The organism is Pseudomonas sp. NPDC089918 (genome assembly GCF_050280605.1).
Lineage (GTDB): Bacteria > Pseudomonadota > Gammaproteobacteria > Pseudomonadales > Pseudomonadaceae > Aquipseudomonas.
The window spans coordinates 1-45528 of the sequence record NZ_JBNNVP010000047.1; the positions used below are offsets into that span (position 1 = coordinate 1).

Annotated in this window: 25 protein-coding genes; 11 read left to right on the plus strand and 14 right to left on the minus strand. The window is 61.4% G+C overall.

The genetic code is table 11. The features are described 5' to 3' along the window. Positions 1–363: 363 nt before the first annotated feature. On the plus strand, positions 364–945 hold the full coding sequence (locus ACQKPC_RS25470; RefSeq protein WP_427627174.1) for a nucleotidyltransferase family protein: 582 nt from the start codon (positions 364–366) through the stop codon (positions 943–945). A gap of 589 nt (positions 946–1534) precedes the next feature. After that, positions 1535–1894, plus strand: coding sequence for a DUF6124 family protein (locus ACQKPC_RS25475; RefSeq protein ID WP_427627176.1), 360 nt, complete (start codon positions 1535–1537; stop codon positions 1892–1894). 147 nt (positions 1895–2041) lie between these two features. On the opposite strand, the gene ACQKPC_RS25480 is transcribed toward ACQKPC_RS25475, so the two are convergent. From ACQKPC_RS25480 to ACQKPC_RS25510, 7 genes are all read right to left on the minus strand, one after another. After that, positions 2042–2998 (minus strand): alpha/beta hydrolase, encoded by a 957-nt coding sequence (locus ACQKPC_RS25480; protein ID WP_427627177.1) that lies wholly within the window; start codon positions 2996–2998, stop codon positions 2042–2044. 75 nt (positions 2999–3073) lie between these two features. Further along, the gene (locus ACQKPC_RS25485; RefSeq protein ID WP_427627179.1) at positions 3074–16747 is read right to left on the minus strand and encodes a non-ribosomal peptide synthase/polyketide synthase; all 13674 of its coding nucleotides are present in this window, start codon (positions 16745–16747) and stop codon (positions 3074–3076) included. Between the two features lie 12 nt (positions 16748–16759). Beyond that, positions 16760–24589 (minus strand): amino acid adenylation domain-containing protein, encoded by a 7830-nt coding sequence (locus ACQKPC_RS25490; RefSeq protein WP_427627181.1) that lies wholly within the window; start codon positions 24587–24589, stop codon positions 16760–16762. Beyond that, positions 24586–27993 (minus strand): amino acid adenylation domain-containing protein, encoded by a 3408-nt coding sequence (locus ACQKPC_RS25495; protein WP_427627183.1) that lies wholly within the window; start codon positions 27991–27993, stop codon positions 24586–24588. Before ACQKPC_RS25495 ends, ACQKPC_RS25490 begins: the two co-directional genes overlap by 4 nt. A gap of 524 nt (positions 27994–28517) precedes the next feature. Then, complete coding sequence (locus ACQKPC_RS25500) at positions 28518–29501, minus strand: TauD/TfdA family dioxygenase (RefSeq protein WP_427627185.1); 984 nt, start codon at positions 29499–29501, stop codon at positions 28518–28520. A gap of 42 nt (positions 29502–29543) precedes the next feature. Next, positions 29544–30284 (minus strand): thioesterase II family protein, encoded by a 741-nt coding sequence (locus tag ACQKPC_RS25505; protein WP_427627187.1) that lies wholly within the window; start codon positions 30282–30284, stop codon positions 29544–29546. A gap of 191 nt (positions 30285–30475) precedes the next feature. Continuing rightward, complete coding sequence (locus tag ACQKPC_RS25510) at positions 30476–31648, minus strand: MFS transporter (protein WP_427627189.1); 1173 nt, start codon at positions 31646–31648, stop codon at positions 30476–30478. A 163-nt stretch (positions 31649–31811) separates the two neighbouring features. On the opposite strand from ACQKPC_RS25510, the gene ACQKPC_RS25515 reads away from it, so the two are divergent. The 4 genes from ACQKPC_RS25515 to ACQKPC_RS25530 all read left to right on the plus strand — a co-directional run bounded on the left by ACQKPC_RS25515 (position 31812) and on the right by ACQKPC_RS25530 (position 36470). After that, complete coding sequence (locus ACQKPC_RS25515; RefSeq protein ID WP_427627191.1) at positions 31812–33635, plus strand: glycoside hydrolase family 15 protein; 1824 nt, start codon at positions 31812–31814, stop codon at positions 33633–33635. An 870-nt stretch (positions 33636–34505) separates the two neighbouring features. Further along, complete coding sequence (locus ACQKPC_RS25520; protein ID WP_123497975.1) at positions 34506–34895, plus strand: hypothetical protein; 390 nt, start codon at positions 34506–34508, stop codon at positions 34893–34895. Between the two features lie 12 nt (positions 34896–34907). Beyond that, positions 34908–35540, plus strand: a complete 633-nt coding sequence (locus ACQKPC_RS25525) for a BRCT domain-containing protein (RefSeq protein ID WP_427627194.1) — start codon at positions 34908–34910, stop codon at positions 35538–35540. Positions 35541–35567: 27 nt separating this feature from the next. Further along, positions 35568–36470, plus strand: a complete 903-nt coding sequence (locus tag ACQKPC_RS25530; protein ID WP_427627195.1) for an alpha/beta fold hydrolase — start codon at positions 35568–35570, stop codon at positions 36468–36470. Here the strand turns inward: ACQKPC_RS25530 and ACQKPC_RS25535 are convergent. Continuing rightward, positions 36439–37431 (minus strand): GlxA family transcriptional regulator, encoded by a 993-nt coding sequence (locus ACQKPC_RS25535; RefSeq protein WP_427627197.1) that lies wholly within the window; start codon positions 37429–37431, stop codon positions 36439–36441. The genes ACQKPC_RS25530 and ACQKPC_RS25535 overlap by 32 nt on opposite strands. A gap of 91 nt (positions 37432–37522) precedes the next feature. On the opposite strand from ACQKPC_RS25535, the gene inhA reads away from it, so the two are divergent. After that, on the plus strand, positions 37523–38209 hold the full coding sequence (gene inhA / locus ACQKPC_RS25540) for an isonitrile hydratase (RefSeq protein ID WP_427627199.1): 687 nt from the start codon (positions 37523–37525) through the stop codon (positions 38207–38209). Positions 38210–38246: 37 nt separating this feature from the next. Here inhA and ACQKPC_RS25545 read toward each other — a convergent pair whose 3' ends face one another. Together ACQKPC_RS25545 and ACQKPC_RS25550 are read right to left on the minus strand one after the other, a co-directional pair. Further along, positions 38247–38576 carry an antibiotic biosynthesis monooxygenase family protein gene (locus ACQKPC_RS25545; protein WP_008013488.1) on the minus strand — a complete coding sequence of 110 codons (330 nt, stop codon included), beginning with the start codon at positions 38574–38576 and terminating at the stop codon, positions 38247–38249. Between the two features lie 26 nt (positions 38577–38602). Further along, positions 38603–39232: a LysE family translocator gene (locus ACQKPC_RS25550; RefSeq protein WP_427627202.1), complete on the minus strand. Its 630-nt coding sequence runs from the start codon at positions 39230–39232 to the stop codon at positions 38603–38605. An 89-nt stretch (positions 39233–39321) separates the two neighbouring features. Here ACQKPC_RS25550 and ACQKPC_RS25555 point away from each other — a divergent pair, with 89 nt between their 5' ends. After that, positions 39322–40647: a PLP-dependent aminotransferase family protein gene (locus tag ACQKPC_RS25555; RefSeq protein WP_427627204.1), complete on the plus strand. Its 1326-nt coding sequence runs from the start codon at positions 39322–39324 to the stop codon at positions 40645–40647. 45 nt (positions 40648–40692) lie between these two features. Here the strand turns inward: ACQKPC_RS25555 and ACQKPC_RS25560 are convergent, their stop codons facing one another. Both ACQKPC_RS25560 and ACQKPC_RS25565 read right to left on the minus strand, forming a co-directional pair. Continuing rightward, positions 40693–40962, minus strand: a complete 270-nt coding sequence (locus tag ACQKPC_RS25560) for a hypothetical protein (RefSeq protein WP_427627206.1) — start codon at positions 40960–40962, stop codon at positions 40693–40695. A 183-nt stretch (positions 40963–41145) separates the two neighbouring features. Beyond that, positions 41146–41631: an SRPBCC family protein gene (locus ACQKPC_RS25565; protein ID WP_427627208.1), complete on the minus strand. Its 486-nt coding sequence runs from the start codon at positions 41629–41631 to the stop codon at positions 41146–41148. A gap of 244 nt (positions 41632–41875) precedes the next feature. On the opposite strand from ACQKPC_RS25565, the gene ACQKPC_RS25570 reads away from it, so the two are divergent. Both ACQKPC_RS25570 and ACQKPC_RS25575 read left to right on the plus strand, forming a co-directional pair. Beyond that, positions 41876–42274, plus strand: a complete 399-nt coding sequence (locus tag ACQKPC_RS25570) for a GFA family protein (protein WP_427627210.1) — start codon at positions 41876–41878, stop codon at positions 42272–42274. A gap of 102 nt (positions 42275–42376) precedes the next feature. Then, positions 42377–42778: a lysozyme inhibitor LprI family protein gene (locus tag ACQKPC_RS25575; RefSeq protein WP_427627212.1), complete on the plus strand. Its 402-nt coding sequence runs from the start codon at positions 42377–42379 to the stop codon at positions 42776–42778. A gap of 212 nt (positions 42779–42990) precedes the next feature. Here the strand turns inward: ACQKPC_RS25575 and ACQKPC_RS25580 are convergent, their stop codons facing one another. Together ACQKPC_RS25580 and mrdA are read right to left on the minus strand one after the other, a co-directional pair. Further along, complete coding sequence (locus ACQKPC_RS25580) at positions 42991–43245, minus strand: DUF1652 domain-containing protein (protein WP_123497993.1); 255 nt, start codon at positions 43243–43245, stop codon at positions 42991–42993. Between the two features lie 132 nt (positions 43246–43377). Further along, positions 43378–45270, minus strand: coding sequence for a penicillin-binding protein 2 (mrdA, locus tag ACQKPC_RS25585; RefSeq protein WP_427627214.1), 1893 nt, complete (start codon positions 45268–45270; stop codon positions 43378–43380). 46 nt (positions 45271–45316) lie between these two features. Between mrdA and ACQKPC_RS25590 the strand changes: the two genes are divergently transcribed. After that, the coding region (locus tag ACQKPC_RS25590) for a hypothetical protein (protein WP_427627216.1) at positions 45317–45528 on the plus strand (212 nt) is incomplete at its 3' end.

The window sequence follows — 45528 nt, forward strand, 5'->3', positions numbered from 1 at the left end:
GCGTGGGAATGCAGCCCGGGACGCTCCGCGTCCCTTCCAGAGCCGAACGCGGAGCGTCCGTTGAGGCATTCCCACGCAGAGCGTGGGAACGATCAATGGCGGTGGTTTTTAACTGAAAGTTCAAGGGTGTCCTTTCGGGCCTCATCGCGAGCAGGCTCGCTCCCACAGTGATTGGTGTCGTTCACAAATCCTTTGGTCTAAGCAGATACCTGTGGGAGCGGGCTTGCCCGCGATGACGCCCGTCCATTCACTACAAAATCCAAAGTGAGACTGCTAAACAAATGATGTTTCATCGACATTTCCCGCACACCATAAGATGTAGTGATGGGAATCCTTCTACCCAACGATGGCTTGGAGATGTCAATGAATAACGCTTCAAGAGTCCAGACAATCATTTCAGCAGACCCCGCTCGATGGCGCCTACTCCAGCTTGTTCATTCCCTGGGGTTGCCGGATTGTTGGATAGGTGCAGGTTTTGTCCGGAACGCGGTTTGGGATCACTTGCACGGACGCTTCCCGTCCCCTATCTCGACCGACGTCGACGTAATCTGGTTTGATCCATGTCATTGCACTCCCTCAGATGACAGGGCTTTAGAAGCAGCTCTGCGAGATTTGGACCCGACCGTCCTCTGGTCAGTAAAAAATCAGGCGAGAATGCATGTTCAGAACGGCGATAAACCTTACATCTGCACTAGTGATGCAATGCGTTACTGGCCAGAGACAGCAACGGCAATAGCCGTCAGATTGCGCGAAGGAAACACCTGTGAGGTATCTGCCCCGTTGGGACTGGATGATCTTTTCAACCTGATCATCAGGCCCACTTGGAGATTCACTGAAGAAAAAAAAGCGATGTACCAAGAGCGCTTGAAGTCCAAGGGGTGGACGACAGCGTGGCCTCTACTCAGGCAGGAGTCAGGTCAACTTACAGAATCATCCAAATTTTGAACGATGACTTAATCAGACGCTTACTGGTTTTTAGCGAGAAAGCGGACGCATTTGTTTATCCGGTGATTTGACCCTGGGTTTGAGGGTGTTTTTTCGGGCCTCATCGCGGGCAAGCCCGCTCCCACAGTGATTGGTGTCGTTCACAAATCCTTTGGTCTAAGCAGATACCTGTGGGAGCGGGCTTGCCCGCGATGAGGCCGGTACAGCCACCACAAGGCTCAGTGTCAGATCGCCAAACAAGCACTGTTTAAACGACACTTCCAGATACTCACTCAGGCTACACATCCTTGCGCCGCTGCCTACGACTACGCCAGAATCCGCCGGCTTGTGCGTCTAAGGGCCGGGCTCTATCGTTTCCGGGTCGCTGAAAAACAGCGATCGGGTTTGGTAGCCCGCTGTCCCACATGACGCATAGCGTCACCTTATGCAGGTGCTTTTTCGGCATTTGTTTTGATGGTGGCCATGCGCAGGGCGCCCTCGGGCGCGCCGGTTTTTCCATGTGGGCCGGTCTACCAACCTTCGTATGGCCACCACCCTTCGTTTGGTAGCGAGGGTGATGGCTCCTTTAATCACATATGGAGTTCCATCTATGTTCAAACCTACACCGAACCCACCGGAAACCGATCCAACTTCCCCCTACGAATCCCTCGATTCCAAAAAACTCAACGAAGCCGCCGACCGCGCCCTCGATTACTACCTCAAGCCGCCCATTCCCAAAGACACCAAGCGCAAACCCAGCACCATTTACCATGTCGGCACCGAGATCGATAACGAAACCCTGCTGGTCAACGCCTGCGAAACCCTGGCATCGGCCAGCATGATGCTCAGTGAGTTCGCCGGATTGATGGACATGCCACATCGCAACATGATGTTGGGGATTCAATCCGTGGTCATGCTCGGGGAGCTGGCCGTGAACCGGGTGCTGGATAACTTCGATCCGCGAGGCTAGCGAGGATGATCGTTCCCACGCTCTGCGTGGGAATGCAGCTTGGGACGCTCCGCGTCCCTTCCAGAGCCGAACGCAGAGCGTCCGTTGAGGCATTCCCACGCGGAGCGTGGGAACGATCAACATCACACTACCCCGCAGTTTCCATGCTCAACCCAAATGCCGACTCAGCGCCCGACTCAAGCTTTCATGCACACCCAACACATCCGGCATGACCGAGGCCAATCTGAGCAAGTCATGAGTCAGCCCCGGGCAATGTTCGAGTTCGACACTCACCCCCTGCGCGCGCAGTTTATCGACGTAGGCCTGACCTTCATCGAGCAACGGATCGAACCCGGCCAGCAACACAATCGCCGGCGCAACCCCGCGCAAGTCCTCAGCCAGCAACGGCGAGAAGCGCCAGTCCAGCAAATCTTCGGGGCTGCGGGCGTAGTGCTGGTAAAACCAGTCCAGCGTGTCGTTCTCCAGCAGATACCCCTCACTGAACAACAAACGCGAATCGTGGGTTCGCGACGCATCAGTGACCGGATAACACAGCAACTGCACCTTGGGGACGATGGCCACGGTGTGTGGCTGAACCACCGCTTGCAAGGCCAGCACCGTTGCCAATGTGGCACCGGCACTGTCACCGCCGAACGCGACGCGACCGGCATCCAGCCCCAGGGCCGGCGCCTGTTCCGCCAGCCAGGACAAGGCGTCTTCACCGTCCTCCAGCGCTATCGGGAAACGATGCTCCGGCGCCAGCCGATAGCCAACCGACAACACTGCGCATGGCGTACGCCGGCAGAATTCGCGGCAGACTCCGTCATGGGAATCCAGGCTGCCCACTACAAAACCACCACCATGGAAATACACCAGCACCGGCATCGGTGCCGTCGCCCCGTTCGGGCGATACAAACGCAACGCCAGCGGCGCACCGTCCCGGGCCGTGGTGCTGACCTCCAGCACATCAATATCCTGAGGGGCATTCCAACGCAATTGCGCGGTGGTTTGCTCGAAGATCGCCCGCGCCTCGGCCGGGGTCAGTTGATGCAGCGCTGGCTGGCCTGCGTCCTGGCCGTCTTGCGCCAGGTCGAGGAAGGCTTCCAGATCAGGGTGTAGCGACATCGAAAGAATCCTTATGTCCGTAAAAAAGGAGCGCGCCTGAGCAACGCCCCCCAGCAATGATTAGAACCCCGGTGCTCAGCCCACCCGCGCCATGCAATGCTCGATCAACGCCTCAAGCTCGCGCTGATAATCCTGCATCAACAACTCCATGGTGCTGGCCCGATAACGCTGGCTGCTGTAGATGCAACGCAGCGCCAACTGGCCGTCGTACACCTGGCCGACAATCTCCAGCCAGTTGCCCAGATTGGCCTGCAGGCTGTAGTTGTCGCCGGTTTCTTCCAGCGCCGGCACCAGCAAGGCCTGCTCGTCGAAGCTCTGGTCGAACTGCCCCAGATAGTTGAACGTCACCCGTGCCTGCGGCAGATCAGCCAACTGGCGGGCCAGTTGCGGGCCGGCCAGGTGACGCAACACGCCATAGCCGATGCCCTTCTGCGGGATCGCCGCCAATTGCGCCTGCACGTTGACGATCGACGCGCCGATGTCCGCGCTGTCGGGGGTGAGCCGGACCGGGAACATGCTGGTGAACCAGCCCAGGCTGCGACTCAGGTCGATGTTCTCGAACAGGTCCTCGCGGCCGTGCCCTTCCAGCAAAATCAGCGCCGACGACTGTTCGCTCCAGCGGCACAACGCCCGGCTCAGGGCCGACAGCAGCAAATCGTTGATCTGCGTGCGATAGACCGCTGGCGCCTGCTTGAGCAACTGTTCGGTGCGCTCGCGGGACAACTTGAGCCGCGCCTGAGCCTGGTGACGCACCTGATTCTTGCCGCGACGGTTGTCGCACGGCAGGTCGATACCCGGCTGATCCAGTTGCTCCAGCCAGTAGGCCAATTCCTGCTCGGCAATCACCGGCGCCTGCGCCTGCAACGCTTCGGCAAACGCACGATAGCTGCTGGTGCGGATCGGCAATTGCGGTTCGATGCCCATCACGCAAGCCTCATAGGCCACCTTCAAGTCGTCGAGCAAAATCCGCCACGACACGGTGTCGACCACCAGATGGTGGATGACCATCAACAGTCGCGCCTGGCCGTCCGGCAAGGCGATGTGCACCACACGCCAGGCCGGCCCATCGTCGAGTTTGAGGCTGCGCTGAGTCAGGTTGGCCAAGGCTTCGACCTGCTCACTGCTCTCGACTTCACGACGCCACAGCACCGGCTCGCGGCGCTCGGTCGGTGCGGCGTAGCGCTGCAACCAGCGCCCGCCTTCCTGACAGAAGCGCAGGCGCAAGGTGTCGTGGTGGTTTTCGATCCAGCCCAGCGCCTGTTCCAGGGCATCCAGATCCAGCGTCTGACGCGCACTCAGCAAAAACGACTGGTTGTAGTGATGAGACTCGGCCATGCCCTCGGCAAAGAACCACTCCTGAATCGGCAGCAGATTGAACAGCCCCTCGCTGGCCACATGGGTGAGGTCCACCGCCGGTTGTGCGGTGCCAGCCTTGACCACGTCCTGTTCGACGATGCCGGCGATGGTCTGGTAGCGCATCAGATCGCGCAGCTTGAGGTCCATCTGCAGGGTCGGGTGGTTCCTGACCCGGGAAATCACTTGCAGGCTCAGGATCGAGTCGCCGCCCAGTTCGAAGAAGTTGTCGCTGATACCGACCTGCTCCACCTGCAACACCTGCGCCCAGATGTCCGCCAGCAGTTGTTCCTGTTGATTGCGCGGGGCAACGTATTCCTCGCTTTTGAACTCCGGCTCGGGCAATGCCTTGCGGTCGAGCTTGCCGTTGGGGGTGATCGGGAAGGCACTGAGGCAGACGATCTGCGCCGGCACCATGTATTCAGGCAAGGTGCTGCGCAGACCGGCCTTGAGTTCATCGCCCAGCGCCTTATCATCCACGTGCTGCCCGGCCTCGGTGACGACGTAACCGATCAGTTGCTTGCCGGAGGCATTGTCCCGGGCGATCACCAGGGCGTCGCGGACCGGCGCCAGTTGCCGCAGGCTGGCCTCGACTTCACCCAGCTCGATGCGGAACCCGCGCACTTTGACCTGATGGTCGATGCGGCCGACGTAATCGACCACGCCGTCCTGGCGCAAGCGCACCAGGTCGCCGGTGCGGTACAGCCGCTCACCGCCGGCAAACGGGTTGGGCACGAAGCGTTCGCAGGTCAGGTCTGGCCGACCATGGTAACCACGGGCAACCCCGTAGCCACCGATGTACAACTCGCCGGCAAAACCGGGCGGCAGCGGATTCAGTTCTTCATCCAGCACATACAGGGAACGCGCGCCCACTGCCCGGCCGATCGGCGCATAAGCCGCTTCACACTGCTGGCTCACCGGCACTTTCCACAGCATCGGCGTGACCACGGTTTCCGTCGGGCCGTAGCCGTTGGTGAAGTACTCGGGACGCAGTGCCGCCTTGACCTGTTCGAAGGTCTGGTCCGGCACCGCATCGCCGCCGAAGCAATAGATGCGCACCGGCGGCGGTGCAATTGCGCTGGCCGCGGCGTACTCGGCCAGTTGCTTGAGGTAGGCCGGCGGGAAGCAGGCGATGGTCACGCCGTACTCGTGCAGCGCCTGATAAGTCTGCTCCGGCGTCCACAGGCAACCGTCCCGCACCACCAGCCGGCCGCCGCTGTACAGCGTACTCAACCAGCGCTCATGAGCACCGTCGAAGGCGAACGACATGAAGTGCAGCTCGCAACTGCGGGTGTCCATTTCATACAGTGTGGCGATGGCCTGACAGTGCATGCTCAGCGGCCCTTGGGTGACCGCCACGCCTTTTGGCCGGCCGGTGGAACCCGAGGTGTAAACCAGATAGGCCAGCCCTTGCTCCAACACGCGACACACCGGCGCCTCATCGGCATAACGGGACTCGTCGAGCTGATCCAGCTCAAGGCGCAACAGGCCCTCAGGCGCCGGTAACGTTGCCCGCAGGCTGCTCTGGGTCAACAGCAGCGCCATGCCGGAATCTTCGATCATGTACGCCAGACGCTCCGGCGGATAATCAATGTCCAACGGCACATACGCCGCGCCGCTTTTGAGCACGGCGAGGAAGCTGACGACCATTTCCAGCGAACGTGGGAGTGCCACGCCGATCACCACCTCCGGCCCCGCGCCGTGTTCGATCAGGCAATGGGCCAGACGATTGGCCCGTCGCTCCAGTTCGCCGTAGCTCAGGCTCAGCCCGGCGCATTGCACCGCAATGGCCTCGGGCTGACTCAGTGCGTGTCGACCGATCAGCTCCGGCAACAGCTGCGGCTGATGATCCGCTGGCGGCTCGGCGCTCCAGGTTTGCATCGCCTGCCATTGTTCAAGCGACAGACGCTGAAGGTTACCCAGGCGCTCGTCAGGCGCGCGCATCATCGCCTCAAGGGTGTTTTCCAGCGTCAGGCGAATCCCCTCCACCGCCTCGGCACTGAAGTGGCTGCGCAGGTACAGGTACTCAATCGACAATTCGTCGCCGAGCGTCACCGCCAGGTCCATCGGCACGTTCGTCACGTCATGGCCGATGGATTTGCCGAAGCTCAGGCCGCTATCGTTGTCCTCTTGCAGGCGGTCGTCGATCGGGTAGTTCTCGAACACGATGATGCTGTCGAACAGCGCCTGCCCGCCCAGGCCGGACCAGCGTTGCACGTCCGCCAACGGAGCCTGGGAATGGTCGCGGATATCCAGGTTGTAAGCCTGGATCCGGTTCAGCCAGTCTGCCAGAGGCTGATCCGGTTCCAGCGTCTGAATGATCGGCAAGGTGTTGATGAACAGCCCCAGCATGTTGCCGACATTGGGCAAACTCTCGGGACGCCCGGATACCGTGGCGCCAAAGGTCACGGTGTTTTTCCCGGTATAACGCTGCAACAGCAGCAACCATGCGCCCTGGATCAACGTGTTCGGGGTAATCCGCAGATCGCGGCAGAACTGCAGCAGACGACCGGTCTGTTGCGCGTCCCAATGGGAGTAAATGGCGTTGTGGCCGGGTTCATCGGACACATGCCGTGGATGGATGGCCTGGCTCAACGCCGTCGCCTCGTTGACCGGGGCCAGCCGGGCTTTCCAGAACAGCTCCCGGGCGTCCTGGTCCTGGGCTTGCAACCAGGCGATGAAGTCGCGGTAGCGGCCGTTTTCAGCGCTGATTTCACCCTTGGCGTAATGCTGGATCACCTCACCAAACAGCCGCGAGCTGCTCCAGCCGTCCATCAGGATGTGGTGACTGGTCCAGACCATCTGGTACTGATCTTCAGTGCTGCGAATCAACAACACTCGTTGCAGTGGCGCATGGGTCAGCTCGAAGCCTCGCGCGCGGTCCTCGGCGGCCCGCGCGGCGATGTCCGCCTCGCTGGCGTCGCGATCGCGCCAGTCGAGCACCTGCAAATCGAGCGTCGCCTGACGCTGGACAATTTGCAGCGGTTTGGCCAAGCCATCATGCCAATGGAAGCTGGTGCGCAGGATGGCCTGACGCTCGATGACCGCCTCCCAGGCCTTGCGGAAACGCTCAACATCCAGACCGCCCACCGGCAAACTGATCTGATTGACGTACAGGCTGGAACCATTGTCCGACAAGGTGTGGAACAGCATGCCCTCCTGCATCGGCGACAGCGGATAAATGTCTTCGATCCGGGACGGGGCTATCGGCAAGGCGTCCAGTCGGGCCTGATCCAGATGCGCCAACGGGAAGTCCGACGGCGTGACGCCGTGGCTGTCCGGCTGGCAGCAATGCTCGATCAGCAGCTCCAGTTCCCGGGCGTACTCCTCGGCCAGGTGTTCAATGGTCGAGGCGTTGAACATCTGCGTGCTGAACGACCAGCCGACACTCAACTCGCCGCCGTACACCTGGCCATTGAGCGTCAACCAGTTACCCAGCAGCGCATCGTGACTGTGCTCTGCGCCCTTGAACTCATCGGCCGGCACAAACAAGGCACCGCTCTGGCTATCGAAGCTACCGTCGAACTGGCCCAGGTAATTGAAGGTGATACGCGGTGTCGGAAGGGTTCGCAGCGACGCCTGGCAAGCCTCGTCCCCCAGATAACGCAGCACACCGTAACCAATGCCACGATCCGGAATTGCGCGCAGTTGCTCCTTGATTTGCTTGATCGAGCCGGCCAGCTCCTGGGTCGGGGTCAATTTGACCGGGAACAGGCTGGTGAACCAGCCGACCGTGCGGGTCAGATCGAGGCCATCGAACAGATCTTCACGACCATGGCCTTCGAGCTGAATCAGTACCGACGACTGTTCGCTCCAACGGGCGATCACCCGTGCCAGCGCCGTCAGCAACAGGTCGTTGACCTGTGTGCGGTAAGCCGCCGGGGTCTGTTGCAGCAGTCGTCGGGTCAAGGTCGGGTTCAGGCGACTGTAAAGCGTCAAGGCATGGCGGCTCTGCAGGCTGCCCTGGGGGTTATCCTGCGGCAGCGGCGCGCCGTCCGAGCGCTGCGCCTGCCAGTAAGGCAGTTGTCCAAGCAGCGATTCACTGCGGGCGTGACGTTGCAATTGCTCCGCCCAATGCTTGAAGGACGTGGTCTTGGCCGCCAATGCCAACGGTTCGCCGGCCAGTAACTGGCGGTAGCTGCCCTGCAAATCCTCCAGCAGGATCCGCCACGACACACCATCGACCACCAGGTGATGAACGATCAACAATAAGCGCTGTTCGCCCTCAGGCAAATCGAACAACACCGCACGCAACAACGGGCCTTGTTGCAGATCCAGGCTGCGCTGGGCTTGTTCGGCGACGCGTTCCAGGTGGGCGGCATCACTGACCGATTCCAGCCACAACGGTGACAGGCGCTGTTGTTCCACGGTCCGATAGCTCGCCGACCAGCTGCCTGGGGTTTGGGTAAAGCCCAGGCGCAGGCCGTCGTGATGATCGATCAGCGCGTGCAAGGCCTGCTCAAGTGTCGCGGCCAGCAGAGGGTTCAACGGTTTGAGCAGCACCGACTGATTCCAGTGATGACGCTGCGGCAAGGCTTGTTCGAAGAACCATTGTTGAATCGGCAGTAACGGTGTCTCACCTGTCACCGGGCCTTGATCGGTTGGCGCCAGGGCTTTGCCGAGCTGCGCGACAGTGGCCAGCCCCTGGACGGTCTGCTGCTGGAACAGATCCTTGGGCGTGAAGCTGATGCCCTGCTGACGCGCCCGGCTCACCACCTGAATGGAGATGATCGAGTCGCCGCCCAGGGTGAAGAAGTTGTCGGTCACACCGACCCGCTCGAGTTTCAGAATGTCTTGCCAGATCCCGGCAATCTGCTGCTCCAGCGCAGTGCGCGGTGCCACGTAATCGCGTTGCAATGGGTTAGCGTCCGGGGTCGGCAACGCCTTGCGGTCGAGTTTTCCGTTGGGGGTCAGCGGCAATTGTTCGATGAACAGCCATTGCGCCGGCACCATGTAATCCGGCAGATGCGCCTTGAGTCCGGCCTTGAGCGCCTCGCTCAGATCGTCCTGCTGTTGCGGGCTCAGGTCAGACTGCGCCGGCACCACATAGGCCACCAGTTGCTGGCCGCTATGGCCTTCCACCGCCAGCACCACGCCTTCGCGCACGCTGTCGTGGGCCAGCAATCGCGCTTCGATTTCACCCAGTTCGATACGGAACCCGCGCACCTTGACCTGATGATCGATGCGGCCGACGTATTCGATTGCACCATCTTCACGAAAACGGGTCAGGTCGCCGGTGCGGTACATCCGCTCGCCATTGCTGGCCAGCGGGTTGGGCACAAAGCGTTCGGCGGTGAGGCTCGGGCGGAACAGATAGCCACGGGTAATGCCGTCACCGGCCAGGTACAACTCGGCGGCAACGCCAATCGGGGCGGCCTGCAATTGGGCATCAAGCAAGTGCGCGGTGGTGTTCACCAGCGGCCGGCCGATGTTGGCCTGGCCGCCGGCTTCGCGGCGGGTGCAAGTCGAATAGGTGGTGTCTTCCGACGGCCCGTACAAATCGTAAACGTGCTCGACCGAAGTCTCGCGGTACAACGTGTCCACCAGCGCTTGCTTGAGCGGTTCACCCGCAAGATTGATGATGCGCACACCTGAAGGGATCTGCCCGGCGCGCTGCAAGGCCGCGATGGCCGACGGTACGGTGTTGATCAGGCGCACCTGATCGCGCTCCGGCAGGTCCGGCAATTCCAGGGCGTTACGCGCCACGATGATCGAACCGCCGCGGGCCAGGGTGACGAAAATCTCCCACACCGACAGGTCGAAGCACACCGAAGTCGAGGCCAGCACGCCTTGCAGGTCCTCTTCGCTGTACACCTCGTGCGACCAGTGGATCAACGCCTGCACGTTGCGATGAGCGATCGCCACGCCTTTGGGTTTACCGGTGGAACCGGAGGTATAAATCACATAAGCCAGGTTGGCGGAGTCGACCCGGCGTTCAAGGTTGTGCGATGCCAGGTCAGCGAAGGCCTGACCGCCCGCCTCGACCCACACCACTTGGGCTTGGGTCTCGGGCAACTGCGACAGCAAGTGCTGCTGGGTCAGCAGCACCCGCGCCTGACTATCGTCGAGCATGTAGGCCACGCGATCCGCCGGGTAGTCCGGGTCCAGCGGCACGTAGGTGCCACCAGCCTTGAGCACCGCCATCAGGGCAATCACCAGTTCGGCGGAACGAGGCATCGCCACGCCCACGCGGATTTCCGCACCGACACCCAGTGTTTGCAGATGACGGGCCAGTTGATTGGCGCGGCGATTGAGTTCGGCATAGGTCAAACCAGCACCGGCATGCTGCAAGGCAATCGCCTGTGGCCGCGCTTCGACCTGGGCTTCGAAACCCTGATGGATCAACGCCTGGGCCGGGTATACCGCATGATGGTCATTCCATTCGGCCAGGGTGCGCAGCTCGCTCGCCGGCAACAGGCCGATCTCGCCCAGCAAGCGTTGCGGCGCGTCGAGGAACTGGCGCAGCACTTCTTCCAGATGACGGGCCAGGCCGACAATGCTGCGCTCGGCGAAGTGCTCGGTGAGGTAGTTGAAGTCCAGGCTCAGTACTTCACCGGCACCGGCGATCAGCGTCAGGCCGTAATTGGTTTGCTCGCGATGTTCGAGACCGCTGAAACGCAAGCCGCCCGGATTGGCCTCCAGGGTGTCGGACACCGGGTAGTTTTCGAACACCAGCAAGGTGTCGAACAACGCTTCGCCGTTGAGCGCGGCCAGGCGTTGGATGTCTTGCAACGGCGTCTGCTCGTAATCACGCAGCAACAGGTTCTTGTCCTGCACGCTGCGCACCCAGTCGCTGACACTGCAGGTCGCTTGCGGGCTGGCGATCACCGGCAGGGTATTGATGAACAGGCCCAACTGTTGCTCGATACCCGGCAGGTCCACCGGACGACCGGACACCGTCGCGCCGAAGGCGACGCTGCTCTGCCCGGTATAGCGCTGCAATACCAACAGCCACGCGGCTTGCACCAGGCTGTTAAGCGTCACTTGCTGCTGACGCGAGAAACCGTTGAGACGCTGGGTAAAGGCTGCGTCAAAGGTCAGCTTATGCACGCCTTTGCCGGGGCCGGGCACGGTTTGCCCGTGGCAGGCCGAGGCCAACCGCGTCGGCTCGTCCAGTTCGGTCAACTGCCCGCGCCAGAAAGCTTGCGCCGCGTCCTTGTCCTGACGTTGCAGCCAGGCCAGGAAGTCGCGATAACGGCCCTGGGCACTCGGCACCGGATGCCCGGCGTAATCTTGCAGCACTTCGCCAAACATCCGCGAGTTGCTCCAGCCGTCCATGAGAATGTGGTGGCAGGTGAAGATCAGGCGATGACGATCATCGGCGGTGCGCAGCAGGCACAGGCGCAGCAGCGGCGGATTCTGCAAGTCGAAACCGCGTTCGCGATCAGCCAAGGCACGGGCCTCAAGCACGGCCTGCACGTCTGGTTCGGCGCGCACATCCACTTCCGGCATTTCCAGGGTCAGCTGGCGATTGATCACTTGCAGCGGTGTATCGAGGCCGTCGAGGCCCCAGATGAAACCGGCGCGCAGCACTTCATGACGATCCACCACTCGCTGCCAGGCTTGCTGGAAGCGCGGTACATCCAGCCCGTCGATATCCAGCAGCATCTGATAGACGTAAGCGCTGGCGTCGGCGTCGTACAGGCTGTGGAACAGAATGCCCTGCTGCATCGGCGCCAGCGGGTAAATGTCCTCGATCCGCTGCGCCGCAATCGGCAGGCTGTCCAGATGCGCCTGGGACAACCCGGCCGATGGCACATCGGAAGGGGTCAGGCCGCCGCTCGGATGATTCAGGCAATGGTCGATCAACTCACCCAGCGCAACTTCATAAGCGCGGGCCAGGGCGTTGATGGTCGCCTCTTCGAACACGTCGCCGCTGTAGGTCCAGGTCAGGCTCAATTGCCCCTGGTACACGCGGCCGTCGATGGTCAGCCAGTTGCTCATCGGCGCCTGTTCATCCTGACCGGCGCCCTTGCCTTCGGTGGCCGGCACCCACAGGGCGCCCTCGTCGAAGTTGTTATCGAACTGCCCCAGGTAGTTGAACGTCACCTTGGGTTGGGACACGCCGCTCAGGGCCGCTTGCGCCTCATCACTTCCCAGATAACGCAGCAAGCCATAGCCGATGCCTTTGTTGGGAATCGAGCGCAGTTGTTCCTTGATGCCCTTGATGGACGCTTCGAGGCTGGCCTGCGGAGTCAGGCGCACCGGGAACATGCTGGTGAACCAGCCCACGGTACGGCTCAGGTCGAGGTCGTCGAACAGGTCTTCGCGGCCATGCCCTTCGAGCTGCACCAGGGCGCTGTCGGAGGCGGTCCACTCACACAAAACCCGGGCCAGTGCGGTCAACAGCAAATCGTTGACTTGGGTGCGATAGATCGCCGGGGCCTGTTGCAGCAGTTGCCGGGTGCGCTCGGTATCCAGACGCGTATCGACGCTGCGCTCGAAACGGTTCTGCAGTTTTCCATCAGGGTTGTCCAGCGGCAAGTCTGCCGGCGCTTCGGCCAGTTGCCCGCGCCAGTAATCCAGTTCGGTTTCCAGCCCGGCGCTGCGCGCATAGCCTTGCAGGCGTTCGCCCCAATCCTTGAACGCCGTGGTCTTGGCCGGCAGGCGCAACGGCGAGCCCGCGCTCAGTTGTTGATAAGCGGTTTGCAGGTCTTCGAGCAGGATCCGCCACGACACACCATCAACCACCAGGTGATGGATCACCAACAGCAGTCGCTGGCTGGCGTCGGGCAAGTCCACCAATGCAGCACGGATCAACGGGCCGTCGCTCAGGTTCAGGCTACGCTGCAACTCCAGGCACAGCGCTGGCAAAGCCTCGCTGTCAGGCAACGCCACAGTGCGCAGCAGTGCGTTCGGCTGATCGACGGCGGCATGTTCTTGCGCCCAGCCACCTGCGGTTTGGCGATAGCGCAGACGCAAGGCATCGTGATGCCGTTGCAGATGTTCCAGGGCCTGCTCCAGCGCAACCGCTTGCAGAGGCGCGGCCGGGGTCAGCAGGATCGACTGGTTCCAGTGCTGACGCTGGGGAATGTCGGTGGCGAAGAAGTACTGTTGAATCGGGGTCAGCACGGCAGCGCCGAGCACATCACCTTGCATCGCCTGCACCGCATCGCTCTGCTGCGCGACGGTGGCCAGGCGTTGCACGGTCTGGTGCTGGAAGATGTCCTTGGGCGAGAAGCAAATGCCCGCCTGACGCGCCCGGCTGACCACCTGAATCGAGATGATCGAATCGCCGCCCAGTTCAAAGAAGTTGTCGTTGAGCCCGACCCGCCCGACTTTCAACACGTCCTGCCAGATCTCGGCCAAACGCTGTTCGAGTTCGCTGCGCGGTGCCGCGTAAGCCTCTTGCACCAGGCTCACATCGGGGTTGGGCAGTTGATTGCGATCGAGCTTGCCGTTGGCCGTCAGCGGCAGGCGATCGAGGAACACCCAGCTGACCGGCACCATGTAGTCCGGCAGGCTTTCACGCAATTGCGCCTTGATCGAATCGCGCAAGCCGGCATGGGCCTCCGCGTCCAGTGACTCGCTCGGCACAATCCAGGTCGCCAATTGCTGCCCACTAAGCCCTTCGACCGCCAGCACCACGGCTTCACGCACCGCGTCATGCTTGAGCAATTGGGTTTCGATTTCTCCCAGCTCGATACGGAAACCGCGAATTTTCACTTGATGGTCGATACGGCCGATGTACTCGATCACCCCGTCACCGCGCAGCCGCGCCAGGTCGCCGGTGCGGTACAGGCGTTCGCCGGCCACAGGGTTGAACGGATCCGGAACGAACCGGGTGGCGCTCATGCCTGGCTGGTTCAGATAGCCCCGCGCGAGCCCGGCCCCGGCGATGTACAACTCGCCGATGCACCCTTGGGGCACCAGGTTCAGCGCGTCATCGAGCAAGTACCACGACAGGTCGACAATCGGCTCGCCGATCGGGCTGCTGTGGCTCTGTTGCAAGTCCGCCATGGACAGCGGGCGGTAGGTCACATGCACGGTGGTTTCGGTGATGCCGTACATGTTGATCAGGGTCGGCGCGCGGTCGCCGAAACGCTCGAACCAGGGGCGCAGGCTCTGCACTTCCAGCGCTTCGCCACCAAACACCACGTAACGCAGTGCATGATTGCGCGACGAGGCACTGGCCACTTGCATCAGCGGTTTGAACGCCGACGGCGTCTGGTTCAGAACGGTGACTTGTTCATCGCAGAGCAAGGTGTAGAACTCTTCCGGCGAACGGGTGACGTCGTGGGGCACCACCACCAGTTTGCCGCCGTAAAGCAATGCACCGAAAATTTCCCAGACCGAGAAATCGAACGCGTAGGAATGGAACAGCGTCCAGCTGTCTTCAGGACCGAAACCGAACCAGTGATCGGTGGCGCTGAACAGGCGAATGACATTGTCATGGGGCAGCAACGCGCCTTTGGGCTTGCCGGTGGACCCGGAGGTGTAAATCACATAGGCGAGGTTGTCTGCCGTAGTCATGCACGGCGGATTAGCCGTGCTGCTGTCCTGCGGTGGTTGATTCAGGTCCAGGCAGGCCAGCCCCGGTGGAATCGGCAGTTGCGCCAACAGGTGACCCTGGGTCAGCAACAGCTCGATCCCGCTGTCCTCGATCATGTAGCGCAAACGGTCGTCGGGGTAGCTCGGGTCCAGCGGCACATAAGCGCCACCGGCCTTCAGCACAGCGACAATGGCGACGATCATGTCCAGCGAACGCTCCACCGCCACGCCCACCCGCACATCGGGGCCGACGCCACGGGCGATCAGCAGATGCGCCCATTGGTTGGCCCGGTGATTGAGTTCGACATACGTCAGCCGTTGCCCGGCGAACACCACCGCCGGCGCCTGCGGATGACGCTCGACCTGAGCCTCGATCAACTGATGAATGCACTGGTTGACCGGATGCACCACCGGGCTCGGGTTCCAGTGCGCGAGCAGTTGCTGTTGCTGCGCGTCATCGAGCACCGGCAGCTGGGCAATGCGCTGGGTCGGGTCCTGAACGATCGCCCGCAGCAGGTTGCGCCAGTGCTGCGCCAGGCGTTCGATGGTCGAAGCTTCGAACAGGTCGGTGGCGTATTTGAGCACCGCTTCAATGCCATGGGCCTGTTCGGTGGTGTTCAGCACCAGGTCGAACTGCGCGGTTGCGCTTTGCCATTCCAGCGGCTCGATGCTCAAGCCGTTCAAGCGGGTCTCGACGCTGATGCGGCTTTCGGCCTGGTGGTTGAACATCACCTGGAACAACGGGCTGTGGCTCAGGCTGCGTCCCGGCTCCAGGGCTTCCACCAGTTGTTCGAACGGCAGGTCCTGGTGCGCCTGGGCTTCCTGGGCGGTTTGCCGAACCTGACGCAGCAAATCGACGAAGCTGGCTTGGCTGTCGACGTCCGCCTTGAGCACCTGGGTGTTGACGAAGAAGCCGATCAGACGCTCGATCTCCACGCGCCCGCGGTTGGCCACCGGCACACCGACGCGGATGTCGGCCTGGCCGCTGTAGCGGTGCAACAAGGCCTGGAACGAGGCCAGTAACAGCACGAACAGCGTGACGTTTTCCCGTCGGGCGAAGGCCTTGAGGCTGTCGCTCAGCGTCGGGTCCAGAATCAGGTTATGGCTGGCCCCGGCAAAGCTCTGCTCCACAGGACGCGCACGGTCGGTAGGCAACTCCAGCACCGGCTGCTCACCGCCGAGCTTGTGTTGCCAGTAGGCCAGTTGACGTTCCTGTTCGCCGGCCTCCATCCATTGCCGCTGCCACAGGGCGTAGTCGGCGTATTGAATCGGCAAGGCCGGCAGCCCGGCGTCATGCCCGAGGTTGAAACCGGCATACAACTGCACCAGTTCCTCGATCATCACCTGCAACGACCAACCGTCCGACACGATGTGGTGCAAGGTCAGCACCAACACATGTTCATGCGGGGTGACTTGCAGCAGGGCCGCGCGCAACAGCGGGCCGGTCTGCAAATCGAAAGCTTGCTGGCTCTGGGTCTGGACGAAGGCCTGGATCGACGCCTGCGGGTTTGCTGCCAGCTCAGGGCTCAGTTCGTGAATATCCAGGGCAAACGATCCTGCGGGCAGGATCGTTTGCAAGGGTTGCCCGGCGTCTTGAGTGAACACCGTGCGCAAGGTTTCGTGACGTTCAATCAGCGCCTGGACGCTGCGCTGCAACGCGGCCACATCCAGCGGGCCCTGCAAGCGCAGGGCCGTGGGAATGTTGTAGGCCGCGCTGTGCGGCGCCCATTGCCAGAGAAACCACTGGCGCTGTTGAGCGTAGGACAGCAACAACGGTTCTTCAGCCGTGCGCTTGAAAACCGGGGCAATGTCAAAAAGGTTGACGCCTTTCTGCTTGAGCAGAACCGCCAGAGCCTTTCTTTGCTTAGCCGAAAGTTGTCCTACCGACTCGATTAACTCTTGCACGCGTTGTTCCCCTCAAGAAATCAGTTTTTCCAGATCATCGAGGGATAGACGTTTGAGGGCCTCCAGGGATTTAGCCAATTCGTCCTGAACCGGTGATAAATCGACGCGCAACGCTTCGATGCGGGTGCAGAACGCTTGCAGGGTGTCGGCTTCGAACAGTTCCTTGAGCGGCACCTTGTCACCCAGGCGTTCCTTGATTCGGGTCACCACCAGCGTCGCCAGCAACGAATGCCCGCCCAACTGGAAGAAGTTGTCCGTCAGACCGACGCGCTCGACTTCCAGCACCTCTTGCCAGACGGTCGCCACTTCCCATTGCAGATCGGTGCGCGGCGCTTCGTAACGCTGCAGCGTCGGATTGCCGCCCAGCGCCATCAGGGCCTTGCGATCGAGCTTGCCATTGGGGGTCAGCGGCAGCACGTCGATCACGTGCAGATGGCTCGGCACCATGTGCGCCGGCAAACGATTGGCCAGGGCCGCCCGCAGGCTTTCCACCAACGATAAACTGCCCGGCTGGCTCGCTACGACGTAGGCATGCAGGTGTTTACCCGCCGCGCCCTCCTGCGCCAGCACCACGGTTTCGCGCACCTCGGGCTGCTCCAGCAATCGGGCTTCGATCTCGCTCAGCTCGATGCGGAAGCCGCGAATCTTCACCTGATGGTCGGCACGACCGATGTACTCAATCGTGTCACCTGGCCCCTGGCGCACCAGATCGCCGGTGCGATACAGCCGCTCACCATTAGCGGCGAACGGGTCCGGCACGAAGCGTTCCGCGGTCAGGCCGGGACGCAGCAGATAACCTCGGGTCACGCCGGCACCGGCCAGGTACAACTCGGCCGCCAGCCCCGCCGGCAGCACTTGCAACTGGCTGTCGAGCAGGTAGGCCACGGTGTTGTCCAGCGGCCGCCCAATGTTCGCCCGGCCGTTGGCGGTGCGCAGGGTGAAGGTCGAATAGGTGGTGTCTTCCGACGGCCCGTACAGGTCATAAACCTGCTTGACCGAGGTGCTGGCGTACAGCGTATCGACCAGCATCTGCTTGAGCGGCTCGCCGGCCAGATTGATGGTGGTGACCGACGCCGGAATCTGCCCGGCCCGTTGCAGCGCGGCAATCGCCGACGGCACGGTGTTGATCAGCGTCACCCGCTCACGGGCCGGCAACTCGGACAGCGCCAGGGCGTTGTCCGCCAGCACCATGCAACCGCCGCTGGCCAACGTGACGAAAATCTCCCACACCGACAGGTCGAAGCAGATCGAGGTCGAAGCCAGCACGCCACGCAGCTGCTCATCGCGGTAAACACCCTGCGACCACTGGATCAGCGCCGCGAGGTTAGCGTGGGTGATCGCCACGCCTTTGGGTTTGCCGGTGGAGCCGGAGGTGTAAATCACGTAGGCCAGGTTCTGCGACACGACCTGGCTGACGGGCGCCGTGGACGGATACCCGGCGAGCCATTCGGCACCCTCTTCGACCAACAGCACTTGCGACGGCAACGCCTCGGGCAACATCGCCTGCAACGCGGCTTCGGTCAGCAGCACCGCTGCGCAACTGTCCTCGAGCATGTGCAGCAAGCGCTCTTGCGGATATTCCGGGTCCAGCGGCACGTAGGCACCGCCGGCCTTGAGGATCGCCAGCAGCCCGACCAGCATGTCCGGGGTGCGGCGCATGCACACGCCCACCCGCACTTCCGGCCCGACACCCAGCGCTTGTAGCTTGTGCGCCAGACGATTGGCCCGGGCGTCGAGGGTGCGGTAATCGAGTGCCTGCTCGGTAAACAACACCGCTGCGGCTTGCGGTTGGCGTTGTACCTGCGCGTCGATCCGCTCAACCACGTTGCGCGAATCCAGCGCCGTGATCGCGGCCTTGCCCCAGTCGACAGCCGCTTGACGCGGTGCGCCGTCCAGCAGTTGCAACGCGCCCAGAGGCTGCGAAGCATCCGCCATGAATTGCATCATCAGACCTTCGAGCTGGGTGCTCAGGTTGGCGATGGTGGCGTGATCGAAACAGGCCTGGTCAAAGCTCAAGCCCAGGGTCAACTCGCGACCGGTAACCGCCACCAGCGTCAGCGGATAGTTCGTCTGCTCCTGACGCGAGAGGGTGGAAAACTCGAGCCCGGTGGCAGAACCTTGGGCCAGCGCTTCAGCCATCGGGTAGTTCTCGAACACCAGAATACTGTCAAACAGTGCGCCCGCGCCCTGCCCCGCCCAGCGCTGGATATCGTAGAGCGGCGTGCTCTCATGTTCGCGCAGGGCCAGGTTGAGGCTCTGCACCTGCTGAATCCATTGCCCGACCGGGATCTCGGCGGATGGCGAAGCCACCACCGGCAAGGTATTGATGAACAGGCCGATCTGCTGTTCGACGCCGGGCAAGTCCGTCGGCCGACCGGCCACAGTCGCGCCGAAAGCCACGGTGTCCTGACCGGTATAGCGCTGCAACAGCACCAGCCACGCGGCTTGCATCAGGGTATTGAGGGTGACCTTCTGCTCGCGGGCGAAGCGGTTCAGGTCGCCGGTTTGTTGTTCGCTGAACACATGTTGGTAATCGGCATAACCGCTGACCAATGTCTGGTTGACCGGCATGGCGCTGGCCAGGCGGGTCGGCTCCTGAAGGTCAACCAACGCCGACGTCCAGAACTCGCGACTGGCCTGAGTATCGCGCTGGCCCAGCCACTCAATGTAATCGCGATAGCGCCCCGGGGTCGCCGCCGGGGTCATGCCGGCATAGCGTTGCAACACCTCGCCGAACAGCTGCGAGGTGCTCCAGCCGTCCATCAGGATGTGATGACTGGTGTAGATCAAGTGATGCTGCGCTTCAGCGGTTCGCACCAGCAACACGCGCAACAGCGGCGCCTGGTCCAGTTCGAAACCGGCGACCAGATCCTCTCGGGCCAACTGATCGAGCGCTGCGTGAAGGTCATCACGACCGCGCCAGTCCTGCACGGTCATGGGCATCTGCACCGTCTGCCTTACAATCTGCACCGGCGCGTCGGCGTCCTCGGGCCAGACGAATACCGTGCGCAGAATCTCATGGGCCTCCAGCGTCTGCTGCCAGGCCTGACGGAATCGCTCGGTGTCCAGCTGCCGTACATCGACCCGCAACTGGTTGGTGTAGGCCGGGCCGTCCGGTTCGTTGAGGCTGTGGAACAGGATGCCCTGCTGCATCGGCGACAACGGATACAGATCGCTGATCTCCCGTGCCGGCACCGGCAGCGCTGACAGCTGTGCTTGAGTCAGATTTACCAGATTGAAGTCCGACGGCGTGACCCCGGCATGCTCACCGGCAGTGCAATGTTCGATCAGCCGTTCCAGCTCATGGCAATAGGCGTCGGCCAGCGCCTGAATGGTGTGCGGGCGGTACATGCCTTGGCCGAACGTCCAGCTCAATTCCAGCTCACCGCCGTAGACCTGGCCATCGACGCTCAGCCAGTTGCCCAAGGGCGCATCGTCATCCTGATGCTCACCGGTGCTGTCGGCAGTCGGCACCAACAGCGCGCCGTCAGCCGCATCGAACGCACCGTCGAACTGGCCCAGGTAGTTGAAGGTGATGCGCGGTGGCGCCAGCTCACGCAGCGGTTCGAAGCCTGCGAGGTAGCGCAGCACGCCGTAGCCGATGCCTTTGCCCGGCACCGCTCGCAGTTGTTCCTTGATCGAGCACAACGAAGTGCCCGGCTCTGCCTGTGGGGTCAGGCGCACTGGAAACAGGCTGCTGAACCAGCCGACGGTGCGACTCAAATCGAGGTCGTCGAACAGGTCTTCGCGGCCGTGGCCTTCGAGCTGGATCAGCACCGAATCCTGTTCGCTCCAGTCGCACAACACCCGCGCCAGGGCCGTCAGCAGCAGATCGTTGATCTGGGTGCGATAGGCGGCCGGTGCCACTTTGAGCAGCGCGTGGGTCAGTGTCTTGTTCAGGCGTGAAGTGGCCCGAGCGGCTTGGCGACGAGTCTGGACGGTCTCGGGAAAATCCCTCGGCAAGTCGCTGTTGCCACCCTCCAGCGTGCGCTGCCAGTAATCGCGCTCGGCCTTCAAAATATCGCTCTGCCCATAACGGTGCAGGTGTTGTGCCCAGGCCTGGAGCGAGCTGCTTTTGCCCGGCAGGACAATCGCCTTGCCAGCCGCCAACGTGGTATAGGCTTGCTGCAAATCTTCCAGCAGCACCCGCCAGGACACGCCATCCACCACCAGGTGATGGATCACCAATAGCAAACGTTGTGTTGCGTCAGGCAGGTTCACCAGCACCGCGCGTACCAGCCGGCCCTGTTGTAAGTCGAGACTGCGCTGTGCCTGGGTGGCCAGCGCTGGCAAATCGGCAAGGTCGTCCAGTGCCCGCACCCACAACAGGTCTGTGTGGCGCTGCGCCTGGAATGTCGCCTGCCAAATCTCGCCCGACGCCTGGAAACTCAGGTTCAGCGCATCGTGCTGCTCGATCAGGGCGGACAATGCGTTGTGCAGATGGGTCGCGTCGAGGGGGATTTGCGGTTGCAACATCACCGACTGGTTCCAGTGATGACGCTGGGGAATGTCGGTCTGGAAGAAGCGGGCCTGGATCGGCAACAACGGCAGCTCGCCGCTGACTTTCTGCGCCACGCTGGCCGCCGGTTTGCTCTCGATCAGTTTGGCCACCGCCGCCAACTGGCCGATGGTCTGTTTCTCGAACAGTTGCTTGGGGCTCAGCTTGATGCCCTGGCGTTTGGCTCGAGCGATGATTTGCAAACTGAGAATCGAGTCGCCGCCCAGCTCGAAGAAGTTGTCGGTGCTGCCCACCTGTTCAAGCTTCAGGACATCGGCCCAGATGGCGGCAAGCTTCTGTTCGATCTCGCCCACCGGGGCAACAAATTGCTGCGTCACCAGCCCCGGCGCCGGCAAGGCTCGCTTGTCCAGTTTGCCGTTGGCGGTCAGCGGCAGACACTCCAGAACCACGATCTGCGCCGGCACCATGTACTCCGGCAGGCAGGCCTGTAACTGCTGGCGCAAGGCGTCGACATTCAACGCCAGGTCAGGCGCGGCCACGCAGTACGCCACCAGTTGCAAGCGCGTTTCATCACCGTCCAGCGGCAAGGCCAACACCGCGGCCTCGCTCACGCCGTTCAGGCCCAACAATACCCGGGCGACTTCCGCCGGCTCCACCCGATAGCCGCGCACTTTGACCTGATCATCGGCACGCCCGATGAATTCCAGCGCGCCCTGACGATTGCGGCGCACCCGGTCACCGCTGCGGTACACCCGCGCGCCGACGGCGCCAAACGGATCCGGCAGGAAGCGTTCGGCGGTCAGCCCTGGCTGGCCCAGGTAACCCAGCGCCACGCTCTCACCACCGATATACAGCTCGCCCGCCACCTGATCGGCGACCGCGTTGAGCACATCGTCCAGCACGTAGACATGCGCACCCGACAACGGACGGCCGACCGGCACGCTGCGGGCACCCGAGTCGAGATCCTTGAGCTCATGGGTCAGCACACCGACCGTGGTTTCACTCGGGCCATAGTGGTTGATGAACCGACAGCCCGGTTTGAGTCGCCGCACCTGTTCGAGCAATGCCGGCGAGCAGGCTTCGCCACCGACGATCAGTGCGTGTTGCGGTAGTACATCGGCGGCCCGGGACGCCTGCATCAGCGCCGCCAAATGCCCCGGCACGATTTTCAGCACGCCCACTTGGTGCTCAGCCATGTAATCGGTAAATCGGTCCGGGTCGAAGCCCAACTCTTCGGGCAATACATGCAACAAGCGACCGGAACACAAGGCGCCGAACAGCACGGTAAATCCAAGATCCGCCGCAATGGTCGAGACCAGCGCCATGCTCGCCGCAGGCTCCAGCGCCAGACGCTCCAGCGCACCGCGCACATAACTGACCAGGGCGCCGTGGCTCACCAGCACGCCTTTGGGTTGGCCGGTGGAGCCGGAGGTGTGAATCACATAGGCCGCTGCATCCGCCGACACTATCAGCAAAGGCTTCGTCGTCGGCTGGTCCTGCCATTGTTCGGGCGCGAAGGCCAGCCCCTGGCAACCGGCGACCGCCAGAGTGCTTTCCCGCGCGTCGCCTGCGGCACACAGCAGGACTTTCGCCTGCGCGCCTTCGAGCATCTGCTGCAAACGTGCGTCCGGCGCCTTGACGTCCAGTGGCATGTACACCGCCCCGGCCTTGATCACCCCTAACACACAGGTCAGCCATTCCAGGGAGCGCTCCATCAGCACCGCCACGGGCTGCCCGTTTTGCACGCCTTGCGCTCGCAGGTAGTGGGCCAGGCGATTGGCGTCCTGATCCAGCGCCTGGAAACTCAATGTCCGCTCAAGGCAGCGTGCGGCCAGCGCCTCAGGCTGTGTGACCACCTGACGCTCCCATTGCTGCAACACCGATTCTGCCGGCTGCCGTGGCGCCAGCGCCGGTTGCACAGGTGTGGTTGCAAGACTGTGCAGCGGCGCCTGCGGGGCGCTGAGCAATTCGCGGAACAGACCGAGCAGCGTCGGAATGAACCCCTCGATGGTCGAGTGCTGGTACAGGTCGCTGGCGTAGGTCATTTGCCCGTGGATCAGCGTGCCGTCATCGGTGATATCCAGCGCCAGATCGAAGTGCGTGCCTTGTTTGTCCAGTGGATACTCGGTGACGCTCAGGCCCGGCAGGCTCATCGAACGCTGGGTCTGCATGCCGACGTTCTGGTTGAACTTGGCCTGGAACAAAGGGTTGTGGCCCAGGGTTCGCTCGGGCACCAGTTCATCAACCAGTTGCTCGAACGGCAGCTCCTGATGGGCCTGGGCACCAAACGATGCTTCCCGAATCCGAGCCAGTAAATCGACGAAGCTGCCGCGCTCATCGACCTGGCAACGCAGTACCTGAGTGTTGACGAAGAAGCCGATCAGCCCTTCGACCTCGGAGCGCCCGCGGTTGGCATTGGGCACGCCGACGCGAATATCGCGCTCGCCGCCAAGTCGCGACAGGAACAGCGAAAACCCGGCCAGCACCAGCATGAACAAGCTAATGCCCTGAGCCCGGGCAAAGCCATTCAACTGCCGGGACAGGTCCGCACCGAAATCAAAGCTCAAGGTCTGGCCTTCGAAGCTCTGGGTCAGCGGCCGGGGGAAATCCGCCGCCACGTCCAACAACGGATGCTCTTCACCCAACTGCTGGCGCCAGTAATCAAGTTGACGCTCACCCTCGCCGGCCTCCAGCCAGCGGCGCTGCCAGATCGCGTAGTCGGCGTATTGCAAGGGCAACGCCGGCAACTGCGGTTCGCGCTCCAGGCTGAAGGCCTGATAGCACTGCACGAATTCCTTGACCATGACGTCCATCGACCAGCCATCGGAGACGATGTGGTGCATGCTCACGATCAGCACATGTTCATCGTCGGCCAGACGGAACAGGCTGGCCCGTAGCAACGGTCCATGAAGCAAGTCGAACGGTTGCGCAGCCGCTTCCTGAACCCGACGCGCCAGCTCGGTTTCACGTTCTTGCACGGCGACGTTCGACAGATCGACGCGTTGCAGTGGCACGCTCTGCTGGTCGAGGATGATCTGGCTCGGCTGGTCGTTGTCGGTCTGGAACACCGTGCGCAACACTTCATGGCGCGCCACCAGATGATCGAAGGAACGCAACAGCGCTGCCTCGTTCAGTTGCCCGTGCAAGCGCAGGCCGGCGGCCATGTTGTACGCGGCGCTCTGCGGGTCGAGCTGCCAGAGAAACAGCAGACGTTGCTGGGCAAACGAGAGCGGGATCACCGCGCAGTCGTGACGACTGACCGGCAGCGGCAACAGGCTGAAGTCCTTGCCCTCCTCGCGCAGTTTGGCGAGAAACAGTCGACGTTGCTCCAGCGGCAAACCGACGAACCTTTTAGCGATACGCTCCGCCATATTGCCGCTCATACTTCAACTCCCTCCAAAGAACTCATGAACTGATCCATGTCGGACCAGTCGTTATCGCTTGCACCGCCGGCCAGCGCGGCCAGCTCCAGGGCCAGATCGCCCAGCAGCGGTGTCTCGAACAGGCTGCGCAACGGCAGCACCACGCCCAACTGGCTTTTGATCCGCGCGATCACTTGCGCGGCCAGCAACGAATGCCCGCCCAACTCGAAGAAATGGTCATCGACACCGACCCGTGGCACTTGCAGCACCTCGATCCAGATCTGTGCCAGAGCCTGTTCGGTGTCGGTTTGCGGGGCGCGATAGCTGCTCTGCAACTGGCTCGGATCGGGGGTCGGCAGAGCCTTGCGGTCGAGTTTGCCGCTGGGGGTCAGGGGCAGGCGCGGCAACAGCAGCAAATGGCCGGGCACCATGTAGTCCGGCAGGTTCTTCTGCAGTGAGGCCCGGATTTGCTGACGCACAATCACCTGCTCCGCCGCGTTGCCGAGCACGCTCTGATCGACGACCAGGTACGCCACCAGTTGTGGCCCGCCGACCAGGGGTAAAGCCAGCACTACCGCCTCGCGAATCCCCGGGCATTGCTGCAACCGCGACTCGATTTCCCCCAACTCAATGCGGAACCCGCGAATCTTCACTTGGTGATCGACGCGGCCGATGTACTCCACCGCGCCATCGTCGCGCAGTCGGGCACGGTCGCCGGTGCGGTACAGGCGCTCGCCGACCGCGAACGGATCGGCAATAAACCGTTGCGCGCTGAGCGTTGGTTGTCGGTGATAACCACGGGCCAGGCCCGGCCCGCCGATGTACAACTCGCCCACCGCCCCTTGCGGCAACAGATTCAAATCGTCGTCGAGCACGTACAGCCGGCGTTGCTCCAGACCGTGACCGATCGGAATGCCACGCCACGACACCGCCTCGGCGGTCAACGCGCTGCAATCATGAATGGTCGAGACCACCGTCGCTTCGGTCGGGCCGTAGGTGTTGAGCAAACGCACATGACCCAACCCGGCGCGTTGCCACAGGCGCAGCCCGTCCACCGCCATCGCCTCGCCGCCCACGTGAATCTGGCGCAAGGCGCCGAAGTGGACAGGCGGGTTGGCCGCGTAATCCTGCACCACCGAGTACCAGTAAGCGGCCGGCAAATCCGCCAGGGTAATGCTTTGTTCGACGATCACCTGATGCAAGGTCGCACTGTCCCACAGACCCGCGTCGCGCAGGACGACACAGGCGCCATGGCACAGCGGCGGGAAGAATTGCTCGACGAAACCGTCAAAACTGCTGGTGGCGAATTGCAGTACGCGATCGCCTTCGCGCAAATCGCTGTAGTCGATCGCCCGCGCGATGAATTCACTCAACGCACCGTGACTGACGGCCACGCCCTTCGGCCGGCCGGTGGAGCCGGAGGTGTAAATCACGTACGCGAGGTTCTGCGGATCCACCGTCACTTGCAGGTTGTCTTGATTCGCAGCGTCGCTGTCCGGTAGCTGGTCCAGGCACAGGCAATCGATGCCATCGAGCGTCGGCAGGCTGCTCAGCAGCGGGCTCTCGGTCAACAACAGCTGCAGCCCGCTGTCATCGAGCACATGGCGCAAGCGTTCGGCCGGGGTGTGTGGGTCCAGCGGCACATAGGCGCCGCCGGCCTTGAGCACGGCCAGCAACGCCACGGCCAGTTCCAGCGATCGCCCCAACGCCACACCGACCAGCACATCGGGGCCGACGCCCTTGGCGCGCAACTGATGGGCCAGACGATTGCTGCGAACATTCAGTTCGGCATAGCTGAGTGAGGGCGACCGATCGCCAACGAGGATCACGGCGCTGGCCTCGGGAGTGCGCGCCGCCTGGGCCTCGAACAGTTGCGGCATGCCGGGCAGCAGCGCCGGGATGGCGACGGGTTGAATCAAGCGCTCGCGCTCATCCGTGCCGAGCATCGCCACCTCGCCCAGCGGTTGTTGCGGATCACGGCAGACCGACACCAGCACGTTGTGCCAATGCTCGGCCAGCGCGGCGATGGTCGGTGCGTCGAACAGGTCGGTGGCGTAAGTGAACGCGGCGAACAGTTGCTCGCCCTCCTCTCGGGTGTCGAGCATCAGGTCGCTGGTGGCCGCATGCTGACGCCCGCTGCCGGCCAGTTGCTGCTCACTCAGATAGCCGACCTGCAAACCGCAATCGAGGCGCACGTCCTGCAGATCGGTCACCAGCGGCTGGTGGTTGAACATCACCTGAAACAACGGATTGTGACTCTGACTGCGGGCCGGCTGCAGGGCTTCGATCAACGCATCGAACGGCAGCTCCTGATGGGCCTGGGCGCCAAGCGCCGCCTGACGCAGGCTCTGCAGCAGGTCGCTGAAACGAGTCTTGGCGGTGACCTCGCTGCGCAGTATCTGGGTGTTGACGAAGAAGCCGATCAAGCCTTCGGTTTCACTGCGGGTGCGGTTGGCGATCAAGCCGCCGACACGAATGTCGGTCTGGCCGCTGTAGCGATGCAGCAAGGTCTTGAAGGCGGCCAGCAGCACCACGAACAGCGTCACGCCCTGGCGCTGGGCGAGGGTTTTCAGTTCCTGGCGCAGGGCTCCGTCGATGACTTTTTCCAGGCGCGCGCCCTGGTGGCTGGACTGGGCCGGATAGGCTCGGTCGGTGGGCAATTCGAGGATCGGAGGCTCTTCGCCCAACTGCGTGCGCCAGTAATCGAGCTGACGCTCGCGCTCCCCGGCTTCCAGCCAACTGCGTTGCCACAGGGCGTAGTCGCGGTAGTGCACGGTCAGTGCCGGCAAGGTCGGTTGCCGCCCCGCCACCAACCCATCGTAGGTGCGCATGAACTCGTCGATCAGAATGTTCATCGACCAGCCATCGGCAATGATGTGATGCAACGTCAGCAGCAGCACGTGCTCCTGTTCGGCCAGACGCAACAGGCGAAGGCTCAGCAGCGGCCCCTGTTGCAAGTCGAAGGCCTGAGAGGCTTCAGCCATCATGTGCTGCTGCGCCTGCGGCCAGCGCCGCTCTTCAGGCAAGGCACTCAGGTCGTTGATCGCCAGTGTCAGGTCACGGGGGTCGGCCACCCGCTGGAACGCACGCTCGCCTTCCTGGCCGAAGGTGGTGCGCAGGCACTCATGACGCGCCACCAACAGGCTGAACGCGCGCTCCAGCGCCTCGGTTTGCAGCGCGCCGCTCAGGCGCACCGCCATCGGCAGGTTGTAGGCCGCGCTCTGCGGATCCAGCTGCCAGAGGAACCACATCCGCTGCTGGGCATAGGACAGGCCGTCACGCTCATCGACCCCGACACAGGAGGTCATGGGAAGCTGCGCAAAATCGATGCCTTCGCGGGCCATGCCGGCCAGAAACAAGCGGCGCTTGTCCTGCGGCAATTCGATAAAGCGGCGGGCGAGTTTCTGTGCGTCTGCGGCATTCATGCATTGGGTCCTTGCTGATCGGCGGCGTGACCAGGAGGCCCGGTCGTATCAACAAGAACGAATGGCTAGCGCGATGATTTAGCAGCACAGACAACCCCGCCCCCCTGTGGCGAGCGAGCTTGCTGGCGTTGGGCTGCGCAGCGGCCCCAAAAATCTGGCAGTGATTGTCGATTTTTGTGAGTGCTACGCACTCAAACGGGAGCAAGCTCCCTCGCCACAGGTTTCCCTGAGTCAAGACGCTCTTAAGTGAACACAAAAACGCCGAAGCCGGTGCAAGACCGGCTTCGGCGACAAGTGCGCCAGAGACTCAGTCATGCCTACCTTTGTGGCGAGCGAGCTTGCTCGCGCTGGGCTGCGCAGCGGCCCCAAAAAATCTGACAGTCATCGCCGATTTTGTGAGTGCTACGCACTCAAACGGGAGCAAGCTCCCTCGCCACAGGGTTCTCTGACTCAAGACGCTCTTAAGTGAACACAAAAACGCCGAAGCCGGTGCAAGACCGGCTTCGGCGACAGGACTGTTCAGATCAGAGTGCGTCCTGGGAATGCCCTTCGGCCATCGCGACAATCACCTTGCGCTTGCCTTCGAACGGCGCGCGGGCATGGGCCGAGAGCATGTTGTCGAGCATCAGCACATCACCCTCCTGCCAAGGAAAACTGATGGCGCAGTCATCGAGCACCGCACGAATTTCATTGAGCACTTCATCCTCGATGGGCGAGCCGTCGCCGTAGTAGACGTTACGCGGCAGGTCTTCCTCGTCGACGATGTCCAGCAGGGTTTCACGCACCTCCGGCTGAAGGTTGGAAATGTGGAACAGGTGAGCCTGATTGAACCAGACCATGTCGCCGGTCACCGGATGACGCGCCACCGCCTGACACGTTTGGCGGGTGCGCAACTCTCCGTCGTCCTTCCACTCGCAAATGATGCCATGGGCCTTGCAGTAGGCCTCGGCCACCTCGCGGTCTTCGGTGTTGAACACTTGCTCCCAGGCCACGTCCAGCCCGTTGCCGAAATTGCGCACGTACATCAGGCCCTTGCTGATGAAGCGCTCGCGAATCGCGACAGGCATGCGCCGATAGACTTCCCGGCTGTCGGCAATCGGCGTTTCACCGCCCGAGGTGGCGGCGATCATGCTGTAGAACCAGATTTTCATCGGCCAGTCCCGGGAATAGGCCTGCTCGTTGTGCAGCGGAATGCTCTGATGCGCCGGGTATTCGGTGGAGGTATAGACCCCTTGGGTGACGTTGGTGCGCGGCGTCGAACCGAACTCGTAATTGAGCAGTGGATGGCCGAAGCCGGCGGCGAATTGGCGGAACTGCTCGGCGCCGTCCAGCTGGAACCCGCGAAACAGAATGCCGCCGTCACGCAGCAGATGCGCATCCACCAGTTCATTCAATTCATCAAACACCGCCAACAGGCTGGTATTCGGCTCGGTCGCCTCCACCAACAGCGGCAAGCGACCCCGCGCCGGCAGCAACGGCCGAACGGCAAAACCCACAGCAACACCCATGACGGGCCTCCTGTTAACACTCAATAAAGTGAACCGCGCGCGCTAAAAAACCGGCGCGGCCAGCTGCGCATGACGTCGGTGATGGACTTCCAGATGATTCTTGATAATCCGCAGCACCTTGGCTTCATGCTCATGAATGAAGAAATGCCCGCCGGTCATCATGTCCACCGAGAAACTGCCCAGGGTTTCCTGGCTCCAGCCGATCAATTGCTCGGTGGTGGCCTTGTCTTCCTTGCCGCCGAGCACATGCACGGGGCACTTGAGCAACGGGCGCTGCATCGGGCGGAAGCGTCCGCAGAGCATGAAATCAGCGCGCAGGATCGGCAGCGTCAGGCTCATCAACTCCTGATTGGCCAACACTTCCTCGCTGGTGCCCTGGAAGGTGCGCAGTTGCTCGATCAACTGCTCGTCACTCTGGGGCTCGGCGAAGCCACGGTCATAGTCACTGCGCATGGTCGGGGCCGCCGTGCCGGAAGCAAACAGCGCCACCGGCTCCGCAGCACCGAGGGCACGAAAGGCGTGGGCCATCTCGCAGGCTAGCAACGCCCCCAGGCTGTGGCCGAACAGGGCGTAAGGGCCGTGCAAGGATGGCTTGTGTTCCCTGGCCAATTGCAGGGCCAGGGCGCGCATGTCGGTCTGCAAGGGTTCGTCATAACGGGCGCCTCGCCCCGGCAACTCCACCGGCTGCAAGTGCAGCCACGGCGGCAACTGGCGCCGCCAGCGGCTATAGACCATGGCGCTGGCGCCCGAATAGGGCAGGCACAGCAGTGTCAGCTTTGTCACCGCACTTACCTCAATTGGTTATCTGTAAAAGAGAACGGATGGGGCGTGGTGAGAATTAGTCTGTGGGATGGATGAGATCTACCTGTGGGAGCGAGCCTGCTCGCGATGGCCATTTAGGACTCAGCAAATGTTGTGGCGCTAAGGGCGCCATCGCGAGCAGGCTCGCTCCCACAGGGATCAGCAGTCAGTTATCACTTGAGATGGCGATAACTCTGCACCGCCGCCCCCAACACCACGGCACCCGCGGCAATTGCCACCCAGAACCCGCTGCGTGCACCGAACGCATCCACCAGCCAGCCCGAACTGGCTGCGCCGATCGCCACGCCGATGCTCAAACCGGTGACCAGCCAGGTCAGGCCTTCGGTGAGCTTGGCCGGCGGCACGATGCGCTCCACCAGCGCCATGGCCACAATCAGGGTCGGTGCAAAAAACAGCCCGGCGACGAACACCGCCAGCGACAGTCCGAAAATATTGGCCGCCAGCAGCAATGGCAACGTGGTCACCGCCGTCGCCACCCCGCCGTAGAGGAACAATTGCGGCAGCGGCAACTTGGAACGAAACACCCCGAACGCCAACCCGGCCAGGCACGAGCCGATGGCATACACCGACAGCACAATACTCGCCGCCGCCGGTTGCCCCTGCTGCTCGGCGAACGCGACGCTGACCACATCCACCACACCGACGATGGTGCCCAAGGCGACCATCAACAGTATCAGCAACTGGATCTCGCTCGAGCGGATGATCGAACCCTGATGGTGTTCTTCATAAGGATGTACCGGCGGTTCGGTACCGCGCTGCAACACAAATGCCGTGACCCCGATCGCCAGCATCAGCAACGCCGCCAACGGCCCTGCCTCCGGGAACGCCACCACACACAACCCCACCGACAGCGGCGGCCCGACAATAAAGCAGACCTCGTCCAGCACCGACTCCAGCGCATAAGCGGTTTGTAACTCGGGGCGACCGCGATACAACTCGGTCCAGCGCGCCCGCACCATCGCCGACATACTCGGCATGCAACCGGCCAGCGCGGCAAACGCAAACAACGTCCAGTGCGGCGCCTGCAAGCGGGTACACAGCAACAGCATCAACAACGCCCCACCACCGACCAGTGCCGACACCGGCAAGATCCGGCCTTGGCCAAAACGGTCCACCAACCGCGAAACCTGTGGCGCACAAAACGCCGTGGCCAGGGCAAAGGTCGCCGCGATGGAACCGGCCAGGCCGTAACCGCCCTGCAGCTGCGAAAGCATGGTGATCAAGCCAATGCCAGTCATGGAAATCGGCATGCGCGCGATCATCCCGGCCAGCACAAAGGCGCGTGCGCCTGGGGCGCGGAATAGCTCGCGGTAGGGGTTTGCCATGGGATCCGGCCTCAACAAGGGCCTGCAACTTGCCACAAACGTCTGCCCCGGGGAAAGCGTCGAATTGTTGGTTGAGTGTGAACAGCGGTCTGCCGGCAAATGAACTCTCGCAGGCTTAAAACAGTCAGCTAGATAGACCCTCGGTTCCCGGAGCTCCGCGGTAATGGCTGATTATTCCGAACGGCAAAGCGCCATCGACGCCCACGGCATCATTGGCGACATGCGCAGCGCAGCGCTGGTCAACGACAAGGGCAGCGTGGACTTTTTCTGCTGGCCGGAATTCGACAGTCCATCGATTTTCTGCGCGCTGCTGGACAGCCCCGAAGCCGGCATCTTCCAGCTGGCCCCGGACCTGCCCGACGCTCGCCGCGAGCAGATTTACCTGCCCGACACCAACGTCCTGCAAACCCGCTGGCTCAGGGATCACGCGGTGGTCGAAGTCACCGACCTGCTGCCCATCGGCGACAGCGAAGATGATTGGCCGATGCTGATGCGTCGAGTGCGGGTGGTCAGTGGTCAAGCGACGATCCGCATGCATTGTGCCGTACGGCATGACTATGCCCGGGCTCACACCAAGGCCCGGACACGGGGTCAGAGTGTGTATTTCGAGGCCTCCGGTCAGCCGGCCCTGCAACTGTGTTCGGATCAGCCCTTGAGCATCGAGGGCAATGCAGCGGTTGCCGAGTTCACCCTCGAACAGGGCCAGGGCGCCGAGTTCCTGCTCGGCGGCGTTGACGATGCACGCTTCAAGGAAGGCGCCGCCGCATTGTGCCTGGAACGCACCCTGAAGTTCTGGCGCGACTGGATCGGCCAGTCCAATTATCGCGGTCGCTGGCGGGAAATGGTCAATCGCTCGGCCCTGACCCTGAAGCTGCTGACCTCACGCAAACACGGCGCCATCCTCGCCGCCGCTACCTTCGGCCTGCCGGAAACGCCCGGCGGCGAACGCAACTGGGACTACCGCTACACCTGGATCCGCGACGCCTCGTTCACCGTCTATGCCTTCATGCGCCTGGGCTTCGTCGAGGAAGCCAACGCCTACACGCGCTGGTTGCGCGGTCGGGTCAGGGATTGTCACGGCAAGACCATGAAACTCAACATCCTCTACGCCATCGATGGCCGTCAGGAACTGCCGGAAGTTGAACTTCCACACTTGGCCGGTCACGGCGGCGCGACACCGGTACGCATCGGTAATCAAGCCTACGATCAAATCCAGCTCGATATCTTTGGCGAGCTGATGGACGCGGTGTACCTGGTCAACAAGCACGGTGAAGCGATTTCTCATGAGGGCTGGAAACACACTGTGGAGGTGGTTGATCAGGTCTGCGAAACCTGGCAGCAAAAAGACGTTGGCATCTGGGAAATGCGCGGCGAGCAGTATCACTTCCTGCACTCGCGATTGATGTGCTGGGTGGCCGTGGACCGGGCCATCCGTCTGGCGTCCAAACGCTCGCTGCCCGCCCCGTTTGCCCGCTGGGACCAGACCCGTCAAGCGATCTACACCGACATCTGGAGCAATTTCTGGAACGAAGAACGCGGGCATTTCGTCCAGCACATCGGCGGCACCGGCCTCGACGGCTCGATGCTGCTGATGCCGCTGGTGCGCTTCGTCAGCGCCAAGGATCCACGCTGGATCGCGACCCTTGAAGCCATCGAGAAAAGCCTGGTGCGCGCAGGCATGGTCTACCGCTACCGCAACGACGACAGCCAGATCGACGGCCTGCCCGGCACCGAAGGCGCCTTCGCCGCGTGCTCGTTCTGGTACGTCGAATGCCTGGCCCGTGCCGGCCAGGTGGAGAAGGCGCACCTGGAGTTCGAGCAATTGCTGAAGTACGCCAACCCGCTGGGGCTGTATGCCGAAGAGTTCGACAGCCATGCCCGGCACCTGGGCAACACACCGCAAGCGCTGACGCACCTGGCACTGATCAGCGCGGCGAGTTTCCTGGATCGGAAATTGAGCGGGGAGAAAAACTTCTGGCAGCCTTGAGACCGAGTCGTCTTCTTCGCGGGCAAGCCCGATCGCCGTACCGCTCGCTGCTACAGATGCACACCGTTCCAATTGTGGGATATGTACACCGTACAAAACTGTGGGAGCGGGCTTGCTCGCGAAGGCGATTTCACATTCAGCATTGATGTCGCCTGACACACCGCTTTCGCGAGCAAGCCCGCTCCCACAGGGGATCAGCTGTGTGGCGCGGGTTTTGGCACGTCGACGTTATCCAGGGTGGTGGGCGGTACGCAGGTTGGTCAACCGGGAAGTCAGGCACCCGGCGCACTCGAAAGTGCCCCGCGCACAGCCCACCGCGAAGCATACCGACAAGCGCACGAAAAAGCGCCGACATGCTCACGTTGGCGCTTGTACGCCTGACATTGCACGGGTGACCAAACCCGGCCGCTGAATTGGCAGCGACCCGGAAAGACTATCGGCTCCCTTTCCTAATCTACAACCGCCAAAACGCGTCGGAAATATCCCCTTTTACAGCGTTTTTTGTAGGACAGTGGCTTACCCGCGATGAAGTTAAACACGCTCCATCTGACACTGCTGACCTCCTGTGGCGAGGGAGCTTGCTCCCGTTGGGGCGCGCAGCGGCCCTGAAATCCACAACCAAATTCCTCCAGAAGCACCGCATTTGCTGGCTTTGCGGCCGCTGCGCAGCCGAACGGGGGGCAAGCCCCCTCGCCACAGAACCAGGCAGGCCGAACCTACAATCACTAAACAAAACCAGCCCAATCAACACGCGGTAACTCATTCCTACATCCAGAAATACCTTGTTGCCAGCGCTTACATCCATCCCTACCATCCACGTCAACGGGCACAGCGGAGCTGTCCAACAAAACCCGAATTCAAGGAACCAGAATGACCCAGCGTATCCATCGCAGCATCGACACCCCACTCCGATCAGGCCTGAACCGGGATGAACTGTGGGAGGGCCATGACAAAGGCCTGATCAAATGCTGGGAAATCGGCCGCCAACGCGCCGCCCGCTTCCCCGACCTCGCCCGACAATGCCTCACTGGTGAACTTCCGGTGCTAGGCTGGAAAGGAGGCGTCAGCCGCAGTCTGAAAAAACTCGAAAAATACGGATCCCTCAAATACCTCGCCCAATGGCAGGGGTTGCGCGGGGAAGATCTGGATATTGATTTGAGCGCAGAACGGGCGTTGACCTGTTCCAGAACCAAAATGGTCGTGACGTTTACGCCGGACCGGTCGAAGTATTTCAATCAGGTGGCGGACGTGGAGGCTTAAGGAGAAGGACGCATGGTGGACCTGCATCAGGAATTTCAAAACAGCGGTTTCTTCCACGAAGCACGGATTGATCGACGCTCGGCTGACGCACTGGTGGGAATCGCCGCCGGGCTCGCTGCCGACGGTACGATCAACCAGCAGGAAGCCGAGTTTCTAAAGACCTGGATCGAAACCCATTTAAGCCATCTCGGCGATCCGGTGGTGAATATCCTCTACAAACGCCTCGCCGGCATGCTGAGCGACGGCGTGCTTGATGCCGAGGAGTCTGGCGAGTTGTTGGAGATGCTTCACCAGTTTGCAGGCCTGCCGATTGGTTCTGCCCAAACGTTCACTGCGCCGACCAGTCTTCCTCTCGACAACCCGGCGCCCTCTTTAAGTTGGTCTGACCGAGTGTTCCTGTTTACCGGGATCATGGCTTACGGTCCGCGCAAGGATTGCGAATCACTGATTATTGAACGTGGCGGGCTTATCGGCGGATCCGTCAGCAAGAAGATCCACTATTTAGTGGTAGGCAGCATCGGCAATGATCAATGGCTGCATAGCACCTACGGGACCAAGATCAAAAGAGCCGTCGAACTGAGAGAAAGTGGTGTGCCGATAGCGATCATCAGTGAAGAATATTGGCAAAAGGTGCTGTTCGGATAACCCATTACAGCCTCTATGGAGTGTCCAATGAACAAGGACGTGCAGATCCAATTCACCAAAACTCCAAGTTTGATTCTCGCCTACGAAGCACACGGCCCCACCACCGGCGACCCGGTCATCCTGCTCCACGGTTTCCCCTACTCCCCCCGTGCCTACGACGAAATCGCCCCGGCCCTCGCCGCAAAGGGCTACCGCGTTATCGTCCCGTACCTACGCGGCTATGGCCCGACCCGGTTCAACAACCCCGACACCCTGCGCTCCGGCCAGCAAGCCGCCCTCGCCCAGGATCTTCTGGACCTGATGGACGCCCTCGCCATCAAACAAGCCGCTCTATGCGGTTATGACTGGGGCGGTCGTGCGGCGTGCATTGTTGCGGCGCTATGGCCGGAGCGGGTGCGCTGTCTGGTGACCGGGGATGGTTACAATCTTCAGAACATTCCTCACTCTACCCAGCCTCTGGATCCGGAGACTGAACATCGTCTCTGGTATCAGTACTACTTCCACACCCCACGCGGTGTTGAAGGCTTGACCCAAAACCGCCGGGCACTGTGCGAACTGCTCTGGACATTGTGGTCGCCGACCTGGGCCAACAATGCCGAACGTTATCCCTTGAGCGCGCCAGCCTTCGATAATCCGGATTTCGTCGAGGTGGTGATTCACTCGTACCGGCACCGGTTCATGTATGCGCCTGGCGATCCGGCGCTGGAGTGGATGGAAGAAGCGTTGACCCAGCAACCGGCAATCAGCGTGCCGACGATTTCCCTGTGCGGCGCTGATGACGGTGTCGGCCCCGCGTCTGAAATCGATGAAGACGCCGAGCATTTTACCGGCCCTTATGAACGCCGAGTATTGGCGGGCGTCGGGCATAACATTCCCGAGGAAGCGCCCGAAGCGACCCTCAAGGCATTACTGGATCTGCTGGAGGGCTGACGGAAAAGCGCTCGCGGTAGGCTTGCGGCGTTACGCCCATGGCTCGCAGAAAACTGCGGCGCAGGGTCTCTTCACTGCCAAACCCGCATTGCACCGCGACCCGTTTGATCGGCACACCGGTGTCGCTGAGCAGCCGTCGCGCGGTCTCGACCCGAATCAGTTCAATGGCCCGCGCCGGGGTCTGGCCGGTGTCGGCGCGGTAGTGACGAACGAAGCTGCGCTCGCTCATGCCGGCCTGCAAGGCCAAGGTCGGGATGCCGAGGTCTTTGGTTAGATTTTCGCTGATCCAGGCATGAAGATCGTCGAAGCGGTTGCCTTCCTTTTGCAGGGACAGGGTCACGCTGAACTGCGACTGCCCCCCCGGACGCTTGAGAAACACCACCAGTTGGCGGGCGACGTCCAGAGCCATGGTTCGGCCAAGATCTTCCTCGACCATCGCCAAGGCGAGGTCAATGCCCGCGGTGACCCCGGCCGAGGTCCAGACCGGGCCGTCATTGATGAAGATCGGGTTGGGTTCGACCTGTAGCTTGGGATGCTGCTGCGCCAATTGCTCGCAACGGGTCCAGTGCGTGACCACCCGCCTGCCATCGAGCCAACCGCTGGCCGCCAGCAAAAACGCCCCGGTACACACCGACGCCACCCGCCGACAACCCGTCGCATGCTCACGCACCCAGGCCACCAGTGACTCATCTTTCGCCGCCGCGTAAACGCCCCAGCCACCAGCAATGATCAAGGTGTCGCTGCCCCGATCCGGCAACGGCTCAGCCAACAGCGCCAACCCCGCCGACGACATCACCGCCCCACCACCGCTGGCAATCACCGACGGCGCGTAGGGCGACGGCAAACCTTGCTGGCGGGCAATGTCGTTGGCCGAGGCAAACACCTGCAACGGCCCGGTGACGTCGAGCACTTGCACGTTGGCAAAGGCCAGCACGTGAATGGTTTTCGGGTTGTTCGGCATATTTGGCGTAATTCGTGGGGTTATTGGCGTATGCGCCAGATCCTACGAGCCTACAGTGAAGCCGTCTACCCCAATCAGGAGAAAAAAAGCCATGACGTTGCAGATCGGTTTTCTGTTGTTTCCACAGCTTCAACAACTGGACCTGACCGGCCCTTATGACGTGCTGGCCTCGCTGCCGGACGTGAAGGTGCACCTGATCTGGAAGGACCTGATGCCAGTCACCGCGAGTACCGGGCTGGTGTTGAAACCGACCGCCACCTTCGACGATTGCCCGCCGCTGGATGTGATCTGCATTCCTGGCGGCGGCGGCGTCGGGCCGTTGATGGAGGATGACGAAACCCTGGCTTTCATCAAGGCCCAGGCCGCCAACGCGCGGTATGTCACCTCCGTCTGCACCGGTGCGCTGGTGCTTGGCGCGGCGGGGTTGCTCAAGGGCAAGCGCGCTACCACTCACTGGGCGTATCACGAATTGCTTGGGCTGTTGGGAGCGATTCCGGTGAACGATCGAGTGGTGCGCGACGGCAATCTGCTGACCGGCGGCGGGATCACCGCGGGGATCGATTTTGCCCTGACCCTGGCGGCTGAATTGTTCGATAAGGACACCGCGCAACTGGTGCAGTTGCAGCTGGAATACGCCCCGGCGCCACCGTTTGCTTCGGGCAGTCCCGAGACAGCGCCGGTCAGCGTGCTGGAAGAAGCCCGCAAACGCGCTGCCGCGTCGTTGAAACTGCGCTCGGAAATCACCGAACGTGCAGCGGCGAAACTCGCCCGCCAGTGAAAGAAACGGCTGCGGGTGCTATCGCCCCCGCAGCCAGTCACTCAGGTCGACCATTGGGCACAAACAGCTCGAACGAGTCATCACCATAAGCCCGCTCCACTTTAGCGATCACCACTTGATAACCCGCGTACCACTTGCGGTACTGACGCTTGGCCTCCAGGTGCCTGGGATGGCTGGCGAATTCCCGTATAGAGGTTTCGTCCTGCCAGTAGTAACTGGCGTTGACTAACTCGCCATCGGCCGAGCACCAGGATTGGGTGCCGACAAACCCTTCGATGCTGATCGCGACTTCGTCGATCAACGCGCTCAACCGGTTGAACTCCTCGTCCCGTTGCCCGGGTTTGTAGATAAACGATGCGATGTACATGCAGAGGTTCCTTTTCAGCGAATGAGTCAGGCCGGACGAGTCATCAGGACTAGCCGGACGGCGAGCAACAGCAGTACTGCGGCCAGCCCCAATGACTGCCATTTGGCGAATGTCGAAGTACTGGAAACAAGCCGGCTGACCGTACTGCCGAAAACCCCGAGCAGGGTGTGAAACACGCCACTGACCAGGGTCAGCACCATGCCCAGTAGCACCAGCTGTACGGCAATCGAGCCCCGCTGCGCGTTAACGAATTGCGGCAGGAACACCATGAAAAACAGTAAAGCCTTGGGGTTCAGCAGGCTGTTGAGCATCGCCCGGATCAGCAGGGTCTTGAGCGGCACCTGCGCCACATCCGACGTGCCGCTGGCCGATGTTTTTTGCAATGCCTTGAACGCCAGCCACAGCAGGTACAGGCCCCCGGCATAACGGATCAGGTCGAAGGCCGGCGGCCAGCTGGCAACCAGTGCCGTAACACCCATCGCAGTCAGCGCCGTCAGGATCAGATCGGCCAGGCCAATGCCCAATCCTGACGCCACACCACCGCGCCAGCCATAACTGGCGCCATGGCTGATCACGAAGGCCATGTTCGGTCCGGGTGACAGCAGCAACAACATCACCGCGCCGACGAAAAACAATAAGTTCGCAGGGTCAATCACAGCGAAGTCTCCGTCCTGGAAAGCCTGTAGATTAGAACGCCAATCTGATACAAACAAAAAATTGATCCAGATACAAAGAGCACTCACCCATGACCCGTATTCGCTACAAACGCCTGGTGGATCAGTTCGCCGGGAAGATTCGCAGCGGTGAACTGCCACCCGCCACACAGTTGCCGCCCATTCGTGCGTTGATGCAGAGCGAGCGGATTGCCCTGGCCACTGCATTGCGGGTCTATCACGAGCTGGAGGCGATTGGCCTGGTGGTCGGCGAAACCGGCCGTGGCACCTTTGTACGCGACACGTCCTTGCCACGCGGACTGGGGCTGGAACAGCAACCACTGGGCGTCGGCATGGTGGACCTGACCTTCAATTACCCGTCGGTACCCGGTCAGGACGAGTTATTGCGCGAGGGTTTGCGAGCGATTGCCGCCTCCGGCGATATCGATGCGCTATTGCATTCCGCGCCTCAGGGCAGACGCGCACATGAACGGCAGACGGCGGCCCGGCATTTACGCAATCGGGACATTCGGGTGGGGGGCGATCAGGTGCTGATCGTCAACGGCGCCCAGCAAGGTCTTGCCGTGACGCTGATGGCACTGCTCAAACCGGGAGATATTCTGGCCCTCGACGCCCTCACCTACCCTGGCCTGAAAACCCTGGCCCAGGCCCATCGGCTGGACCTCGAAGCCCTGCCGCAAATCGCCGGGCACACCGATCTCGACGCCCTGGAAGCGCTGTGCAAACGGCGCCCCGTGCGGGCGCTCTACAGCATGCCAACGATGCACAATCCGTTGGGGACGGTGATGTCCATCGCCGACCGTGAACGCCTGGTGCAATTGGCCGAACGCTACGACTTTCTGATCATCGAAGACGGCGCCTATGCCTTCCTCGCCGAACCGGCACCCAAACCGCTGTTTACCTTGGCCCCGCAGCGCACGCTGTATATCAGTGGTCTGTCGAAAAGCGTTGCCTCGGGCCTGCGCATTGGTTTCATCGTTGCACCGAAAGCGATGATGCCGGTGCTGGAACAAGCCATCCGCGTGTCGACATGGAGCACCCCGTCGCTGACCGTTGCACTGGCCTGCCACTGGATCGATAGCGGCGAAGTCGACAACCTCGAAGAGCAAAAGCGCCTGGACGCCCGGCAACGACAAGATCTGGCTCAGCAAATCCTGAAAAATTGCGAGCTGGTGGCGCATCCCGGTTCCTACTACCTTTGGCTCAGATTGCCCGAAGGATTACGGGCCGAAACGGTTGTTGCCGAGTTGGAACGTAAAGGCGTCCAGGTGACCAGCGCCGAACCCTTTGCCACGACCACTCATGTGCCTCCTGCACTGCGGGTGGCCATGGGATCGATCAGCCTCGACGTGTTGAAGCGCGCCCTGGAGACACTGTGTGAAGTCGTGGACATCTGACAGACTTTTCTGACGCCCATAAAAAAACCCGCCTAAGCGGGTTTCTCAAGACCATTGCGACATCCTGTCGGCAGCCATCCTGGCGTATGGTCGATCATCCGTGATCCTGAGCACGTCCTGTGCTTCAGTTGATGGACCCAGATTAAACGCATCGGCGAAGCTTAAAAAGACGACATACCACTGGCTACGTGTAAGCCATTGACCATTCAATGCAGGTTGCAGTTTTCTAAAGACGAAAAAAAACCCGCCGAAGCGGGTTTTTCCCAAGACCATATCGACTCCCTGTCGGCAGCGATCCTTGCTATGGTCGATCATCCGTGACCCTGGAGCACTTCCTGTGCTTCAGTTGATGGAGCTAGATTACCCTTCGGATCCAATCCGAAATAGACGACATAGCTACTACCGCGTGTAAGACATTCGCTATAACCGCCCCTCCGAAAACCCTTAGATCGATCAGCCATCATGCGCTGAAGCCACGAGTTTCATGGCCTGCAGCCATCAGCCGCCATGACGCTCGTGGTCCTTGGTGTCTACCAGAAATTTTTCGATATTGCTCATTTGTTCATCCCAACCCCGGCTGTCCATGCGGAACGCCTTGAGCCTGCGCGATTGAGGGATGTGATCAAAACCGGACTCGACGACCGTCAACAACGTGCCTTCGTCCATATCCTGGAGTTCGAACTTCACCAGCGTGGTGGGCTCCTGGGAGTAATCGGTTTCCGGCTCCACCGCATACGGGTGCCAGCGAAATGAAAACACCCGCTCCGGCTCGACCCGCTCCACCAGTACATTCCACAACAAGTGCTCATAACCAGGATAAGTAATCTGCCCCTGGGTCCACTCGCCGGCGACAAAGCGCTTACCTTCGAGTGCCACGCCGAACCATTGCCCAAAGGCTTCGGCATTGGCCAGCACGCGCCAGACCTGCGAGCGCGGCACCTTGAGCAGGATTTTCCTTTCGATGCGATCTGATGCTGGGTTCATAAGTCACCTCCTGTATTGAACAGTAGGCCCGTAAAGACCATAAGACCAACCTAAAAGTTGTATCAAATGGGTGCCGCAATCACCCGTACCTGAAATATTCGGCCTTAGTTCTGGCCATAAGTTCTGGTTTGGAGGGGGAGTCAGCGGGCTGAAACTGCTAACGTTTGCAGCGACGTGCCCCCTTACAAGGAAGATTCATGCAGCCTTCACTCACGGAACGTTATCGTGCAACCAGGGAAACCCCATGAATAATCTGCATGGCAGCTGCTTGTGCAAAGCCATTGAATACGAACTTGATGGCCTCGATATGCCCATCAGTCACTGCCACTGCCACACCTGTCGCAAGGCACATGCAGCAGCATTCGCCTCTACGGCCGGGGTCATGCGTGAGCATTTTCGCTGGATAAAAGGACAGGACCGGCTAAGCACCTATGAGTCGTCGCCGGGCAAGCTTCGGCATTTCTGTTCGATCTGCGGATCGCATCTGATGGCGGAGCGCTTGGCCCAACCCCATGTAATCGTTCGCGTGGCGACTCTCGACGATGATCCGAAAATGACACCTCAGGCTCACATCTGGACGTCCCATGACGTGCCCTGGCTTGAATATGAATCGAATGAGAAATGTCCTGAATGGCAGACATAGTTTCCGGACACGCCACAAGTGCAGCATCAGGCTGCTGATTTGTTGACTGGCGGCGCCCCGCTACACTGCCCCCCAACTTTCCATCACCACTACGAGCCCACCATGCCCCCACGTTTTCTCCTTGCGTTGACGCCGCTGCTGTTCACCACCGTGGCGCATGCCATCGACTGCGACAACGCCACTGACCAGTCGACGATGAATCAATGCGCGGCGCAGCAGAACAAGGCCGCCGACAAGGAGCTGAATGCGCTTTACCAGCAGATCACCACACGGCTGAAGGACGACCCCGACGCGAAAAAGCTGTTGGTCGGTGCGCAGCGCTCATGGATTGCGTTTCGCGATGCCGAGTGCAAATTCTCGGCGTCCGGGGTGGCGGGTGGCAGTGTGTATCCGCTGATCTACAGCAACTGCACCACCGAGCTGACCAAGGCGCGAGTCGATGCGTTCAAGACTTACTTGAAGTGCCAGGAAGGGGATTTGAGTTGTCCGGTACCTGAGGCTTGATGCTGCGGTGTGCTTGAGGGCCTCTTCGCGGGCAAGCCTCGCACCTGCAAGGGGCTTGGCGGTACACAAATTGTGTGTTCTCCAAAAATCCACCCGACAACTTGATGTTGCCGATCTGCTTCAGGCTATAGAGTGTTCGGCGGTGGCCGAGTCTTCCTTCTCGGCTTCGGGAGACACGCCGCACCACCAACGTGGTGCGGCGTGACGCAGGCTCAACGGTAAAACGGCGCGTGAATGCCTTTATGAGCCTCGATTTCTTGCCGCATATCAGCCACCAGTGATGCGATCGCGTGGGGGCTATCCAGTGTCCATACCGGAACATGGGTGGCCACCAAATCCACTTTCCCGGTCATGCAATCGCAGACCCGAATTGTCAGGGACTGGTCCGCCTCCATGCTGCAAGTGCACACAGCCGGCAAAAAACTATGTTCAATGATGTTTTGAATTTCCAGGGTTGAAAGGAACATCGCTACCTCCATTACGCCAGGTGTATGGCCGGGCAAATGCTCCCTCATTCACCCATTAGCCGGAAAATTCTAATCCTCAATAACGGGTGTCTCAAGACCGTAACAGGTTGCTCATCGTCTCGTTGGTGATCCTTAGACGTGAGGATCTCCCGACGCTTTGCCCGGCACGGCGTATTGCGGCTTCAGGTGGCCGTACTGATCGAGCAGCCAGGCGTCCATGATCTGCCGCACCACGGGACCGGCGACGCGACCACCAGCCTCGCCGTTCTCGATCATCACCGAAATGACAATCTTCGGATGTTCGGCCGGGGCGAAACCGACGAACAAGGCGTTGTCACGGTTGCGCTCCAGGGTTTTAGCCCGGTTGTAGCGTTCACCCTGCTTGATTGCCACCACTTGCGCGGTGCCACTTTTGCCGGCGATGCGGTACTGAGCCCCCGCCGCTGCCGCTCGAGCAATCCCGCGAGCATCGTGCATCACCATCTGCATGCCGTGGTTGACCTGCTCCCAGTCACGCGGGTCTTTCAATAGGATGTTTGGCATTGGATGCTCATCCACTGGTGCAACACCGTCCACGGTCTTGGCCAGGTGCGGCCGGTTCCAGACACCTTTGTTGGCGATCAGTGCAGTCGCCTGGGCCAGCTGCAGCGGCGTGACCTGCATGTAACCCTGGCCGATGCCGAGGATCACGGTCTCACCCGGGAACCATGCCTGACGGCGCGTGGCACGCTTCCAGGCTTGCGATGGCATCAAACCGGCAGACTCTTCGAACATGTCCAGCGAGACTTTCTCGCCGAGACCGAACATGGCCATGTAGTCATGCAGGCGATCGATACCCAGCTTGTGGGCCAGGTCGTAGAAGTAAGTATCGTTGGAGCGCATGATCGCCGCGTCCATGTCCACCCAGCCATCGCCACTGTGGTTCCAGTTACGGTATTTATGATCGAAATCCGGTAGTTGGTAATAACCCGGATCGAAGACGCGGGTCTGCGCAGTGACCACCCCGGCGTCGAGGCCGGCAATAGCCACTTCCGGCTTGATGGTCGAGCCCGGCGCGTAGAGCCCACGCAGTACACGATTGAACAGCGGCCGGTCGATGGAATCGTGTAGCGCCGCGTATTCCTTGAAGCTGATGCCGGTCACGAACAGGTTCGGGTCGAAGCTTGGCTTGCTGACCATCGCGAGCACTTCGCCCGTCGACGGATCGAGTGCGACAACCGAACCGCGACGATCACCCAAGGCTTCCTCGGCAGCTTCCTGAAGTTTGACGTCGAGGCTCAGAACGATGTTTTTGCCGGGGATCGGATCGGTGTGTTTGAGCACTCGCAGCACGCGGCCCTGAGCGTTGGTTTCGACTTCTTCATAACCCACATGGCCGTGCAACTCGGGCTCGTAGAATTTCTCGATGCCGGTCTTGCCGATGGTTTGGGTGCCACGGTATTCCACCGTATCCAGGGCTTTGGATTCGTTCTCGTTGATTCGGCCGACGTAGCCGATCGAGTGTGCGAAGTGTGCGCCCATCGGGTAGTGGCGAACGAACTGTGGCTCTACGTCGATCCCTGGCAGACGGAACTCGTTGACCGCCAGCACGGCGATCTGTTCTTCACTGAGTTCGTAGAACAAGGTGACGGGCACGAAGGGGTGTCGAGCCTGCTTCATTGCCTTGTCGAACAGTGTGCGGTCTTCATCTGGCAGGTGCAGGAGGTTGACCACCTCATCCAGCTCTTCTTTGACGTCGGAGGCGCGTTCGCGGGTGATGGTCAGGTTGAAACTGGGCCGGTTGTCCGCCAGAAGCACGCCGTTGCGGTCGTAGATCAGCCCGCGGGTAGGAGCGATCGGCAATACGTGTACACGGTTGTTTTCGGAGATCGTCGAGTGGTAGTCGTACTCGACCACTTGCAGAACATACAGCCGCACCACCAGCGCGCAGGTGATAGCAACGACGAACAAGGCGCAGGCCATCAGTCTTTTATTGACCAGGCGCGTCTCTTTTTCGTGGTCCTTGATTGGTATCGGTTCAGGCATTTCTGCAGCAGCTCTTTGACTGTAGAGGAGGTGCCGATTCGTAGGCTTGAAATCAGCCCGTGCAAAAGGGCTGCACCATTCCAAAAACGGCATGGATACTTTAGCGCCCGTTCTCCCGAAACTTCATGAACAATGCAGCTTTACCCAAAATAGCCAGCACGGCACTTTCCTGCGGGCAAAACAAAACCCCTACCTGCATACGCAGATAGGGGTTTCGGAATTTAATCTTGACGATGACCTACTCTCACATGGGGAAAC

Excerpts from the sequence above, each read along its gene's own strand:
- ACQKPC_RS25470 (WP_427627174.1), top strand. The coding sequence starts at position 364 with ATGAATAACGCTTCAAGAGTCCAGACAATCATTTCAGCAGACCCCGCT.
- ACQKPC_RS25475 (WP_427627176.1), top strand. The coding sequence starts at position 1,535 with ATGTTCAAACCTACACCGAACCCACCGGAAACCGATCCAACTTCCCCC.
- ACQKPC_RS25480 (WP_427627177.1), bottom strand. The coding sequence starts at position 2,998 with ATGTCGCTACACCCTGATCTGGAAGCCTTCCTCGACCTGGCGCAAGAC.
- ACQKPC_RS25490 (WP_427627181.1), bottom strand. The coding sequence starts at position 24,589 with ATGAGCGGCAATATGGCGGAGCGTATCGCTAAAAGGTTCGTCGGTTTG.
- ACQKPC_RS25495 (WP_427627183.1), bottom strand. The coding sequence starts at position 27,993 with ATGAATGCCGCAGACGCACAGAAACTCGCCCGCCGCTTTATCGAATTG.
- ACQKPC_RS25500 (WP_427627185.1), bottom strand. The coding sequence starts at position 29,501 with ATGGGTGTTGCTGTGGGTTTTGCCGTTCGGCCGTTGCTGCCGGCGCGG.
- ACQKPC_RS25510 (WP_427627189.1), bottom strand. The coding sequence starts at position 31,648 with ATGGCAAACCCCTACCGCGAGCTATTCCGCGCCCCAGGCGCACGCGCC.
- ACQKPC_RS25515 (WP_427627191.1), top strand. The coding sequence starts at position 31,812 with ATGGCTGATTATTCCGAACGGCAAAGCGCCATCGACGCCCACGGCATC.
- ACQKPC_RS25520 (WP_123497975.1), top strand. The coding sequence starts at position 34,506 with ATGACCCAGCGTATCCATCGCAGCATCGACACCCCACTCCGATCAGGC.
- ACQKPC_RS25525 (WP_427627194.1), top strand. The coding sequence starts at position 34,908 with ATGGTGGACCTGCATCAGGAATTTCAAAACAGCGGTTTCTTCCACGAA.
- ACQKPC_RS25530 (WP_427627195.1), top strand. The coding sequence starts at position 35,568 with ATGAACAAGGACGTGCAGATCCAATTCACCAAAACTCCAAGTTTGATT.
- ACQKPC_RS25535 (WP_427627197.1), bottom strand. The coding sequence starts at position 37,431 with ATGCCGAACAACCCGAAAACCATTCACGTGCTGGCCTTTGCCAACGTG.
- inhA (WP_427627199.1), top strand. The coding sequence starts at position 37,523 with ATGACGTTGCAGATCGGTTTTCTGTTGTTTCCACAGCTTCAACAACTG.
- ACQKPC_RS25545 (WP_008013488.1), bottom strand. The coding sequence starts at position 38,576 with ATGTACATCGCATCGTTTATCTACAAACCCGGGCAACGGGACGAGGAG.
- ACQKPC_RS25555 (WP_427627204.1), top strand. The coding sequence starts at position 39,322 with ATGACCCGTATTCGCTACAAACGCCTGGTGGATCAGTTCGCCGGGAAG.
- ACQKPC_RS25560 (WP_427627206.1), bottom strand. The coding sequence starts at position 40,962 with ATGATCGACCATAGCAAGGATCGCTGCCGACAGGGAGTCGATATGGTC.
- ACQKPC_RS25565 (WP_427627208.1), bottom strand. The coding sequence starts at position 41,631 with ATGAACCCAGCATCAGATCGCATCGAAAGGAAAATCCTGCTCAAGGTG.
- ACQKPC_RS25570 (WP_427627210.1), top strand. The coding sequence starts at position 41,876 with ATGAATAATCTGCATGGCAGCTGCTTGTGCAAAGCCATTGAATACGAA.
- ACQKPC_RS25575 (WP_427627212.1), top strand. The coding sequence starts at position 42,377 with ATGCCCCCACGTTTTCTCCTTGCGTTGACGCCGCTGCTGTTCACCACC.
- ACQKPC_RS25580 (WP_123497993.1), bottom strand. The coding sequence starts at position 43,245 with ATGTTCCTTTCAACCCTGGAAATTCAAAACATCATTGAACATAGTTTT.
- mrdA (WP_427627214.1), bottom strand. The coding sequence starts at position 45,270 with ATGCCTGAACCGATACCAATCAAGGACCACGAAAAAGAGACGCGCCTG.